This window comes from Bacteroidota bacterium (assembly GCA_016194975.1).
Lineage (GTDB): Bacteria > Bacteroidota > Bacteroidia > Palsa-965 > Palsa-965.
In genome coordinates, this window is record JACQAM010000018.1 from 57,672 (window position 1) to 107,900 (window position 50,229).

The following is a 50,229-nucleotide window of genomic DNA, read 5'->3' on the forward strand; positions in this document are numbered from 1 at the left end:
AATTCTTCATTCCAATAAAAAGGGTTCTGCTGCCGCAATACAATTGTATTACAAATTGGGATTCAAAGAAATTCCATTGGGAAATGCACCGTGGGCAAGAGCGGATATTAAGATGGAAATTTTGGTTTGATCAGTTCACCACCAGCTTCTTCGTTCCTATCACCTCTCCTTTTTCATTGGAGATCCGCACAAAATAAATTCCGGCATTCAACGCAGCAACATCGATGGAAGTTTTCCCGGAAAATTTTATTGGCGGAAGAATTTCCCTTCCGGAAATATCCGTGACCACAGCAGCATAATTCTCATTCGCATTTTTCATTTCAAGATTCACCGTTCCATTTGCGGGGTTCGGATAAAGTGAAAAATTATTTCCCGCAGAATTTTCTGCAATGCCGGAAACATCGTACGCATTATAAAAAACCGGCCGCATCATGAGCGATCCATTGTAAATGGAAGTGTACCAGTTGCCGGTGGTGTTGTAATAGATCTTGTCGTGATGATCGGTATTGAAATCAAAACCGAGATAAAGAATGTCGGCCGTCGATTGCACCCAACCGATATAATATTTCTGTCCCGACTGCAGCGCTACTGTTCCGCTATCAATAGTGTACGTTACAAAACGATCGGTCGATTCAAATTTTCTCCCGATATGCTGGTTGCGCTGGCGATAGATCACTGAGCCCGGAGCATTACCCACATCATTCCAAACTGTAAGTTGAAAATCATAAACATCAAGATCAAGCAGGTCGCGCACAGGAAGAAAATACATCTGCACAGCTTTCAGCGTATCATTAATACCAATGGGCATCGTGAATTGATACGCAAGAGAAGAATTCGTTCCGATAAGTCCGTAACCTACTTCAGCAGTTCCATCATCGTAGGCATAATAATTATAGAATTTCTGATTCTGCACCATGGTGTCAATGTCAGTCGAACTGTGCAAAATATGCTGCACGCGAAAAGTTGTAGTGTCTGATTGAAGCGAAAATTGCGTGTAGTTCCATCCGATGGGCGGATCTGTGATTGGCGCATAACTCATGTATCCCGAAGTGGCGAAAGGCATGATCGTTTGAGTAACTCCTGCTGCATTCGGATAGATCGGAGTGAGCAACGTGTTATCTGATTTTAAAACATCGTACCAATACGTAACACTTCTTCCTGTAGAAATTGTATCGTGATTCGCGATCTGCACTTCGAAATTCGAAGCCATCATCGAAGGTTTGAAATGTGTAACAGGAACAGCCCAGTAATCCGTGAGGCCGGAACTCGCAGGATAAACAAAATCGACATGACGTGAAAAAGTATCAGCCGCACTGCGCAGACTTTTCATATACACATCATCAATATGCCAATGATCATTGCTTCCGCAACGGGATCCCCAATTGATAAAACGGAATTTCAATCCTTTCACAAAATAAGATGCGCTATCGAGCTTGAACATCACGATATGAAAAAGTGTATCAGAGATCGATGGATTGTATCCTTCAAGAAACCAAACTGTTTTCCAGTTCGTGATCGTTTGATTGGGATTCCATCCGCGCGCACTCACTTGCAGGATGAGCGAGTCCATTGTATTCGGCGCATAACCTCTTCCCTTCGCCTGGTACCAGAAACTCAGGTAAACAGAATCGGCAACAGAATATGCACTGAGATCGAGCGGGCGCGATGTAAGACTATCACAACGGCCGGTGCTGTTCGGCGCCGCAAGCGAATCATACGGCATTCCGTTTATGTCAAGGCCGTCGAATGTACACACACCAAGATCGGGAGGACAGAACGCCCATGTGCGATTCACAAAAACAGGAGGAGATATTGTAAGATCCCATATCGTGGTATCGGGTTGATGCGAATCGTAAGAAAAATTATCGCGCAATCCTGCAGAAGGAAGCGCAACCGTATCGTTGGGGAAAGTGGCAGTTCTCTGCGTAGATCGCAACAGGGATTCCTGTTTCTGAATCGCATTCTCCGTGAGCGGAATTAATTTTTCTCCGTTCGAAGAAGTCTGCGCGAAAATTAATGTTGCAGAAAAAAATATTATGGATGAAAAAATAAATTTCATTTTCAATCTAATTTACGGTCTTTTCACTTTGGTTGTATCGCCGCTGCTGATCTGCAATTTGTCTCCTGAAACACGAAGATCAATCGTCGATCCCTGCAACATTCTTTTATCTCTTCCTGCAGGAGGATCCTGGTTGTAGATGATCGCATTCAGCGTATCCTTCACACCGGGATCAGGAATGAGCACCCATTCCACACCGAGGTCTGTCATTTTTCCGCGCGCTGCACGAAACGTCATTCCCACAAGTTGAGGAACTGCAAAACCGGAGCTGCTGTTGGCAGAACCTTTTCCGACATTCAACGTGATGAGTGATCCTTTTTCGATCATCGTTCCGGGTGCAATATGTTTTTTATCGTATAGCATACTCACCACGAGATCCTGTCTTTCATCATCGACCATGGTGATGCTCGTGCGTAATCCGTAACTCTCGCAAACGCGAACCGCTTGCCGGTCCGACATTGGCTTATTGCTTTTTGTTCCATCCAGATCGGGCATTGCAATTTTCGGTGGCTGACTGGAAGTAACGTAGAGATAAATTTTTCTTCCCTGCTTCACTTTGTCGCCAGGATCAGGATCCTGTTTGATGACGGTTCCTTTTTCTTGTTTCGGATCGTAAATGGAATCGATGATCTCGTAGGAAATATTTTTATCGGCAACAAAATCATCGAGCTGGCGGATCTTTAAATTTCTAAAATCAGGAACAGTGATCGTGTCGTTGTGATGCGTGTACGATGCGAGCCACAGAAAAATGCACCAGATCACCAATGGCAATGCGACGATCGCAATCCCGATATTGATAAGGAACGTGCGGCTTTTGAGGAAAGTGAAAATATTTTTAAACATGGGATCAGGCAGTTTTTTTGACCTGCCGTTGCTTGCGGGCGAATGCGAAGTCGAGAATTCTGTCAATGAAATCATACGGTTTGTAACGCTGGATCGCGGCCTGGTGAAAGATGCACGTGGCGGGTGTCATTCCCGGGAGAGAATTCACCTCCACAAAAATTATTTCCGATTTTCCATCGGCGTACACGCGTACGAACGCATCAATGCGCGCGTAACCCTGTACATGCAACAGACGCGCGGCTGCCCCGAGAGTTGCCTTAACATTATCCGAAATTTTTCTGCGTTTCACAGGATCGTGATCATAACGTGCGGGCGTGATGTTCTGTCCCTGCCCGGCAAGAAATTTTTCTTCGAGCGAAAGCACTTCTCCTTCTGATAAAGCTTCGGAAGCTTCGAACACTTCATACTCCAGTTCACCTTTATCGTCATACTTCGTGATCAGTCCGCCGGTGACCTCGAGAAAATGTGCGGCATCTTTTTTACTGATGAGTTCTTCAACGAGAAAAACTTTTTTCCGCGGAAATTCTTCTTTGGGTTTTACCCTGAGCAATTCTGCTTTTGACGCATCGAATTCCTCTGTTTTGCGGAAGATCAATTCTGCAAAGGCCGCCAGTTCTTCTTTGTTCCTGATCCTTCTCACTGCGCTGCTGCATCCATCATCGACAGGTTTTGCAATGAAGGGCCATTTTATTTTCTCATCGATACGGCGGAGAACTTCGTTTTTATTTTCATTCCATTCTTTCTCGCCTACGAGCAGGTGCGCGGCTGCGAGAAATCCATTCTGCATCAGGATCTCATTCGTCCGGAATTTATCGATCGTGATCTCTGAACTGCTTTTCCCGGAACCGTTGTATGGAATTCCAAGCGCATCAAGTTTTTCCTGCACAGCGCCATCTTCACCGGGACGGCCGTGCAGCGCAATGAAAACCACATCGGCCATTGCGGCAAGTTCTTCGTAAGAAATTTTCTTAGGAGCAGCAAGCGCACCGGGTGAAGAGAATTTTTTTGTGATCCATTCGCAACGGCGGATAATATTTTTCACAACCGGGTGAACTTTCCAACTCATAATTTTTTCCCTGATGTCGTCGGCATTATCCTTCAGCAAAACATTTACGGGAATAGTATAAAGTTCATGATCGTTATTATCGCCGGAAAGAAAAACCGGGAGCGGAGCATACTTGGTGGAAGAGGAAAGTTTTTCATACACATTCCTTCCGCTCTCGACTGAAATATGGCGCTCGGATGAATAGCCACCGAGGAGAACAGCCGTTTTTATTTTTCTTTCCTGCTTTTCTTTCGAACGGTCGATCGCCTCATTCAATTGCTTCAGCATTTCTTCAGCGTGTCCCGAATTCTTTTCCTGCTTCATCCGGCAGCGGAGAGAAGTGTGAATGATATACGTGAGAAACCGGGAAGGATCCAACCCGATCTCAGCGGCCTGGTGAAAGAAAAAAGAAGACGGCATCATTCCCGAAGTGGTGTTCGGATCATTAAGGAAAATTTTTCCTTCCGGTGAAATGAATCCATCGATGCGCGCATACACATCGAAATCCAGTGATGAAAAAAGACGCTCGCATTCTTTCCGGATCTCTTCGATCTGTTCATCGGGTAATTCTATCGGCGTGATCTTGCGTGAAAGCCCCGGAAGATATTTTGAACGGTAATCAAAAAGTTCTTTGCCCTTACGGATCTCTGTGGGTGGAAGAGCAACCGGTTTTCCATTCTCATCTTCCACCACGATACAGGAAAATTCTTTCCCGGTGATGAATCCTTCGATCAGCACTTCCGATTCACCATCCAGCGAAACCAGGTGGATTACATTATCATTTTTTTCAAAATATTTTTCAATCCTTTCGAGAAGAACATCAGGGTGGTGAATAATTTCAGAATTTCCACTCGTGCGCATCTGCACGGGCATGCCTATGCCTTCGCGTATATCGGCAAGCACGCGCACGTAATCATTTTTTTCCTGTGTTGAGAAAGTTTTCCATTCAGCAGCAGCGAGGTGTCTCTCAAAAAAACTTCTTTCCACCGCATTGGCAAACGACTCTTGATTTTTTTCCCTGAGAATACTCACCCCGATGGATGAACCCTGGTTCGCAGCTTTCACCACTAAAGGAAAGCCGATCTCTTTTTCAGCACGTGCAAAACAAGAATGAGGATCCTTGGTCCATTCATTTTTCGTAACGGAAAAAAACTGCGGAGAATTAAATCCGGCATTCACCATCAGTTTTTTCTGGATCACTTTATTGATGCCGATTGCCGAAGGAAGAACGCCACTCCCGGTATATGGAATGCCGAGATATTCAAACATTCCCTGGATGCGGCCATCCTCCCCGAAAGGCCCGTGAAGGCAGAGAAATGCGAGGTCGAAATTATTTTTCAGTTCAGAAGGAAGAATTTTTTCCCCGAGCACCGTTATCATTTCATCGATCACTTTCTCACCGGGATTCAAACTTTCGGCATAGACCTGGAATTCGCCGGGAGAATCCGGCACCATTTCAACAGGAGGATAAAAATCGCGGATGCTTCCTTTGTAAATGAATTCCCAATTGAGCAGGATGAAATTTCCGAAACTATCCACAAAAACAGGAACAGCATCGAAAAGCGATTTGTCGAGATTATCAAAGACGGTTCTTCCACCTGCAAATGAGATCTCCCGCTCTTTTGAAAAACCACCGAAAATGATACCAATACGGATCTTCATAATCAAAGCAAAGATAGGAGTTTGAATGCGGGAGTGCGACGTCCTCCCAATGGGTTTTCAAGAAGTGTTGTTAAAAACTGTATAAGTGTAGGGGAGGATTACGGACGTGTTACGGAGAATACAAATTACGGATGTAAACAGATGTACAAATAAGTCCACATCTGTAAAATCTGTCTATTCGTAATCAGTATTCTCCGTATAAATCAGTAACCACCTTCATAAAATTATCCGAAGCCAATAAATGAAATCTCGTACCGCTTTCGCCCTGTGGCTGAATTTATTTTTTTCTTCCGGTTCCATCTCAGCAAATGTGCGCGTTTCATTTTCCGGAATAAAAACAGGATCGTAGCCAAAACCTTTATTTCCTTTTTTTTCTTTTGAAATTTTGCCATTCACAATTCCCTCGAAGATCATTTCCTTTTTTCCATCGGTAAAAGCTATAATGGTCCTGAATCTTGCAGAACGGTCTTTGCTGTTTTTCATTTCCAAAAGTAATTTTTCCATATTGGTGACAGGATCTTTTGCTTCGCCCGCATAACGCGCCGAAAGCACTCCCGGTTTGCCTCCGAGTGAATGAACCTCAAGCCCGGTATCATCGGCGAAACATGCTTTGCCGGTGCGCCGGAAAATTTCTTTCGCCTTGTGCATTGCATTTTCCTCAAGCGTAAGGAACGGTTCATCAATTTCTTCATTCAGATTCAATTCGCCGAGTGAAAAAACGCGCGCTTTTCCTGAAAGAAGCGAACGGATCTCTTTTATTTTTCCGTCGTTGTGCGTCGCGAATATTAAATCCATTTTCGTTCTGAAATTGTTGTTAACTTGGTAACGTATATGGCCCCGGCAAAGGTATCAAACACTGGCAGGATCGAGCTCATGATCGTTGGCGCCCAAAAAGCAGGGACTACTTCGCTCAAACATTATCTCGGAGAACATCCTCAACTGCAAACGCACCCGCAGAAGGAATTCAGTTATTTCACCGACCCGCATGAATATGCACGCGGTTTCAATAAAGCAACGCGGAAATATTTTATCAGGCCTGAAACAGATAAACTTTTCGTCGCAAAAAATGCGCTGCTCTATAGCAACATGGGCGGACTCGAGCGCCTTTACCGGCACAATCCCCAAGTAAAACTCGTTTTTATTCTCCGCCACCCGGTCGAGCGTACTTACTCTGCATACCTCATGGAGCGGAATGCCGGATCTGTTCGTGAACCATTTTCTCTTCTCGCTGATCTTGTCCGCGAGCCGGAAAAAAATGAAAAGGATTGGAGATATGCATTGCTCGTAGGAATGAGCCGTTACACCGATCATCTCCGGAATATTTATTCCATTTTCCCGAAAGAAAATTTAGTGTACATGCTTTTCGATGAATTCAAAAATGATCCGTCGGTACTTTGCAAAAAATGTTTTTCGATGCTCGGCGTCGATGATTCTTTCATGCCCGGTGTGAACATTCGCTATAACGAAACAAAAAAAGTTTCTTCGCACACGTATGCGCGCATCCTGAAAAAACTTTTACGCAATGAAAATCCGCTGAAAAAAATGGCGAGGGGAGTCATGTCAGACCAGACGGCGTATGGTGTTGGAGAAATGCTCCGCAATGTGAATCGCACCAGCAGAAATTACCCCGAAATGGATGAGGAAACACGAAAAATTCTCATTGAATATTTTAAACCTTACAATGACCGGCTCTCGCAGATGACCGGTCTCGATCTTTCTTTCTGGAATGAGTAAAATGGAATACGAAATATTGCCCGAAAAAAAATTCAGTCCCGGACTGGAAGAAATGAGTCATTTCAGGGAACTCATTTATTTTTTTACGTGGAGAGATATCAAAGTCCGTTACAAACAAACGGTCATCGGTTTTGCATGGACACTTTTGCAACCGCTGCTCATGATGCTCGTTGTTACTTTATCATTCGGAAAACTGATGGAAGGGAAAACGTACCTCCCCTACCCGCTTTCTGCTTTCTGCGGATTGCTGCTCTGGAATATTTTTTCTTCCGGTGTCACCAATGCAGGCAATAGCATGGTGACGAATGCACACATCATCCGTAAAATTTATTTTCCGCGCCTCATCATCCCTCTTTCTTCGGTTCTCGGCGCACTTTTCGATTTCATGATCGGAATTCCATTGTTGATCGTGATGCTTGCCTGGTATCATTTTCCGTTTCATCTCAACACTGCTGTCATTGGAATTCCTTCTGCCATTCTTCTCACCGTCATCTCTACTTTCGGAATGGGAACTTTACTCGCTGCGCTGAATGTGAAGTACCGCGACTTCCGCTACATCATCACGTTCATGATCCAGATACTTTTTTTCATGACACCTGTTATCTATCCATTACGTTTCGCCGATGGTCATTACTGGTTGAAAATTCTTTTGTCCTGCAATCCCATGACCAGCGCCATTGAACTTTTCCGTTCTTCTTTCAATGGAATGATGCCCGACACCACAATGCTTCTTATCAGCATCTCCTCTTCCCTTTTTATTCTCATTGCTGCGTTCTGGTATTTCCGTAAAACAGAATCTTATTTCGCCGACCTTGCATGACGCCTATCCTTGAAATAAAAAATGTTTCAAAATCATTCAGGATCCTGCATGAGCGGCAGCCGTACATGAGCCTGCGCGATTCGATCGCATCTGTATTTTCCGGGGGCAGCAGTTCTAAAGAAACTTTCTGGGCGCTGAAAAATATTTCTTTCGATGTCATGGAAGGCGACTCCATCGGCATCATCGGAAAAAACGGCGCAGGAAAATCTACTTTGCTTAAAATTCTTTCGAGGATCACACCGCCTACTTCCGGAAAGATCGTCGTGCGCGGGCGCGTTGCAAGTTTACTCGAAGTGGGAACAGGATTTCATCCTGAACTTACCGGCAGAGAAAATGTTTTTCTCAATGGTTCCATTCTCGGGATGAAACGTGCAGAGATCGCTGCAAAATTCGACGAGATCATTGCATTTTCGGGAACAGAAAAATTTCTCGACACGCCGCTGAAACATTACAGCAGCGGAATGCAATTACGGCTTGCTTTTGCAGTTGCTGCATTTCTCGAACCGGAAATTCTCATCATCGATGAAGTGCTCGCCGTTGGCGATAATGAATTTCAGAAACGTTGCATAGGGAAAATGGAAGATATCAGTCGCAGCGGCAGAACACTTCTTTTTGTGAGCCATAACATCGGTGCCGTAAATCAACTCTGCAAATCGGCTATTCTTATCGAATCGGGAATGATAAAAACGTCAGGAAAAACTGCCGACGTATCGCGCGCTTATCTTGATAGCGGAATGAATTCCGGTGTTTATGAATTCAGCGGGAGCAAACCGGAAGGAATGTTTTTCAGGAAAGTGCAAACGATGAAAAATGAAAAAGCCACAGGAGAATTCATGCACAATGAAGCGATCACTATTTCTGCTGTTCTTTCCATTGATAAATTTCAAAGAGGTGCGTGGATCTGTTTTGCATTGCTCGACAAATTAAAATTCCGCGTTTGCTCGCTCATCAAACCACTCGAAGAATTTTACAATAGCAACCCGGTTGTGAATGTAAGCGTGGAGATTCCCGCGAGTCTCATCGCGCCGAATCATTATTCATTGCTCGCAGCAATTTATTTTCCCGGAGGAGGACACACCGATTGGATAGAAGATATCTGTTCGCTTACCGTAACTGACAACGGAACTGAATTTTCTGCTTACACTGATTACGGAAACATCATCATACACAACGCAAAATGGTCAAAGGTGTGATCCGTTATTTCGAAGATTCCTCGAGGAAGAAACGCTTCACGCGCATCTACGAAACCGTGCGCGCACATACGATGGTGCCTGAGCAGGAATTCATGGATAATCTTTTTCTTGCCGAACAATACGGAAAAGAAAAAGGTGCGGTCGCCGAATGCGGCGTGTGGAAAGGCGGAATGACTGCGGCAATGGCGATGCTGCTCGGGAATGAGCGTGACTATTTTCTGTTCGATAGTTTTGAAGGACTTCCTCCGGCAAAAGATATTGACGGTGAAAAAGCAAAAGCATGGCAGGCCGATAAATCTTCTCCTTTCTATTTCGACAATTGCAAAGCGAATGAGAAAGAAGCGATAGAAGCCATGAAATTATCAGGAGCAAAAAATTTTAAAACCATTCCCGGATTTTTTTCAGATACTTTGCCGCATTTCAAAACAAAAGAACCGCTCAGAATTCTTCGCCTCGATGGAGACTGGTACGATTCCACCATGGATTGCCTGAAATTTCTTTACCCGCTCGTTGCTGAAAACGGATTGATCCTTATTGACGATTATTACCTGTGGGATGGATGCCGGCGCGCCGTTCACGATTATTTTTCCAAAGAAAATATTTCTGCGCGCATACGCCAATTCAACAACGGAAATGTTCATTTCATCCTGAAAGAAAAATGAGCAACGTCCTCTCCCCTCTTACCGGAAAACCGAGCACGCTCGTCGCACAATTCCCTGCTGAGGAAGTCATTTCGCTTTACAAAAAAGAATTAGGTGTTGACGTTTCCCGTTTTTTCAGAAATGATCCGCTTGTTTCCATTTACGAATGTGTTGACTCCGGTTATAAATTTTATTTTCCTTTTTCATTTTTCGGGGATGAAAATTTTTACGCCGAACTGGAAAAACAGGAAGGTTATTATCCGCAATGGAAATGGGAGAATGAAAGTGCGCTGAAATTCATCAGCGAGGGCGATCATCTTCTCGATGTAGGTTGCGGCGGAGGTGCATTCATACATCAACTGCTTTCTAAAAAAAAGATCACGGCAATCGGCATCGACACCAATTCCAAAGCCATTGCGGCGGCGAATGCCATGCATGAAAATACTTTCATCGTGAGTGATATCGGAACTTTACCGGCTAAACATAAAAATTCATTCGATGTCATTACGTGTTTCCAGGTGCTTGAACACATCTGGGAACCACTTTCTTTTCTCGAACAACTACTTTCCTTTCTTAAAAAAAAAGGAACACTCATCATTGCTGTTCCCAACAATCATCCCTACCTGTACGAACATGATATGATGCATACGCTCAATCTTCCTCCTCACCACGCCGGACTCTGGAATGAACATTCGCTCGGATTTCTTCAGAAATTATTTCCGCTCGAAAAGATTTCATCAGAGATACAGCCCATCGGGGAACAATTGAATTATTACGAGATGGTTCAACTTGCACACCTGGAGAAAAAAAGCCCTGTCTTCAGGAGCGCGATCGGAAAAAAAATTGCCACACCCATCTACGGAAAATTTATCCGCGCAGGAAAGAAAAAAATAAAAGGCCACAGCATAGTGATCGCATTCAGAAAAACAACATGAACACCGAAGAAGAATTCATCAATGTACCACTCGATAAAGGCCATATTCACCTTTACCTCGTGCGTAATGCGATCTATAACGCGCTGAAGAATGATCTTGCTGAAATGCATGGCGACTTGCTCGACATCGGTTGCGGTTATTCTCCTTACAAAAAACTTTTTCTTTCCAATCCTTCTCTAAAAAAATATACCGGGCTCGATCTCGAAGATCATCGCTCTTACAATAACAAACCGGATCTCACCTGGGATGGAAAAAAAATTCCTCTTGCTGATGGAAGTGTTCACACCGTCATTCTCACAGAAGTGCTTGAACATTCTCCTGCACCAATTGAACTTTTAAAGGAAGCAGATCGTGTACTCTCAGCCGGCGGAAAAATTTTCATCACCGTTCCGTTCTTCTGGATGCTGCACGAAGTTCCTTATGACGAATTCCGTTACACGCCGTTTTCATTGGGTAGAATAGTGGATGAAGCCGGATTTTCCGTTTTGAAAATGAAAGCGCTCGGCGGATGGAATGCAAGTCTCGTGCAGCTATTTGCCAATTGGGTATATTACAGTGATGAAAAACTAAGTAAACGGCAATGGGCGCTTCGTCTCCTCTGGCCATTTCTCAAAAAATTGATCCGTCGCGATAAAATTCCCGTAGAATTCAAAAGCGGACAAATGATCACAGGAATTTATTGCCTTGCAGAAAAAAAATGAGCCGCACTGAAAATAAATCAAGTGAAAAAAAACGCATTCTTTTTTTCACGCCGTATTCCGGGAGAACCGGATCGGAGATGATGCTGTATGCTGTTCTGCGGAATCTCGACAAAACACTTTTTGATGTGCAGCTCATTTCACTGCGCGACGGGGAACTTGCTTCCGATAAAAAAAATGATTTCGATATTATTTCTCTTCACGAAACTTCGCTGGCGGCAAGAACGGAAAATTATATCCGCAGGAAAATTACCGGCATTACCAATCTGGAAAAAAAAGTAATGGAAGTGCATCGCACTTTCCGACCGCATGCGTGGTACCTGAATACGATCGTCATGCCTGAAGTGGCATCCATTGCCACCAAGCATAAGATTCCATTTGTACTTCATTTTCACGAATTGCAATCGCAGTTCAATCTTATTTTCGATCACGACCTGGAAATGCAGGCAACCAAAAGTCTTTTCAATATCGGTTGTGCGAAAGTGGTGTGTGGTGTCATAGAAAAATTAACCGGAAGAAAAGCAGAATTACTTTATGAATGCGTTGATCTTTCTTCCGTGAAAGTGAAGAAAGAAACCGGGAAACGTTTTCTCTCCGAAAACAATATTCCCGCCGGGAACAAGATCGTTATCATGAGCGGGCAGCGATCAGAAATAAAGGGATTCGATATTTTTATTCGCGTTGCAGAAAAACTCCGCGCGAAAAAATTTCATTTCCTCTGGCTGGGCGCTTCGAAGAACACGGGGTTCAATCTCTATTGGGAAAAGATCGCTTCCGGAATGAAAAATGTAACGCTCGCTCATCCTTCTCCTTCCGATTATTATTCGATTCTCGATCTCGCCGATCTTTTTTTCCTGAGTTCGCATTCTGATCCTTTTCCACTCGTAATGACCGAAGCTGCATTTCTCGGCAAACCAATCATTGCTCTTGATTCGGGCGGTGCTTCCGAATTCTGCACTCCCGGAACAGGAAAAATAATTTCATCGTGGAATACAGATGATATTGCCAATGAAATCGGAAATTACATCGGTTCGCAGCAAGATACTTCGCTTTCTGTTTCCCGCGCGAAAGAATTCGAAGCAGCGTTGCAGGCAAAAAAGCTGGAAGAAATTCTCATTCGCCATTTATCCTGATCATTAAAAGATGTCCTCGCCTAAGGTATCGGTCATTATCGTCAACTACAACACGTACACACTCACGCGCGCGTGCATCGCATCCGTGATCCGTTTTACCAAAGAAATTTCTTTCGAGATCATTCTTGTGGACAATGGATCGACTGAAAAAAAAGAAGGTGAATTTCTCAAAGAATTTCCCGGCGTTATTTATTTACATTCCGAAAAAAATTCCGGTTTTGCATCAGGAAATAATATCGGCATTGCAAAAGCCAATGGAGAAATTATTCTTTTACTCAACAGCGATACGGAACTGAAAGAAGATTCGATCAGTTATTGTTACAAAAAATTAAACGAGGAGGAACAAACGGCCGTACTCACGTGCATGCTCATTTTTCCCAATGGAGAGATCCAGCACCAGTGCCAGCGTTTCCCTTCTCTGTTCCGTGAATTCCTGCTCGCGACAAGATTGATCCGTTGCTTTTGGCGCGCATCACGCGGAAAATATTTTCTCGGTGTATGGTTCGATCATCTATCCCCGCGTTCCGTGGATTCCGTGTGGGGAACTTTTTTTATGTTCCGGAAAAAAGAACTGGATATCTTCTCAAATAAAAAACTTCCGGAAACTTATTTCATGTATGAAGAAGATGTAGAATGGTGTTATGCGTTCCGTAAAAGAGGAAAAAATATTTTTTATGATCCCGGAACAAAAGTCGTTCATCACATGGGCGGATCGGTGATGGAAGATAAAATGCAGAAGATGTTTGTGAATGAAAAAGATTTTATCATTCGTAATCATGGAAAATTTTACTGGAAGTGCTGGAAATTTTTCCGCCTGCTTAATTACAGGATATCGAAGAGGAATAACCCGTTGTATGAGGGGCTGTATGAGGTTTTGAGAAAAATAGTGTGAATGGATGCTTCTTCGTGCCTTGGTGGCAAGAAAGTTTTTTGTCACTAAGGCGCAAGGACACGAAGTTGAACCGCAAAAGAACAAGCCGAACAAATAATCCTCACCCCCCCAACCCGCCTTTCTTTCGTAAATTCGTTCCATCGAAAAGGATCCCTCTATTCCCCCGAATCCTTCGCCTGCACCCGATGATCCGGCGTTGCAGTTGAGCATCATTCTTCCTACCAAAGACAGGCAGAAAATTCTTTTTCAGTCGCTCGAAACTTTGATCAGTTCTACCAATGCTGTCCATTGTGAGATTTTTATTATTGACAATTCGGAAACTTCTTCGATTACTCTTCCCTCTCATTTGCAGAAGAAAAATATCTGCGTAGAAAAAAATCCCGGCAACCGCAACAGTGTTTTCTCTTCGCGGAATTTCGGCGCGTCACTCTCCAAGGGAAAAACTCTTCTCTTCATGGATGATGACATACTCTGCACACCCGAAAGCATAAAGTTCATCCTGGAGTTTCACCGCGATCATGCTTCAACCGCTGCCAACGTGAGCTGGGAATATCCGCCTGCACTCGTAGAAAAACTCAGGAAGAATTTCTTCGGAAAATTTCTTATCCGCTCAGGATTCACATCGATGAAAGAATTAATGAAAGAAAATAAATGGAAAGAAAATTGTGTTTTTGAATCGGGAGAAGTGGCGAGTTATTTTCTTTCTATCGATAAAAAAGATTTTTTTCTTTGTGGCGGATACGACGAACGGCATTTGCACGAAGGAACAGATATTGATCTTATCGAACGTTTGCGCAACAACAACATCCGCATGTACATCAATTCGGAACTTTGCATTTTTCATAATGAAGAAGACCGGATAGAAATGAAAAACTGGATGGAACGAAAAAAACGCTTCGGTGAGATCTCTGCTCATGCCGTGAACATGGGAAGAAGCGAAGGGCATGAACTTCATTATACTGCCAGGAGGAGATTTGCTTTTAATTTAATCTATTTTTTCCGCTCTCCTATACGCTTTTTCATCGGTTGCATGCCTGCTAATTGGACTTTCATTGATAAATTTATGTTCCGTACTGCGGACGCGCTCACGGGCGCATACATACACAAGGGCTATTCTTCAACGATCAAAAAAAAGAACTGAATACGTATGGAACGAATGCTGATCACAGGAGGTACAGGTTTTCTCGGGCGCGCGCTCGCGGTGAAACTGAAAAATAAATTCGAGGTGCTTATTTGCGGAAGAAATAATTCACAGAATTCATTCGCGCAAATGCAGACGGGATGTAAAGCCGTGCCGATGGATGTAGCGCGCATTGAATCGGTGAAAGATATTTTTTATTCCTTCCAACCTCATCACGTGATCCACGCGGCTGCAACAAAATTCGTGGATATCTCCGAAAAAGAACCGTTCGAAGCGATCGATATCAACGTGATCGGTTCCGAAAATATTGCACGCATGGCGATCGAACACCAATGTAAAACGGTGATCGGAATTTCCACCGATAAAGCGGCGCCACCGGTTTCAAATACGTATGCGCTTACGAAGGCGCTCATGGAAAGAACTTTTTGCGCGCTCGATGCAAAAACAAAAACGCATTTCGCCTGTGTGCGCTTCGGGAACATCGCCTGGTCGAGCGGATCTGTTTTCCCGATCTGGAAAAAAATGGCGGCGATGAATAAAAAAATTGAAACAACCGGCTCGCACATGCGAAGATATCTTCTTACTGTTGAAGAAGCGGCGGACCTTGTTATTCTCGCTCATGAAAATATAAATGAAGTAAAAGGAGGCGTTCTGATCCGTGACATGAAAGCGCTGCAGATCGAAGACGTGTTGAAAATTTTTGCAGCTAATTCAAATGTTCCGTGGGAAAAAATTGCGCCGCGCCCGGGCGAGCGTGAAGATGAATTTCTCCTCGGGGAAACGGAACTTCGTTATTCGGAGAAAAAAGTTTTCGGCGGCATCACGCATTATCTTTTCACACCCAATAAAATTTCAGCGCAACCGGTCACTGAAATACTTTCCACTTTAACTGCCCCGCGTTTTTCGGAAGAAGAATTGAAAATGCTCGTAAAAGAACCAGAAAATATACTGGTACAGTGATGGAAGAAAAAAAAATACGTCACGCGCTCATCATGGCTGCGGGCAGGGGCATGCGCATGATGCCGCTCACCGGAACCGTTCCGAAACCATTGGTAAAACTGAATGGCGTAACGCTTATTTCAAAAGGAATAAATTTTTTACGGAATAATATTCCCAACATCCACATCACGGTCGGTTATAAAGGAAATGAAGTGGCGGAGCACGTTTCAGAATTGGGCGTGAATTCTGTTTTCAATACCGAGGGACATGGCAATGCGTGGTGGATCTACAATACGCTGATGAAAGATCTCAATGAACCGGTGCTTGTTCTCACTTGCGACAATATCGTGGATCTCGATATTTCGCTTCTCTCGAAAGATTATTTTTCATTCGGCGCTCCTGCATGTCTCGTTGTTCCCGTGAAACCTGTGCAAGGACTTGATGGCGATTTTATTTTTCATTCCTCCAATCGTGTTACGAAACTTTCGCGCACCGAAAAGAGTGATGTGTATTGTTCCGGGATTCAGATCCTCAACCCGGCTAAAGTGAATAGCGAAACTAAACCGACCGATAATTTTTACGAATTGTGGAATGAATTGATCGCAAAGCAAAAATTATTTTCCTCCAATATTTATCCGTCCAGGTGGACCGCGATCGATACGATGGAACAGTTGAATGACCTTTCCGAGAATTCAGAATGATCTTTTTACCAATGGAAACCGCGCATGCCTGCTGAAAAAAAACACATTGTATGGGTGCTGGCCAATTGCAGCAGCGCTCCTTATTTCAGCTGGATCGCAAAGCTCGCGGTTGATGATCCGGAATTCCGTTTCACTTTTGTAAATCTTTACCACGAAGAACCGGAAATGATCGCGGAGATGAAAGCGCTCGGACATGAGGCGCACTGGATAAAATTTGATCACACCAGAAGAATTTCTTCACTGCTCTCTGTTACTCCAAAACTCAAAAATTTTTTTTCAAAATTAAAACCAGCTGTTGTGCACACGCATCTTTTCGACGATTCGCTTCCTGCACTCACCGCCGCACGTCTTGCACGCGTGCCTATGCGCGTGATCACGAAAGGAGATACCGGTTTTCATTGGTATTTTGCGAAGAAAGGTGTCAAATATGACCGGCTCAATAATAACAACGCCACACACATCATTGCACTTTCTCAGGAGAGTAAAAAATTCATCGGGGAAAAAGAAGGAGCAGACCTGAAAAAAATTTCATTGATCCCCCATGGAATTCCGGTCAATGAACTTTCTTTAATAAATGAACGTGCAGAAAAAAAACTCAGGAAACAATTCAACCTTTCCGAAAAAGATACTGTGATCGGATCGGTTGCGCGCTTTGTAGAATGGAAAGGTTATCGTGCGATCGTGAATGCGGCAGAGATCGTTGTGAAAGAATTTCCAAATGCAAAATTCCTTCTTGCCGGAAATGGCCCGCAGCGGGAAGAAATAATTGAACTCATCCGGAAGAAAAAATTGGTAGAAAATATTATCGTTACCGGATGGATCGAACACGAAGACATGCCTTCCTTCTTCAGGATCATGGATGTTTTTCTTCACGCGGCGACTATGGAACCATTTGGTTTTGTAATTGCAGAAGCAATGGCAAACCGGGTGCCGGTAGTTTCCGCTACGACAGGCGCTGCAGCTGACGTGATCGAAAATGGCAAAAACGGGATGCTCATAGGTGAAGTGTCGGCGGAAAAAATTTCGGAAACGCTGAAAAAAATATTGCGGATGAGTCCGGATGAACGGAAAAAAATTGGAGAAGCTGCAGGAGAAACTGCCTGGCATAAATTTTCTATAGAACGCATGTGGCGCGATCATCTCGCACTTTACCGGAAAGGATCTGCAGAATGAAAGCTCCGGCCGTGTCGGTGGTCATCCCGCTCTATAATTCCGCTGCATTCATCGGGGAAACGATCCGATCTGTACTACAACAACATTTTTCAGAACTGGAACTGATCGTTGTCGATGACGGCTCGACGGATGATTCGGCAAACGTGGTGAAAAAAATAAACGATAGCCGCTTAAAATATTTTCATCAGAAAAATAAAGGTGTGAGTGCCGCAAGAAATTACGGGATAAAAAATGCTTCCGGAAAATTCATTGCTCTGCTCGACGCCGATGATGTGATGTTGCCCGAAAATATTTCGCGGAAAGTTAAAACGCTGGAAACTCATCCGGAAGCAGATTTTGCTTTCAGTGATGTGCGCATTATCAGCAATGATAAAAATGAAAATGAAATGATTCTTCACGGAAAAAACAAGGACCTGCTGAACGAACTCCTCCTCTGGGAAAGCGATGTCATTCCTAATTCCTGCAGCAATCTCGTCTTCCGGAAAAATATTTCTGATAAAGGAATTCAGTTCGACGAAACCTTATCGACCGCCGCTGACCAGGACTTCAGTATTCAACTCGCTGCGAAGTATGAAGGCATTCACCTCCCGGAAGTTCTTTCACTTTACCGGAAGCATGCCGGTGGAATGAGCCGGAATATTTCCGTGATGGAAAAAGATCACATTGCGGTTTACAACAAAACAAGAATGGAAAATCTCTTCACATCGACTTCCTTCAGGCGGAAATGTTTTTCAAATTTATATCTTGTACTTGCAGGAAGCTGGTGGGTGAATGGCGGAAACAAACGGCGCGCTTTACGTTTTATGTTTCTTGCCGTGTTCACGCGGCCATTATCTTTTTTCAAACTTCTGAAAAAAATATTTTGAGAAATATTCTCGTCATAACCTGGTGGCCTTTTTCCGATGCGCTTGTGCAGGCCTACACGCTTCCGTACGTGCGCCTCATCCGCAATGAACTCACTGAAAAAGAAAACATTTTTCTTGTCACGCTTGAAAAACGTTCTCCCGATGATGGAAAATTCCGGAAGATAGATGAACGCATTTTTCATTTGCCGCTTTCTTACAGCGCGCCTGGACTGAAAGGATATTTCGGATGGAAAAACAAACTGAATATCCTGGAAAATTTCATCCACGAAAATAAGATCACACACCTGCATACGTGGTGCGCACCTGCGGGCGGAATCGGCTGGAAACTGAAAATGCGGACCAAACTTCCGCTCATTGCCGATAGTTTCGAACCACATGCCGATCCGATGGTGGAAACAGGAACGTGGAAAAAAAACGGGCCGGCTTATGCCGTTCTCAAAAAATGGGAAACGAATCTTGCGAATGATGCCGATATTCTCATTGCAAATTCTCCGGCTATGCGATCCTGGGCAGAAAAAAATTACGGGATGAAACGTGAAGTCGCTCATGTGAAACCGGCATGCGTTGACACGAAACTTTTTTCCGATTCAAAAAGAAAAAATAAACTTTTACTGAAACAGTTCGGCTTCGAAGGAAAAACTGTTCTGGTTTACGCCGGAAAATTCGGCGGACTTTATTATGATAAAGAATCCTTTGAATTTTTCCGCGCCTGTTATAATCACTGGAAAGATGAATTGAGAATACTCGTTCTCACTCCGCAGGACAGGGAAATGATCCTTGCGCACGCAAAAGAAGCTGGCATTCCGCCGGATATTATCACAGTGAAATTTGTTCCGCATAACGAAATGCCTGATCATATAGGGCTTGGTGATTTTGGATTTTGCCCCATCATCCCTACTGCATCGCGTCGTGCATGTTCGCCCATCAAGAACGGGGAATATTGGGCAATGGGATTACCTTTGGTAATCTGCAAAGGAGTTTCAGTCGATGATGAAATTGTAGAATCGGCGAATGCAGGCGCCGTATTGGAATCAATGAATGAAAATGAATACAAAAAAGCGATCGCTGTGATCAACACTATCCTGAAAGAAAACGAAAAGGAACGTGTGAGCCGTATCAGGAAGATCGCAGAAGAATATCGTTCCTATTCCATTGCGCAAAAAATATATCATACGATCTACGGAAAAAATAAATGAGTACGAAGAAAAAAATAATAGTTACCGGAGGAGCAGGTTATATTGGCTCGCATACGATCATCGGGCTGATGACTTCGGAGGAAACCGAAGTGATTTCCATTGACAATTATTCCAATTCATCGGAAAAAACTTACGACCGCATAGAAGAGATCACCGGGAAAAAACCGCGTTATTACAATTGCGATCTCTGCGATGAAAAAAATCTGCGCGCAATTTTCAACACGGAAAAAAATATTGACGGCATCATTCATTTCGCTGCTTTTAAATCTGTTCCGGAATCGGTAGCTGATCCATTATTGTATTACCGGAATAATATTCTTTCGCTATACAATCTTCTTTCGGTTTGCCGCGATGAAAATATTTCCTGTTTTATTTTTTCTTCTTCCTGTTCGGTGTACGGAAATATCAGCAAACTGCCGGTGAATGAAGAAACGCCGCTTTCGAAACCGGAAAGCCCTTATGCCTCCACGAAGATCATGGGAGAACAAATGATGAATGATTTTTCTGCCTCCATGAAAGGAATGAGCTCGGTTGCGCTTCGTTATTTCAATCCGGTTGGTGCTCATCCCACAGGGCTGAACGGAGAATTGCCACGCAATCGCCCGAATAATTTATTTCCGGTAATCACGCAAACTGCAATAGGAAAATTAAAAGAGATGACTGTTTTCGGAAATGATTATCCCACGCGCGACGGGACGTGCATACGCGATTACGTGCACGTGTGCGACATTGCGCAAGCGCATGTGTTCGCGATGAATTATCTACTCAACGGAAAACAAACAAAACCATTCGACGTGATGAATCTTGGAACCGGCGATGGTGTGACCGTGATGGAAGCGATCGATGCATTTGAAAAAGCAACAGGCATTCGCCCGAATGTGCAAATGGGCGCGCGCCGTGCAGGAGATGTGGTTGCGATCTATTCCGATTGTGCAAAAGCAAAAAGTCTGCTCGGATGGAATGCAGCAACTGATCTGAACGAAATGGTGAGCAGTTCGTGGAAATGGGAACAACATCTGAAAAAAGAGATCTGATGTCGTCGCCGATTCACGCATGCATTCACTGTGGTTCAGAAAAAATATTCCCATTGGGAAAAACGTACGCGCATGCCTTTCTTCACCGCTGTTCTTCCTGCGATCTCGTATTCACCGCGCAAAAACCGGATCACGAAGAACTGATTGTACATTACAAACAGTACAATCGCGGCATTCCCATTTCGCCGATCACGGTGAAACGCTATGAAGAATTACTTGGAATTTTTGAGAAGTACAGGAAGACGAATAATATTCTCGATGTAGGTTGCGGTGACGGACATTTCCTTGAGGTGGCGAAAAAAAAAGGATGGAATGTTTCCGGAACAGAATACGATCCGGTAGCGTGCGATGTTTGCCGTGAAAAAGGAATTAAAATTTTCAACGGCAAGATCACGGCAATGGAATCCGGAAAAAAATTCGATATCATCACTTCGTTCGAAGTACTGGAACATATTCAGGATGGAAAAGACGATGTGAAATTTATCCGCGAATTGCTCCGTGATGACGGAGTTTTTTATTTCACGACTCCGAATTTCAATTCCTGTTCCCGCAAATGGCTGAAAGGAAAATGGACCGTGATCGGTTACCCTGAACATCTCACCTATTATACGCCATTCACCATTCATGATCTGCTGCTTCATTCCGGTCTTGAAAAAATATTCCTGCGCACGAGCGGCGTCAGTGTTCAGCGCTTTGCGGCATCGAAACAAGGTGATGAAAATAATATTCCGAAAGATGAAGATCTCCGCAAACAGATCGAAGAAAAATTTTTTCTCCGCGTTCTTAAAAAAACGGTCAACGGAATTTTAAACAACACCGGAACCGGTGATACGATCAAGGGCCTTTATACCCGGAAGTGAACTGAGCTGCGTTGATCTTTCCTTCATCAGTTTATCGAGAATGAGAAGAAGCAATACGAAGAACGAGAGGAATGGAATTTTAAAACGAACGAGTGCGCCGAAGTTGGAAGTTGACAATCCCACGAGCGAAGAAAAGATCAGTGAATACGAGAGAAGAAAAAGAAGAAGTGGCTGATTGAATATTGTTCCGAAAAATTTCCGTGTGCGCGTGAGCATTCTCCAGCCGAGGACCAAACCGAAAAGCAGGTAAACGAAATTCTCCAGCCCGGAAATGATCATCACTACATTCCTCGCTTCCCAAAGGAACGGGCGGAATAATCCCACATTCATAGCGGCCGGCACTTTTGACATTACCCCGGAGATCGTCGGATCAAAATCACCAATATCGAATGAACTTCCCTGATAATAATCCTGTTTCAGATCATGCTGCGTGATGGAAGCTGTCTTCAGCATTTTTTCGACAGAAAATTTTCCGAGACTGCTTCCGAGTATAGTAAGCACAATGTATCCGATGAGAAATGAGATCACATAAATCATGGGAATGGAAGCATAGCGGAAAATTTTCGAACGGAAATTGATGATCCTCGCGTGAAAGAACCAAACGAAAGTTCCGGGAAGTAATGCAATGAGCACGTAGGGTTTCACCGACAGCAGAACATAAGCTGAGAGAATAAAAATGATCGTGTTTGCAATTCTTTTTTTCTTCCCGATCGCCGACCTATAAAAAGAATAGATGAACCAGCATACTGCAGAAAGTGTGATCGTGTCCTTGAGGATTCCGGATCCCCAGAAGAGAACGGAAGGAACGAAAAGCATACTGAATGCAATTCGTTTTTCCATTCCCGGGTAGATCGTGATCAGGAGGCGAAACAATTTCCACGCGCCGAAAAAAGAAAACCAGGAAAGCACCACACTCGACAGGAGATAACTCCGGAAAGAAATGTAAAGAATGGGAATGAGCAATTTGGTCACGAAAAATGTCTGCGTATCATAATACATGTACGGCCACGGGTACCCGGTCGCACCTGAAAAGAGAGAATAACTCTCAGGAGACGGAGCATGTGTTACTACATGAAAAAGATTTCCGGGATTCGTCATTCCGAGATTGACCATCGATCTTGCAGTTTCGAAATAGGAAACCGTATCGCCACCATGGTAATAATAAATGTAGATGCAGCAGAAAATAACGGAACTGAATATTTTCACAACAACAGCGCGCGTGTAATACCTGTATTCCGGAAATTTTTTGATGTTTAAAACCTGCCTGTAAAAAGAATAGAGCAGTATCAGGAGAAAATAGATCGCCACCATCACCCATTCGAAAGGGTAAATGCGTTTCATGTAGGATAAACTTTCTACTTCAAACATGATTAGTTGTGATGATATTTTTCTCCCTTGAGGATCGTGAAAGCGCGGTAAAATTGTTCAGCGAGAATTACGCGCACCATCTGGTGAGTGAAGGTGAGCGGTGAAAGCGAAATGGATCCCGACGATTTTTTACGGGCCATTTCATGAAAACCGAATGGGCCTCCTATAGCAAGCACGAGCCGTTTCATTCCGCTGAGTTGCTGTTTGCCGATCCACTCCGACAATTCTGTTGAAGTTAATTCATCTCCCTTCTCATCGAGCAGAAAAAGCCGGTCGCCGGGGAGAATTTTTTCCAGGATAAGTTCTGCTTCTTTTTTCATTTCTTCTTCCCTGCTCCGTCCGCCTTTTTTTTTCAGTTCCGGAATTTCAATGACTTCGAGACTGGCATAATGTTTCAGCCGGCCGAGATAAACAGACAATCCTTCTTTAATCCACTTATCGCTGGTCCTGCCCATAAAAAGAAAGACTATCTTCATTGCTGATTTTATCCGGAATTCTTCCGCTAAAATACCCGATATTTTGGCTCGATAGTTGCACATTTACCAGTAAATAACCATTGCTATGAAAACCGTGCTGGCCTTTTTGATTTTCAGTTTTCCGTTTGCGGCGGCAGCTGATAATGCGACGATGAGCGTGGACCTGATGCGTTCGGTGAAACTGAATTCTATTGTGGATATCGTTGATGATGTTGCGCAAGCCATTCGTTCGGGAAATGCAGAAGATCTTTCGAAATATTTCGCCGACAACGTGGACCTGAAAGTTCTTGAACAGGAAAATATTTACAGTCGCGCACAGGCAGAACTTATCCTTAAAGATTTTTTTGCCAAACATCCGGTGCAGGAATTTACCATCGTTCACAAGAGTACTGCCAATAATGAAAGCCAGTTTGCTATTGGTACATTGAAAACTGCAAATGGAACTTACCGCGTTCATTACCTTCTGAAAGGCCCCGCCGGTTCTACCACCGTTTCGCAATTCCGCATAGAGAACAGTGATGAATAATACCACCGGCTACGATCCGGATGAAGCGGATCTTTCCCTCCTAAAAGAATTTATCAGTTTATCCCTGTTCGAGGACGTGCGTTCGGGCGATCATACTTCGCTTGCAACAGTTCCTGCCAACGCGATCAGCAGCGCTGTCCTGAAAATAAAAGATAATGGTGTTCTCGCAGGAATTGAACTCGCGGAATTTATTTTTCACCAGGTTGATCCCGAAATTATTTTTGAGGTGAAGATCAAAGACGGAACGATCGTAAAAAAAGGAGCGGTCGCTTTCGAAGTAAAAGGATCATCGCGCAGTATTCTCAAAGCAGAGCGGCTTGTCCTGAATTGTATGCAACGAATGAGTGGAATTGCAACTGCAACATGGAATCTTGTGCAATTGATAAAAGGAACAAAGGCAAAACTCATTGACACGCGCAAGACCACTCCCGGTTTTCGATACTTTGAAAAATGGGCGGTGAGGATAGGCGGTGGAAGTAATCACCGTTTTGGTTTGTACGACATGATCCTGATCAAGGACAATCATGTGGATTTTTGCGGCGGAATAAAAAAAACTATTAGTGCTGCCAATGAATATCTCGCTGCGAATAAAATGCAACTGTCCATTGAAATCGAAGTGCGCAATAGGAAAGAACTCGATGAAGTTTTGTCATGCGGAAATATTCAGCGCATCATGCTCGATAATTTTTCTCCTGTCGAATTGAAAAAAGCAGTGAAGAAAATCGACGGCCGTTTTGAAACAGAAGCTTCCGGCGGGATCACTTCCGAAAACATAAAAGCGTATGCAGAAACAGGAGTTGATTTTATTTCTGTGGGAAGCATTACGCATAGTGTGAAAAGTCTTGATCTGAGTCTGAAAGCGAAATAGTCATTGGTAAGGAGTCAGTAGGACTTGTGTTTAAATAATTTCCCAATGACTAATGGCAAATGATTAATGGCGTGATTTTTTTCTCACTTTTACAGAATCATTCATTCCTGAAAAATGTTCAAGCGAATTTTCCGTTTCCTTCGGGGGTTGCCACCATCGAGAGCGCTGAGTGCATTTTCGAAGAGAGTAAAACCTCCCGCATTTGAAGGACACACACTTTATGAAGTTTCCGTTTTTTTCGGAAGAGGATTGAATCGCGGCGGATTACGTTCCCGTGCATCTTCCATGGCTTACAATTATTTCATTGCAATTTTCCCTGCCATCATTTTTCTTTTCACACTCCTGCCCTACATTCCCATCAAACATTTCCAGGACGCTTTATTCGAAACGATCAGGGAGATCATGCCGAACAATGCTTTTCTCACTGTGCAGGATACGGTTTATGAAATTCTTCATCACCAGCATTCCGGGCTTTTGTCAATAGGATTCATTGCAGCGCTCTATTTTTCCACGAACGGATTCACTTCCATGATGGGCGCTTTCAATAAAAGTATTCACATCCGGGAAGTGCGTCCGGCATGGAAACAACAACTCATTGCACTCGGACTTGTTTTTTTCCTGACGATCATTCTCATTGTTGCTATCGGATTGATCATCGGTTCCGAATTATTACTCAAGCGAACACTGCAGTATCATTCCACGCAGCATTACATAATTTTTGCAGGACGATGGCTGGTGATAGGAATTCTTTTCATGTTCACGATCGCGGTTTACTATCGCGTTGCGCCGGCGAAAAAACTACACGGAAATTTTTTCAGTCCCGGTGTCTGGCTCGCAACTTCACTCATTATTGTCACTTCAATATTGTTTGCATGGTACATCAACAACTTCGGCAAATACAATAAACTCTACGGCTCCATCGGATCGGTGATCGTGGTGCTGGTCTGGATCTATTATAATTCCATGATGTTGCTCATCGGGTTCGAACTTGATGCAAGCATTGCAGGCGCAAGGGAAAACAGGCGTTCACTTCTTGAACAGGCAGAAGCGGAACATGAAAGGGAAGAAAACGCGTAATCCTCCCGCTACATTATTTTAAAAGCCGAGAAGTAATAATTATTCTGCGCAGCGATCAATTCAACTTTTATATAATAAGCAGCAAGAAATTCTGTGAATGCTAAAAATTCATGAGTGGGAACAGTGAACTCATCGAAAAGAATAATATCATCTTTCCGCAGGAATGGCGCAACCGAAGTAAGAACAAAAAGTGTGGAGGTGTAAAGATCCGCATCCATGTGAATGACTTTCCTGCGATCATCTTTCATTTGCCTGAGATGTTTCGGCAACGTATCCTGGAAAAGTCCTTTGTGAAATGTTGCACGGTCATCATTCACTTCCGGAAAATTTCCTCCGGTTGACATAGCGCCTGCTTTGAAAACATTCCAGTCTTCCGGCAAACCGGTGAACGTATCGAATCCGTCGAAAGTTGAATCGGAATTTTTATTGTGCTCTACCCACCACTTGAAAGATCTTCCGGCAGCAACTCCGAATTCCATGTAATTGATCGCACCATCGAGATTTTCATTTTTCAGAATAAAATCATACAGATTGTAACGCTTGTTGTAATCCCATTTGCGCGAATAAAAATCGTTCAGTTTCGGCACCGGAGTTTTTGCTTTCCACTTCGACATCTTCGAGAGATAAACAAGATTCATCAGCATCCCACTGAATGGTTCCACCAGCACGTGCAGTTTCCAGCGCATGAAGGTGGTTTTTGTTTTGCGTATGAACCAGAGTTTGGTCTGCATATTCGGCGGCAAATATAATCATTAGTCATTGGGAGAGAGCAGCAGCTTGCCCGACGAATCCCGATTGCAATCGGGAACAGGCGGGGCAGAATGCAGCAGGCAGAGAGCAGCAGGCAGAATTATTTAAATCTGTGACATAATCAGTGAGAATTTGTGAAAATCAGTGGCAATATTTCTGTCCGGGTTACTCATTACTTTTTTGGGGAAAGAATTTAATTAGTACCAGTGGGGCTTAAGGCAGCGGCAACAGAATACAAATACTAATAACCGTTAACCAATAACCATTAACCAATCACTATATTTGCGAATACACTTTCCCACTATGAAAATTCTCAGAAGCACTGCGGTGGCCATTTCACTTTTTATCGGAATGACTGCGATGGCGCAACAATCGGCCGCCGATTATTCTTCTCCCGCTAATCAGTATTACTGGAAAAATCGTCCGCCGTTTCCGGGTTACTGGCAGCAGGATGTGCATTATTTCATTAAAGCAGCGCTTGATGATAAAACTGATATCATCACCGGCGAAGAGGAATTGACCTACACCAATAATTCGCCCGACACACTGCCCTTCGTTTATTTTCATTTGTACGAAAATGCATTTCAACCGGGATCTTACACCGACGATCTTCATCAGGCCAATAAATATTATCCGAAGTATGGCAAATATGAATCGGAGAAAAAAGATGAAGAGGTTACAAAAATTTCCATCGACGGACAGGATCTGAAAACTGAACTCGACAACACGATCATGAAAGCGTGGTTGCCAAAACCCCTATTGCCGAATCAATCCGTCAAATTCAATATTTCTTTTAAATCTTATTTTGACGATGGAGGAAACATCCGCCGCCGGATGAAAATGTATAAGACTTTCGGTTACAAACATTACGATGGCGTACACTGGTACCCGCGCATTGATGTGTACGATCGCAAATTCGGCTGGGAAACCGATCAGCATCTGACCAGAGAATTTTACGGCGATTTCGGTTCGTATGATGTGGAGATCACCATTCCGAATAATTATATTCTTGAAGGAACAGGAACCATGCTCAATGAAAAAGAAGTTCTTCCTTCAGATCTTCGCGCGCGGCTCGACATTTCCAACTTTGCACACACCGCATGGAATTCTGCGCCGTCGGAAATGATCCACGCTGATGGAACAATGAAGACGTGGAAATTTTCAGGAATAAATATTCATGACTTTGCTTTTTCTGCCGATCCGCTTTATCGCATTGGAGAAACCGACTGGAACGGAATTCGCATCATCGCCATGTGCCAGGAACCGCATTGCACCGGCTGGCAGAATGCATCGTCGTACACAGCGAAGATCATTGAATTTTATTCCACGCACATAGGCATGTACGCGTATCCGAAAATGGTGGTGTGCGATGCGCAGGATGGAATGGAATACCCGATGATCACACTCGATGGAGGAAGCGATCCCGATTATCACACTTTACTTGCACACGAAGTAGGACACAATTGGTTTTTTGGAATGGTGGGAAGCAATGAAACGTACCGCGCATTGCTCGATGAAGGTTTCACACAATTCATCGATTCATGGTGCGTGCAGTCGCTCGACGGACCCTACATCAAACACGGACAATATAAATCGGGATACGTGACGCGTTTCAAAGAAGAAGACAAGGTGATCAATACGGAAGTTTATAATCGGTATGAGCAGAGCGCAGCACTCGGCGATGAAACGGTCATTGATACACATTCCGATTATTTCAACGGTGCATTGCGTCATGGCGGCGGATACGGACAGGTGTATGGAAAAACTGCAACGATGCTTTGGAATTTAAAATATGTTCTCGGCGATTCTCTTTTCGAAGCAGCGTTCTCACATTATTTCAATCAATGGAAATTCTGTCATCCGTACGTGGAGGATTTCCGTAATTCAATGATCCAGTACACGCATGTCGATCTCAATTGGTTTTTTGATGAATGGCTCGACACTTACAAAACGATCGACTACGGTGTGAAATCCGTTCACGAAGGAGATTCTGCCAATGTGTACAAAATAAAATTCAGGCGTTACGGCAGAATGTCGATGCCGATAGATTTCACCGTACAATCGAATGACGGAAGATTGTACAACTATTATATTCCGAATACGTGGTATGAGAAAAAAACAACGGCAACTGTTTTACCGAGATGGATTGGATGGGATAAAATCCGTCCTACTTACACTGCCGTAGTGAATATTCCCAATGGAATTTCTGATGTGATGATTGACACCACGCATCGTCTTGCAGATGTGAACATGCTCAACAACAGCATGAATACTCCCGTGCAATTTTCTTTCGATTCGCGCATCTGGAATTTTCCTTCCTGGGAACATTACACGTTGCGTGCGCGGCCCGATTTCTGGTACAACGGTTACGACGGATTGAAAGCGGGTTTGTATATGGGTGGCGATTATCTCGGCGTGATCGATCAGTTCGATCTTACTTTTCATTACAACACCGGGCTCGGTCAAAGCCAGTTGCCCAATGGAGCAGAGATCAATCGTTTCGATTATCTCTCTTACGCATTCAGTTTCCGCACGCCGACAAATAAATTCATACGCAATTCTGCATTTTATTTCAGTGAACGCCATCTCGACGGTTTTGACATGTCGAAAATTGGATTTGAAGTTTCGGATCGCGAACAGAAAAACAAAATCTCGATCGACTGGAAAATCATGGCGCGTAAAGACAGTTCCGATCTGAATTACCTTATTTTCCGAAATGAATGGACGCCGGGAAAAATAAATTCTACTTTGAATATTAATTTCTCTCATCCTTACACTTATCATCACGGCACCGGCGACATTCAACTGAATCTTCGTTCCTCTACTATCGGAAGCGATTACGATTATCATTATCTCAATATTTGTGTTATCAATAAAAATGATCTCGGCCCGATCAACATCAACACGAGAACATTTTTCCAGATCGGATCAGGCCAGAACTGGGCAAAGGAATCGATGTTGTTTGCAGCAGGCGCGAATCCGGAAGCGATGATGGACAACAAGTACACGCGGTCGGAAGGATTTTTCCCAACGGACTGGGCCACTTTCGGATCTGATGTGAATCATTTTCAATATGGAGGCGGACTTGATCTTCGCGGTTACGCGGGTTATCTGATGCCGCAGTATGACTGGTATGGAAACGTGCGGAATATTTATAAAGGAACATCGGGTTACGCCTTCAATGCGGAAATGGAATTCCAGGAACTTTTCAAATTCATCGGAAGAAAAATGCCGAGAGTGAACAGTGTAGTTAATCTCTCGACGTATCTCTTCGGCGACATCGGCGGAATGAATTTCAATCAGCCCACAGAGCAACTCGCCTTCGGAGCATTCCGTGCGGATGCAGGCGTAGGCGCGGCATTCACGATAAAAAGATTTCCTCCGCTGCAAATGGTCAAGCCGCTTACCATCCGTTTCGATGTTCCCCTGTTCCTGAACAGCACACCTTACAATTCCCCTGAATACATCCAGATGAGATGGGTGGTAGGAATCAACCGGGCCTTTTAAACCGCTTAAAGCAAATTATTCTTCATTGATAAAGTGTGAAATTCCGTCAATTAGTTGACGGAATTTAAGTTAATTCCGTCAACTAATTGACGGAATTTTAAGTATATTTGCGTCAACAAACTGACGGAATTATGCGACCCTTCCAGCGATCACTCCTCCATATCTTTATGTCAAAATTACTTCCCGGCAAAGTGCTGATCCTGGAAGGAGCAAGAAGAACGGGTAAAACCGTATTCCTCCAGCAGGTGATGGCCGCGTTGAAAGAAAAAGTTCTGCTTTTGAATGGCGAAGATTTTGCCGCACTTGCAATGCTCAGGGAAAGAAGTATTGAAAATTACAAACGCCTGATCGGCGATCACCGTGTACTGATCATAGACGAAGCGCAGAAAATTCCGGAGATCGGTTCCATTCTCAAATTGATGATCGACGAGATCAAAGGGCTTAAAATAGTTGCAACAGGATCCTCCATGTTCGATCTTGCCAATAAAACAGGTGAACCGCTTACCGGCCGGAAAATTACTTTCCGGATGTTCCCGCTTGCGCAAATGGAATTTGCAAAACAGGAAACGCTGCTCAAAACAAAAGCTAATCTTGAAGAACGAATGGTTTTTGGTTCTTATCCTGAATTGCAGCAATACAAAACCAGGGCGGAGAAAACCGATTACCTGCGCGAGCTCGTGAATTCTTATTTACTCAAAGACATTCTACAGTTTGAAAATATCAGGAACTCGGATAAATTACATGATCTGCTGAAACTGATCGCATACCAGCTGGGCAAAGAAGTTTCGCTCGAGGAATTAGGGCGTCAACTCGGAATAAGCAAGAATTCAGTAGAGAAATACCTCGACCTGCTCAGCAAAGTTTTCGTTATTTACAAAGTGCGCGGTTACAACCGGAATCTCCGGAAAGAGATCACGAAAATGAGCAAATGGTATTTTTATGATAACGGAATAAGAAATACGCTGATCGCAAACCTGAATCCTTTGTCGATGCGGAATGACGTGGGCGAACTCTGGGAAAACTACGCACTCTCGGAACGATTAAAATTTCAATCGTACACGGGAATGCTGGTTAATAATTATTTCTGGAGAACTTATCACCAGCAGGAAATTGACTGGGTAGAAGAACGAAAAGGTAAATTATTCGCTTATGAACTGAAATGGAAACACAGCGGAAAAGCAAAAGCGCCCTCGGCGTGGAAAGAAGGTTACCCGCGATCTAAATTCGAGACCATCTCGCAAGCCAATTATCTTGACTGGATCATGTAGAAAAAAAAAGGTTGTTTTTTAATACAACCCCTTTTTTATTTTCAATGACTTCCTTCCTACTCTTTGATGAATTTCGAGGAAAATCTTTGTTTGTCGTTCAAACCTACGATCAGGTACTCGCCCGAAGAAAGATCGGCGACTGAAATAATAATTTCCTGCTGCTGATCATTTACTTCTACCGATCTGCAGAGTTTACCGCTGAGATCGTAGATGGAAATATTTTTAAGAGATGAATTGTTTTTGATAGTGAGGAGAGAGGAGGAGGGGTTTGGGGAAATGGAAAGCGCTTGATCAGCGAAGTTTTCGGAAATGCCAACGTCACCTTTAAAAAGATTACGCACAACATTATTCAGCTTATCGCCAACATAAATGGTTCCTAAATTGTCAACACAAATTCCATAAGGAGAATTAAATTCGGCAGTAGAAACCGGGCCATTTACATATCCAGCCGTTCCGCTTCCGGCCAAACTTGTAACAACGCCTGCAGGAGTAATTCTCCTGATGTCATTGTTGATCCATTCGCTTACCATTGGATTTCCATAAAGATCGAGAACGATGTAAGAAGGATGATTGAATTGTGCCGCTGCTCCGGTTCCATTTACATTTCCAGGAGTACCTGAACCTGCAAGCAGGCTCACCATTCCGCTAGAAATAACTTTCACTTTATTATTCACCTGGTCTGCAACGTAAAGATCAGTCCCGGAAAGATTGAAACAAATTGCACTTGGTCGATTAAATAGTGCCGATGAAGCAGGACCGATCTGGTCTCCACCACCCCCGGCCACGCCGGCATAAGTTGTCACCATTCCCCCGGAAATTTTCCTGATGCAATTATTGCCATAATCTGCAACGTAAATATCTCCGTTCGAAGCAACTTTTACGTCTGTTGGATTATTGAATTGTGCGGAAGCAACAGGCCCATCAAGGTAACCGATCGTGCTGCCTGCAACTGTTGTTACATTTCCTGATGCATCAATTTTTTTTTTTTTTTTATTTCCGTTATCAGAAACATACACATATCCATTTGCAAAACATAAACCAGACGTATAATAAAATTGTGCGCTTGTTCCCTGAGCATCCACATCACCAATGGATCCGCTGCCTGCAAGAGTTGTAACATTCCCACCTGAAATTTTTCTTACCGTACTGTTCATTGCATCCGAAACATAAAGGTCGCCAGTGGAAAAATCGCAACATAAACTGTAAAGCCCGTTGAATTCCGCAGTAGAAAGTGAACCGTTGACAAGACCGGGTGTACCAGTTCCCGCGAAGGTATTGACCATAGTAAAAGCCTGGCTGAACGCTAAGCCGGATACCGCCGCAAAAAGAGCAGTCGTTAAAATCTTTTTCATTTTCAAAAGGGTTAAACTCTTTACTAAAGTAAAAAAAAGAAATAAGACTCTCGCAATCTTTGGCGTCGGAATTACTTCTCCGCGATAGCAATGATAGTATCGCTGAGATTATTCCTGTCCAGCATTTCCGCGTAGGCTTTTTCAGAATTTTCTTCTCTTAATTGTCTGTAGAAATTCTGTCCTCCAGGTTTCCCATCACGCAGCCACAGGAGATGATTGGTAAGCGGGTAACGCTGGAATCCTTTCACAGAAATATTTTTGAATCCTGCTGCTTCAAGATATTTATGCAAACTTTTTTTTGTATGGAGAATAAGATGTTCGCTCCAGAAGGTAAATTTTTTAAATGAATCGAGATTGTAGGTAGTGATCAATACATCTCCCGCATGTGGAACTTCAATGAAAATTTTTCCGCGAGGAGCCAATGCTTTATTTAATTGTTTCAAAGATGCAAGAGGATCAGTGATGTGTTCGAAAACATGGAAAAGTGTTATGAAGTCAACTTTTTTTTCTGAAGAAGCAATTTCATCAATGGAGGCGAGAACATTGTAACCAAGATGCTTTAAATTTTCACGAATATCGCGCTGCGGTTCAACAGCAAGAATTTCCTTCGCAAATGGTTTCATTAAATCCAGTATCCCGCCAAGCCCTGCACCAACATCTGCATAAACTTTTCCCTTTACAAATTCCTCAATTTGTTTTGCACGACGCTTATCATCCTCCGCAGTTTCCTTCAATCCGGCATTCCTGTCCTCGCTACTCCAGTAAGATGTTCCTTCCTTTTCAGAATAATAAGTTGATGCTACATGATCTGTCCTGTTAAGAAAAATAACGCCGGACTTTTCACATCTTAAAACACCGACATCATCTCGATCACGAACCTTTGGATAAAAAGGTTTAATAGAATCGGGACTTACAATATTCAGATGAAGAAGTTCCTGATAAATGGTGTGGTTTTCCAATTTCATAAGAGAAGCGAAATTACGATTATTCAACGATCAGTTTTTAACTGAACTTCCGTTTATTTCCTCCGTAATAATTTCGAAGGAAGATCATGATATTCCGGAACAATATTCATTATCCTTGTCAATGCGAGATAAAGAATTGTCACAACCATACCACGAATTGCCAGAGCCATCCAAACGTTATAGGGAACGGGAATAAAAAATCCTGCAAGTACTGCTATGGAAATTATAAAAATCGTTTTCACTGTGTTGCGATCGTAAGGTTGCATTCTGAAATTTCTCCGGATAAAAATATATTTTGCAAAATTATAAAGCACGCTTGCTGTTCCAGTGGCAATTGCGGCACCTCTTATGCCGAATCTGGGAATGAAAATAAAATTAAGCACAACTGAAACAACAAGAAGTATGCATAAAAAGATCACACCCCACTTGTATTTTGAAGAATTGTTCAGGATTGGATTATTCACACCAGTGGCCATATTCACCATGGAACCTATGCTCATAATAATTGTAACACCGGCGGCATCGCGATAATCAACCGGAAGAAGTCGAAGAAAATCATGAATATTAGTTACAATCATTGCAACGAGAAATCCTCCGATAAGGAAAAGATATTTCACTGATTTATAATAGATAGTTTTTATCTCCTCCATATTACCTGCTTCGAAGGAATGAGAAATTTTTATTCCGGCTACACGTTCAAGCGAATACAAAGGAGTTTCAATAAACTGCGCAATAAAAGCGCCAATGGAATAAATCCCGACGAATTTTAATGGAAGATAAGATCCGATCATAACTGTGTCGAGAAATTTCAAACTCAGGGAGGACAAAGCAGTGATAGTAAGAAGAAACGAATAGCTGAATATTTTTTTAACCCCTATTTGTCTGACAAAATTCCAGTCTATTATTAATCCTGGCTTGTCAATTAAGAAAACATAAAAAGTTACCAATAGAAATTGAGTAAGGTACGTGATGAAAATTGTGACAATAAAAAAATCGAGCGAAATGATCCTGAAAGAATAAAATAAAGTGGCAAAAATGAGCAACGCTCTCACCCAAACATCATTCATGAAAGACGGGAATGTGGTCTTGAGTAAACTATTGCAATAAGCGTTCACTGCAATACCAAGCGTCATAACAATCGCAATAGGGAAAGCCCAGAAAAAATACTGAACGAATAATGGTGATTCAAAAATGTATTTTGCCTTGATCCAATCGCGTAATAAAAAAATTATTACTCCTCCTGCTGCAAGTCCTGCAATTGTAATGAGAAGTGTGAAACCAAAAAATCCGTGGTGTTTTTTATCGCGATCCTTGAATGCAGGAAAAAATCGAACGCACATACTTGCAGATCCCAACAGGAGAAAAGGTGTAAGGAATCCTCCGAATGAGATCATGATCCTGGCGAGACCCACTTCATCGGGAGTAAGAAAATGTGGCTGAATAATTATCGTGTTAAGGAATCCCAGAAGCACGCCAACGTAAATGATGACGGTATTGATAATTCCCTGGCGTTGTATGGTTCCCAACTCTGAACTTGTTTAATTACTTTTATGAGATTCCAAAATTAGATGAATTCGGTTAACCTTCGTGTTTTCGTCACTACCTCGCATATAAGTACAATTTATATGACGATTCTCGCGCGTAAGACCAAAAAAACGGATGATGTTGACATTCTCATTATCGATACGGGCATCCGCCGCAGAGAACTCATTACTCTTATTAAAGAAACAGCAAGTCTCCACAAATGGGATCACTTCGAAGATCTTTCTGAAAGTGTAGATGAACAGCATGACTTTAAACCTGACCTCAGGAAACGCATTACCAGAAAAGTGAAGTCGCTTCCGATCATTAAACCATTTTATGATAAGTCACTCGATAAATATCTCGGAAAAAGAGACGGAAATTACCGTGCGATATTGTCATCTGTTTTTTCAAAATGGACAAAGAATGTTAATTGTTCGTGTGAGTTATTTCTTATGACTCAAACTTATCTTAACCGGCCATTAGTGCAATTATTCCCCAATGCTGCTATTCATTATATGGAGCACGGGATCGGTGACTATTATTATTTCCTCGAAAAAGAAATTCCTAAGGGAGATTTCTTTGCCGTGTTCTCAAAACCTTATTCGCAATACCTCCTGAAAACTGGAAGAACAGATCTGAAAGCAATTCCGATTCCCGGCATCAATGAATTTCCAGTAATTGCTGCCGGGCTTTTTAATATTCACACTAAAACTCTGGAATTGGATAAACTTCATATTCCGGAAAAGCCGGTCATCTATATTTTACTCGAAGCCGTTGATATGTATGAAGTGAGAGAAGAATTCTGGACCGCATACATCGATCACATACTCACTAAAGTGAATACCCCGGAAAAATATCATTTCATTCTTAAGTTGCACCCGATGCACTCAAAACATTCCTTGGTGCGGACAGAAGATTATTTCCGGAAACTTAGTCTTGAATTCAGCGTACTTGGAAATGAAAAACTGAGCAGTGCAAGCGCCGAAGTACTTTTTTCCAAATGGGCCAAAAATACTGAACACGTTTTCTGTCTTTTTTCATCCGGATGTTTTTACTTATCGCAGTTGTATGACGGATTGAATATCAAATTCTGGTACTCAACAGAATTTTTCAGTCATTACATTGAAAACGCTCCGCCTCAATACAAAAATCTTTTTGTGGAAATAAAACCCCTCCTCGACGAAGTCCTCGCCGAAAAATGCACTGCTTATTAGTTCGGAGTTCGGAGAAAAAACACACAGCAAAATTACTTCTTCCGAATAAATTCGGGATGGCAATGGCCATCACACTTTTCTCTCCCATCTCCTCCCTCCCAAACTCCCACCTACAAACTCCACCCATCATCCACCACTAAATTCTGACCGTTGATCATCGCTGATGCATCGGAAAGAAGAAAGACAACTGTGCCGCACAGATCTTTTGCATCGAGCATTCCTTTTGTAGTGGAATAACTGCGGTACCGATCTACAAAATTTTCAGAATGATTATTCAGAATTCCTCCCGGGGAAATGCAGTTGCAGCGGATATTTTTCCCTTTGAAATATCGTGTGATGTATTTTGTGAGATGAATGATTCCTGATTTTATCACCGCATATTCTACCGGCATTGTAAAATCACTTCCTTCATAAATTTCAAATCGCGGCGCGATCACTCCGTAAACAGAAGCGAGGTTGATGATGTTTCCCTGTTTGCGTTCGGAAAAATAACTGAGGAATCTTTGCGATGCCAGAAAATATCCGCCCACATGCAATCCCACATTCTCCACAAAATCATGATAAGTAACTTCTTCGAACACGCGCCCGTAATGCTTGTTGCGCGGGTACGCCGTGTTCACGAGCGCGTCTATGTAACCGAATTCATTGTGCACCGACTCGATGAGCGCCTGCAGCGAAGCATCAGAAGTAATATCGGTCTGGATGAAAATGGCGCGGCCTTCATATTTCTTATGCAGCGTTTCCGCAACCGATTTTCCTTCCTTCTCACTTTTTTCAGCAACAATGACTGTAGCGCCGGCTTCACAAATTGCTTCGCAGAAAACACGGCCCAGCAAACCGGCTCCACCGGTCACTACTACAACTTTTCCATTCAGTGCATTACTCATTTTTTTTGAATTTCGAGTATCGCCCAGTTCATCAGGTAGCCCGCCGAGATCTGCAGGCGCCCTTTTTCACTGTTGACGGTAAATGTACCAATTCCTTTTCCATTGAATTTAAAATCTATTTCAGGAACGAAATCGTGAAGGATAAAATAATTCGCACTCTCGCCTATCCATTCGTTTACAGTTTCCACGCAATACGTATTGTAAGAATACATCATGCCTTCTTTTCCTTCGGGACGCGTGTGATCATGGATCTTCGCCCAGATGTCGACGTTGTGACGACGATTGAAGAGTGAACTTGCAAATATTTTTCCGCCGGGTTTCGTAATGCGCAACAATTCTTTCACAGCTTTTCCCGGTTCATCGAGCCACGATAATGTTTGCCAGCAACAAACGAGATCGAAGGAATTATTTTTTATTTTTTTCAGATCATAAATATCCGCTTTCACATAATTGCATTTATTTCCGTTGAGTTTTTTTGCAATACGCAATGCATCATCATTGAAATCGGAAAGTGTGAATTCCGCGTGCGGGTACATTGCGCGCAAGTGATGGGCGAGTGTTCCGCCCCCGCAGGCGATATCGGCAATGGAAGAAATTTTTTGTCCCGACTCTTTCAAAAGTTTTTCGAGAAATTTCTGCTGCTCGGTTTTCACCAACGACTTTTTATAATAAGCAGCAGTTTCCTTTTTACTTTTCTGAAGAGCGTTGATATAGTTGTTTTTTTTTGCCACGGGTTAGCACGAATTAGCGCGGATCAATTATATTTTCTGAAAACCGGTTTGATCGCCGGGCCGACGAGATATTTTTCTATTCCGTCGTTCAATGCGGATTTGCAAACTTTCAATGCTTTTTCTGTTGCACGGAAGGTGAGTTCCAATTCGCCATCGCCATGTGAATAAGATTGTGCGATCCACGGAATGAGAATATTATTCTTTATCATTTCCTGGGCGAATAAAGTCCGGAGCGGCAAAGAAATTTTTCCTTCCTGATCGCGCGTAAAATAATACGGCATGCAGGCGAATCCCTCCAATGAAAAATTCTTTCCGATCCCGATCCCTTTTGCAATGTCATTCATCCCTGTCACTAATTTTCTTCCGAAACTCCAGAGCTGATCCGTCACTTTATGCTGCTGGTAATATTCAATTGTTTTTATGAAGGCACCGAAGCCGGACATTTCTGAACCGTGCGTGGTGGAAATAAGAAAAACCCGTTCAGCTCCTTCTTTCCGGATTCCGCCGAGATCCATAATTTCTTTTTTCCCAATGAGCGCCGACAATGCAAAACCATTTGCCATTCCTTTTCCGAATGTGGCGAGATCGGGTTCTATGTCGTAAACTTTCATGGCACCACGAAGGTCCCATCGAAATCCCGTGATCATTTCATCAAGAATGAAAACCGTTCCGTTCTTTGCGCACAAATCTTTTACCTGGTGCAGAAAACTTTTTGTTTTGTCGGGGCAACCTTTATTATCCATCACAATTTTTGAATCACCCTCGCACGGGGAAATAAAAGTTGCCGGTTCAAGAATCACTGCGGCGATCTCGCCGGGATGTTCCGCAAATAATTTTTCGAGCGATGAAATATTATTGTACTGGAAACGTAAGCTGAATGTTTTTTTCTCCTGCGGAATTCCCATATCCATAGGAGTTGTACCAATGAACCAATCATCATAAGTGAAAAAAGGATGGTCGGCACACATAGCCACATATTTTCTTCCGGTGTATGCGCGCGATAATTTTATGGCGGCAGTTGTTACTGTCGATCCGTTTTTTGCAAACTTCACCATCTGTGCCCACGGAAAAAGACTCACCATTAATTCAGCCGCATTCAGTTCCGTCAGTGAAGCGCGCGTGAGATTATTTCCTTTTTTTATTTCTGCAATTCCGGCTTCAGAAATTTCATCAATGTCATATCCGACAGTCACAGCGCGCAAACCCATTCCGTAATCGAGAAATTTATTTCCTTCCGCATCCCACACATACGCGCCTTTTCCGCGCGCGAGGATCTGCGGCGCATTCGACGGATACTGATCATCACCACGGCTGTACGTGTGCGCGCCACCGGGAATTACATTGTGAAGTCTGTCTGAGTAACTCATTCTGGAATTTATGTTTCTAATTTCTCCTTTATGATCTCCGCCCAACGAAATAACCAACTACAAAACCGGGCGCGACGAAGGACAATACAACGAGCCCCAGAAGGGCGTACATTATTGGTAATGGTTGGATCGCTGGCATATTCGCTTGTTGAAATTAGGTTTTATCCAGCATCTCTCTCACTTTTGCCCGAAGTATTTTCTTGTCGGGAAGATAGAGCTGGTATTTCGAAACAAATATTTTGTTTGTTATTCCCCTGATCGCATATTCTACATTGATGTCGTCCTTATCCTGTGAAAGTATGATCCCGATCGGTGGATTATCCGTCTTTGCATTTTTCTCTATATCGAAATAATTGAGGTAAAGATTCATCTGTCCGACATCCCGGTGATTAACGGCCTTCGCTTTAAGATCGATCAACACGTAACACTTCAATTTGGTATGATAAAATACCAGATCGACATAGTGATGAACATTCGCGATGGTGATACGATATTGCCTGCCGACAAAAGCAAATCCTTTTCCCAATTCAAGAATGAATTTCTGAAGATTTGCAATGATCCTTTTTTCAAGGTGCGATTCCGTGTACTTACCATCCTCCGGTATTTTCAGAAATTCGAGAACGTATGGATCACGAACAATATCTTCCGCCGAATTGTACTTCGGACCGATATGCGCCAGTTTTAAAACCGCTTTCGGATTTTTACTTAATGCTATCCTTTCAAAAAGAGAAGAATCGATCTGCCGTTTTAAGTCGCGAACAGACCAATTCTCACGGATCGCAAGTTGCAGGTAAAATCCTATAGCGAGAATATTGCTGCATTGGAGAAGTTCTCCATAATGAGACCAGCTCAGCAGCGGCGACACTCTAACTTTTCCCTTGAATATGGCGGAAGAAGATTTGCCAGACACTGTCTGGCGAATTTGAGATTTGCCAGACACTGTCTGGCGAATTTGATTTTCATGAAGATCGAATGTGGTGTAAAATCCACGCATCATCTGGATATTGGAACGGGAAAAACCTTTTCCAAGATCCTTTGTCAATGATCGGGATAATTCAAGGATCAATTCCCTTCCGTATTCCGCCCTGCTTTTTCCCTGTTGTTCGAATTCCACGATGAGCTTTCCGATATTCCAGTAGGTGATCAGGATCTCCACGTTGATCTTCCGATAAACATTCTCCCGACCCGCCTCTATCAGCTGGCGAATTTCCTTCTTAAGAAAGAGGAGAGATTTTCTTTTCACCGCCATAACTTATTCCAATTCTCCGTTCTCTTTCGCTTTCATCAATCGTTCGATGATCATAAAGTCGATCCTATCATCTACTTCGAATGATTTCCATTTCGGCATTTCATAGCCCAGTGTTTTCTCGTGGTAAAAAGTTTTTCTTTTCTGTAACGATGGAACTTTCGAGATGTAAAGACTTCCTTCGAAGAAAAATACGTCGTCGATATCCTGCCTGCGTTTGAAAATAAATTTTTCTCCTTCGTATGGCTGGATAAAATTCTCCTTGTTCATGCGTGCAAGAAATACAGGATGGCCACTCTCACTTTTTGAAACACCGACAATACTCTCCGCTCCTTCCGTTCTTTGCAGCAAAGTGAGCGCCGACAAAACATCATTCACATCACGCTGCGGCGATGTAGCTTCAAGCATACAGAGATAATCGAAATGCATTGCCTGTGTTCCGAAATAATCCAATGCATGCATAACAACTTCCATAGAAGTAGAAGTATCGAGCGCGAGTTCGGCAGGGCGCATGAAAGGAATTCCCGCGCCCGAGCGCATGGAAACTTCCGCGATCTCGTTATCATCGGTAGAAACGACAACACTTCCTTCCACCTGCTTTGCTGCTTCGAGAGCAGTACGAATGGTCCAGTGAATGAGCGGCTGACCGTTCATAACCCGGATGTTTTTTTTCGGAAGGCCTTTGCTTCCCCCGCGCGCGGGAATAAGAAAGAGAACTTTAGGACGTGACATTCAGTTTGCGCGTATTGTAAATAGCGTTGAACGCCTGGAGAATACTCTTCTGTTCTTCATTGGTAATTGCGACAGAAGAAGGTAAACTTATTCCGTTGCGCGAAATATTTTCAGTAACAGGAAAAGATTGTCCTGAACGAACGTACTTCACATACGGCGGCATTTCATGCAGCGGATAAAACACCGGGCGTGTTTCCACGCCGTTCTTCATTAATTTTTCGATCAATTCATCGCGCGTCACACCATTCTTCGGATCGATGATACAGGTATATAACCAATAACCGTTGAACGCCCACTCTTTTTCTGGAGGCAACGTGATGCTGTGATCTTTCAACCCTCCATTGTAGATCGTGGCCATTTTTCTTTTTGCATTCACAAATTCATTCAACCGTTCCAATTGCGCAACACCAATTGCCGCCTGGATATTCGTCATGCGATAATTGAATCCAACGTACTCGTGCCAATAACGTTTTGTTTTCGACATGCCGTGATCGCGCAACACTGTTGCTTTATTGGCAATAGATTCATCATTGAACAAGACCATTCCACCTTCTCCGGTGGTGATCGTTTTGTTTCCGAAAAAAGAAAATGTTGCTGCATTGCCGAAAGTTCCTACATGTTTTCCTTTGTAAAGAGTCCCGAGCGCTTCGGCGCAATCTTCAATAACGAGCAAATTATTTTTTTTCGCGATCGTCATCAGTTCATCCATGTGACAGGGATGGCCGTAAAGATGAACGGGCATGATCGCTTTTGTTTTCGGCGTGATCAGTTTTTCAACTTCAGAAGGAGAAAGCGTCCACGTGTCGCGATCCACATCGGCAATTACAGGAGTTGCTCCCGTATAAATAATTCCATTGATGGAAGCGGCGAAAGTGAGATCGGGAACGATCACTTCATCGCCCTCTCCTATTCCCAGCGCTTCGAGAGCAAGATGAATTGCAACTGTTCCATTACTCACAGCAATACCGAAAGGAATTTTACAATACTCTGAAAATTCTTTTTCAAACCGTTTTACAAATGCACCTTGCGAACTGATCCATCCTGTGGTCACACATTCAGTAACATATTTCAATTCATTTCCGCTAAGCTGTGGCGTCATCACAGGTATGCGATGCGCACGCGAAAAACTTGCGTAGTCAACAGGAATATTATTTTCATCTACGAGCGGAATGTGGCGGATGCGCCCGCTGATCTTCGCCTGTATCTGATCGATGGGAGTTGTTACCGGAAGTGAAGTGAATTTCGTTTGCATCACGTCCTTCACTTTGCAATCGAGATTTTTTCCTGAGATAAGTGCACGGCGGATATCGCCATCAGTGAGTACGCCCACTAATTTTCCGGAAGCATTCACAGCAAAACAGGTTCCCTGTGCATTTGTGTCGATGATCTTCAGCGCCGCTTTCACGGGTTGATCTTCGTGGATAATTAATTCCTGTATGGTGGGACTGTGGGTCATATCTAAAAAGTAGCTGCTTTTGCGGGAGATAAAATTACGAAAAAAGGGAGGGTGCACGTGTTTTGTTTTCGCATAAAACAGGATCAAAATAATGGAGAATTTGCAAATAGAATCTTTACATCAACAAAACAAACCTTTGAACTCATGAATTCGTATACCCATAAATACCGGGAGTAATTCAACTTAAATATTCTACTGTGAATGTTTGTTTCTTAGCGGCTAATCATTTTGCCACAAAGGCACGAAGACACAAAGGAAAAATGAAACCAGTACATTGATGAAATATCCTGAAGAAACACATTCCTGAAAAATAAATTCAACCAAATGAAAACGTTCTCCCGTAAATTCATTTTTCTTCTTGCGATTGCCGTTTCCCCCACTATGGAAGCGCAATCATTTTTGAAAGGGCAAAAAGATATCAATCTCGGAATAGGAATAGGAAATAACATTGTCCGCGGTGGCGGGACACATTTGTTACCTCCGATCAGTTTTTCGTTTGACTATGGGATCACCGGTGCTATAAGTGTGGGAGGATATCTCGGCGTTACCGGAGCATCTTATATTTATTCGGCATGGGAAAATTGTGGAAACGGAAACGGGAATGGCCAGTATTACACCGACACTTACAAGTGGCACTATGATATTTATGGAATCCGCGGCGCTTATCATTTTGCGCAATTCATAAAGATGGATAAACTGGATGCCTACGGCGGAATTATGCTCGGTTACGATTATGCGCACTACCGCTATACCACCACTTCTACCTGCCCAGGCCATGTCGGTTACTACGGTTCCATTACTTATGGCGGTGCAGTTTTTTCTGCCTACGCCGGCGCACGTTACCGGTTCACGGATAAAATCGGAGCATTCGCAGAACTCGGTTATGGAATTTCGTACCTGACTATCGGCGTGAATTTCAAATTCTGAAAAAATTTCAGAACAACATCTTCTTCAATTCTTCCACACTTTGCTTTCTCACTTCAAGCACATGAATTGCGTGCCGATAGTTTTTCATCAATGGTAAAAACCAATATTTTTTTCCGAAGGACTGATTATCGTCTTTCCATCCGTCATTCTCACTGTGATGAAGATACCTGCCGGATTCAAAGTTAAGATTTGAGAGTGGATTTGAAATGAAAAAGAATGCAACAAAAAATAAGTCCCACCGAAGCGGGACTCAAGGTTTAACACCTTCGGCATATAGCCTTATTGTGATAAGAAATTCAAAGAGGGATAAATCTCATTTAATTTCTTGGAGCTAATGTATAAATATTTTTAACTTTCTTCAATAAATCTTAAAAAACAAAAGTTATGACAAAGATACTTGGATTGGATTTGGGGACAAATTCTATAGGATGGGCGGTGGTGGAAGACGGAAAGAAAATATTAGGAACGGGAGTTCGGATTTTTCCGGAGGGAGTTGACAATTTAGGAGAAGGACAAAATGAACAATCCAAAAATTCTGCGCGAAGGGTGTTCAGACAAGTCCGAAGACAAATCTTCAGAAGAAAACTGCGTAAGAGGTCTTTGTTGAAAGAATTGGTTAATCATAAAATGTGTCCGTTAAATGATGAACAGATAAAACGTTGGTACAAGACTGGCGATTTCCCTGGTACAAATGAATTCCATGAATGGCTCAAAGAAAATCCATATTTGCTTAGAGAAAAAGCATTGAATGACAATATTTCGTTATTTCAGCTGGGAAGAATTTTTTATCAGATTGCCCAACACAGAGGATTTTTGAGCAACAGCCGTAGTGCTGGCACGGACAGTAAGGAAGAAGGGGCAATTTATGACGGGGATGAAAAAGTCGGAAAGACCGGCATTACTGAAACGCAAAAACATATAGGAGAAAAAACACTGGGCAGTTATCTCTATTCTATTTTACCAAATGAAAGTACTGCGGAGATTAAACGCAGCTATGTCGATGGCAAGCCGAGAATAAGAAATCGCTATACAACGCGGCAGATGTATATAAATGAATTTGAAAAAATCTGGGAATCGCAAAAGAAATTCAACCCTAATCTATCAGATGAGTTAAAAGAATTATTTGGCGGAAGGAAAAAAGATGGATACAAGAAAGATGGCATCCTCTTTTTTCAACGTCCTCTTCGAACTCAAAAATTTCTTGTTGGAAAATGCACGTTCGAACCAAAAAAAACCAAATGCCCTGTAAGTGCAATTCCGTTCGAACTATTCCGATCCCATCAGTTCATCAATACGATAGAGTGTGATGGGAATAAATTGAATGCGGAAGAAAGAGAAGTTGTTCTCGGAATTCTCCTATCTAAAGACAAACCGCCCTTTAAGGACATTAGAAAAAAGCTCGAAAAGGTAAATGCTAATTTCAATTATGAAGACGATGACAAATGTCCCGGATCCTGGACAATAAGCAATTTGGCGAACAAAAAATTCTTCGGTTCAGCGTGGTTTGGGTTTTCTGAAAAAAAGCAGGAGGATATCTGGCATGTGCTTTACTACTTTGATGATAGAGATAAATTGAAAGAATATGCAATGAAAAATTGGGGATTTGACGAAGAAAGGGCAATTAAGATCAGCAAATTCAATCTTGTAGATGGGTATGCGAGCTTAAGCCGGAAAGCAATAATAAATATTCTTCCATTTCTGAAAATGGGTTTTACCTATGATATAGGAACAACTCTTGGGGGAATAAAAAATGCATTCGGAACAGAGTGGGAAAAGCTTGGAGACAAAAACAGGGATTTTATTATTACCAATATCCCTGAAATTGTAAGAGCAAAAAACAAGGGTGGATATATTGACGATCTCAAGAAATTCTTAAAGGCTGAATTTGCGTTGACAGACGAGCAATTGGAAAAGCTTTATCATCACAGTTCGTCCATCAATAAAATTGATGTCATTCCCAAATTGCCTGTAAGTAAAGAAGCCGACAAAGAGATTGCGAATCTCAGAAACCCGATTGTATCAACAGCATTGTTTGAGTTGAGAAAACTGACCAATGCGATTATTGAGGAGTATGGCAGACTTGATGAAATAAAAATTGAACTCGCCAGAGATTTGAAAATCACAAAGGATAAAAGAAATAAAATAAGACTGGAACAAAAAAGACTGGAACGGCAAAATGACGATTTCGTAAAACGGCTAAGAGAGCATAACCAAATCATCAGTCGCGACAATATTTTGAAATATAAGTTGTGGGAAGAATGTCAGCACACTTGCCCATATACAGGAGATGAAATCAGGATTGAACAATTGTTTTCCGGTGATGTGCAAATTGAACACATCTTGCCATGGAGTCGTTCACTGGACGACAGCTTCCTGAACAAGACACTTTGTTTTTCGAAAATCAACATTGAAAAAAGTGAAAGAACTCCCTTTGAATACTTTATGAAAAAGGGTGAAGAGAAATGGGAAGAAGCAAAGTCCCGAGCTTTGAAACTTTTTTATACAACCAAAGAATTTCCAGGTCGATATGAAAAATTTAAACGATTTGTAGCAGAGAAATTTGATGAGGATTTTATTGCACGACAACTGAATGATACGCGCTACATAAGTAAAGAGGCAAAATCCTACTTGATGAAGATTTGTGACAATGTGAAAGTTGCTCCAGGGCAGATGACCGCCAACCTGCGCGACAAATGGGGGTTGAACACAATTTTAAATTTAGAAGGGGAAACCAAAAACAGAGAAGATCATCGCCACCATGCTGTTGATGCTTTGGTTATGGCTTGTTTCAAGCAGATTCACCTCCAAGAAATTTCCAAATGGAACAGGTATGACCGACATCACGCGTTGAAGGATTTTCCGATGCCATGGGAAGGATTCAGATCAGATGCAGAAAAATCCATTCAAGCTATTCTGGTTTCTCATAAAAAATCAAATCGCGTTCTGGCTTCACGCAGTTTTAAAGTAAAAAAGGGGACGAAGAAATTTTCAAATAAAGGTATTGCTGCAAGAGGTTCTTTGCATGAAGCAACGATTTATGGCCTGAGAAAAGATAAAACGGGTGAAGAATCTTTTCATACAAGAAAGTCTCTTGAACGATTGACAGAGGCGGCAATACCCAAAATTGTTGATGATAAAGTACGGTCTTTGGTTTATCAGCGCTTGAAAGAAAGAGGATTGCAAATAGATTCTAAAAATGGCAAGCCTATTACGAAAACAAAAGAAGAGAAGGATAAATTCAAACAGGCGTTTGATAAACCTGTCCATTTACCCAATAGAAACGGAGATCCGGTTCCGGTAAAAAAAGTTCGGATAAAGGAAAACATTGGTAACCCTGCAAAGTTGAAAACGATTAATCAGCACGTTAATCCAAAAAACAACTATGCTGTACTCATATACAAAAAAGCTGATGGAACTCTGGATGAGGAAATAATATCCTTCTGGGTTGCCGCAGAAAGAAAAAATCAAGGAGAACTCATCTTTAAGCTTCCTGAAAATGGCAAAAAAATAGTGGCCACTCTTCAAATAAATGATTTGGTTTTATTGAACCTTTCCAATGAAGCGCTTGAGAATAACAAAACTAATTTCTCAATTTTAAATCAAAATCTTTATAGGGTACAGAAAATAACCTCTGGTGATTATTGGTTCCGGTTTCATTCATCAGCATCTCTTGAAGACGAAAAATATATTCAAATCAGAAATTTTGGTGATGGAAAAACCGGGTGGGTGACTTTCAATCCTATCAAAGTAAAAGTTACTGTCACTGGAAAAATTCAACCCTTAAAACCCCATGCTCAAACGCCCCCTCTTCTTTAGCAACCATCAAACAAATTAACTTTGCACTATGCACTGGCAAGAACTAAATAAATGGATTGAAAAATTTGAATCGCGCGGACTAAGCAGTGTGCTTGATTTCGAGCAATTCAACAGGATTGCCATTGTGCATCACAGCAGCGCCATTGAGGGCAGTACACTTACGTTTGAAGAAACCGCTTTGCTCATTACCGAAGGGATTACGGCAAAGGGCAAATCGATGAGCGAACATGAAATGGTGAAAGATCATTACCATGCACTGCTCTTTGTGCTTGAGAATGCAAAAAACAAAACGGCTGTCACTCCTGAATTTTTAAAACAAATAAACGCACGGGTAAATAAAAATACTGGACAGGTTAGAAACACGCTGCTTGGAATATGCGATGACACAAAAGGCGATTTCCGCCTTGGGAATGTTACCGCCGGAACAACTTATTTTGTGAATTATGATAAAGTGACAGGCATGGCGGCAGAGCTCTGCGAAAAAATTCAAAGCAAAATAACAACCGCAAAAACGACCAAAGAAATTTATGGCCTTTCCTTTGATGCCCATTTTTATCTCGTGAGCATTCATCCCTGGTTCGACGGAAACGGAAGAACATCGCGCCTGCTGATGAATTTTATCCAGGCGTTCCATCATAAACCACTTTCCATCGTATTTCTTGAAGACAAATCAACTTATATAAAGGTGTTGAATGATGCGAGGCGGGCTGATGATCCTGATATTTTCAGGAAATTTATGACTGAGCAGCATATCAACTATATGAAACAGGAAATTGAACGGTATGAGCAAAGAAATAAGGGAATTCGTTTTCTCCTCTAATCAATTTGATCCATGCTCAAACGAACCCTCTTCTTCAGCAACCCATTCCATCTGAACATCCGGCTTGCGCAACTGGAGATCACCGACAAAAAAAGCGGTGAAATAAAGACTGCACCTATTGAAGATTTGGGATTTGTAGTACTCGACAACCGCGAGATCACCATTACGCAAAGTGTTTTCTCGATGCTTGCGGAAAATAATGTGGCGGTAATAATCTGCGACGAAAAACATCACCCCGCGAGCATGATGTTCCACCTCGACACCAACATTGTACAGAACGAAAAATTCCGCGCACAGATTTCTGCAAGTGAACCAATGAAAAAACAACTGTGGCAGCAGACAGTAAAAACGAAGATCAGGAACCAGGCGGCGTTATTAAAACATATTGGAAAAGATGACCCCGAAAAGGAAGGGGCAGGCGAAGCATTAATGAGAATCGCTACACAAGTAAAAAGCGGCGACACTACCAATGAAGAAGCGCAGGCCGCAAGAAAATACTGGAACAAATTGTTTGGAGAAAATTTTACGCGCGAGCGCGAAGGCATGCCGCCCAATCCGTCGCTGAATTATGGTTACGCCATTCTGCGCGCTGCAGTTGCGCGTGCCTTATGCGGGAGCGGGCTCCTGCCCACGCTGGGGATTCATCATCACAGCAAATACAATCATTATTGCCTTGCCGATGATATCATGGAACCTTATCGCCCGTTTGTGGATAAAGTTGTATGGAAACAGAAACACAACTCTGATGATTACCATAACCTGAATAAAGAGAGAAAATCCGAACTGCTTTCTGTTCTCTCGTGCGATGTGAAAATGAATGGAGAAAACAGCCCGTTGCTTGTCGCGCTTTCTCACACAACGGCATCTCTTGTAAAATGTTTTGAGGGTAACGAAAAACAATTGGCATATCCCACACTGGGTTGATTTTTTTTCTATGAAAAGTGATGATCACACCCGGCTCAATGCGTATAGAATTATGTGGTTGTTTGTATTCTTCGATCTTCCGGTTGGAACAAAAAAGGAAATGAAAGCGGCGGCGCGTTTCCGGAAAGATATTATGCGTGACGGATTTACGATGATGCAGTTCAGCGTGTACATACGCCACTGCCCGAGCGGGGAGAATGCAGACGTTCATCAGAAGCGCGTGAACAGAGTCATTCCTGAAAAAGGCCAGGTGAGTATTCTCATGATTACCGATAAGCAATACGGGGACATTGTAAATTACTGGGGCGCTAAGGAAAAACCGCTTGGCCCAGCGCCACAGCAATTAGAACTTTTTTAAAATAAAAAAACGGAGAATCAAGGTTATCCCTGCCCGAAGAAAATCACTTCGGTGTAGGCGGGAATCTTGAAACTCCGTTAATTTTTTCAGCTTCAAATCGCTGTAAGAAGCTGTGCAATAGAAGGTAGATTTACCAACTAAAGTTTTTTATCCCTCTTTGAAATCAAACCACAACGTTTTGGAGACTGTTTCAGTAAGTGTTCTAAAGTTTTTTATCCCTCTTTGAAATCAAACCACAACTGAATCTGATTTTGCAAAATGGCGTCAGTAAAAGTTTTTTATCCCTCTTTGAAATCAAACCACAACTAATTCGTCATTGGCGTCTATTGGGGAATAAAAGTTTTTTATCCCTCTTTGAAATCAAACCACAACGGAAAGCGCTGGAATCTCTGGGTAATCGTTAAAGTTTTTTATCCCTCTTTGAAATCAAACCACAACTCATTATAGTTGTTTCCTTTCTCTTCGTTAAAAGTTTTTTATCCCTCTTTGAAATCAAACCACAACC

The 50,229-nt window shown here is 42.7% G+C and carries 44 protein-coding genes and 1 CRISPR repeat array (1 of these 45 cut by a window edge); of the genes, 28 read left to right on the top strand and 16 right to left on the bottom strand.

Annotated elements, in window-relative coordinates; all coding sequences use genetic code 11:
• Positions 1-130: the end of a GNAT family N-acetyltransferase gene (locus HY064_11385; GenBank protein MBI3511258.1), read on the top strand. 371 nt of this gene lie to the left of the window's left edge; 130 of the gene's 501 nt are visible here — the last part of the coding sequence; its start codon lies beyond the left edge, outside the window; its stop codon occupies positions 128-130.
• Here the strand turns inward: HY064_11385 and HY064_11390 are convergent, their stop codons facing one another.
• From HY064_11390 to rdgB, 4 genes are all read right to left on the bottom strand, one after another.
• On the bottom strand, positions 131-2,059 hold the full coding sequence (locus HY064_11390; GenBank protein ID MBI3511259.1) for a T9SS type A sorting domain-containing protein: 1,929 nt from the start codon (positions 2,057-2,059) through the stop codon (positions 131-133). It lies immediately after the preceding gene.
• Positions 2,060-2,071: 12 nt separating this feature from the next.
• Entirely contained in the window at positions 2,072-2,902 is an 831-nt protein-coding gene (locus HY064_11395; GenBank protein MBI3511260.1) for a PASTA domain-containing protein, read from the bottom strand.
• A gap of 4 nt (positions 2,903-2,906) precedes the next feature.
• Positions 2,907-5,603 (bottom strand): D-alanine--D-alanine ligase, encoded by a 2,697-nt coding sequence (locus tag HY064_11400; protein ID MBI3511261.1) that lies wholly within the window; start codon positions 5,601-5,603, stop codon positions 2,907-2,909.
• Positions 5,604-5,825: 222 nt separating this feature from the next.
• A complete protein-coding gene (gene rdgB / locus HY064_11405) occupies positions 5,826-6,404 on the bottom strand; it encodes an RdgB/HAM1 family non-canonical purine NTP pyrophosphatase (GenBank protein MBI3511262.1) in 579 nt (192 codons plus the stop codon).
• Positions 6,405-6,482: 78 nt separating this feature from the next.
• Here rdgB and HY064_11410 point away from each other — a divergent pair, with 78 nt between their 5' ends.
• From HY064_11410 to HY064_11485, 16 genes are all read left to right on the top strand, one after another.
• Positions 6,483-7,343 carry a sulfotransferase gene (locus HY064_11410; protein MBI3511263.1) on the top strand — a complete coding sequence of 287 codons (861 nt, stop codon included), beginning with the start codon at positions 6,483-6,485 and terminating at the stop codon, positions 7,341-7,343.
• Between the two features lies 1 nt (position 7,344).
• Positions 7,345-8,163: an ABC transporter permease gene (locus HY064_11415; protein MBI3511264.1), complete on the top strand. Its 819-nt coding sequence runs from the start codon at positions 7,345-7,347 to the stop codon at positions 8,161-8,163.
• Entirely contained in the window at positions 8,160-9,356 is a 1,197-nt protein-coding gene (locus HY064_11420) for an ATP-binding cassette domain-containing protein (protein MBI3511265.1), read from the top strand. Before HY064_11415 ends, HY064_11420 begins: the two co-directional genes overlap by 4 nt.
• Complete coding sequence (locus HY064_11425; GenBank protein MBI3511266.1) at positions 9,341-10,018, top strand: class I SAM-dependent methyltransferase; 678 nt, start codon at positions 9,341-9,343, stop codon at positions 10,016-10,018. The genes HY064_11420 and HY064_11425 overlap by 16 nt, the downstream gene beginning before the upstream one ends.
• The gene (locus HY064_11430; GenBank protein MBI3511267.1) at positions 10,015-10,932 is read left to right on the top strand and encodes a class I SAM-dependent methyltransferase; all 918 of its coding nucleotides are present in this window, start codon (positions 10,015-10,017) and stop codon (positions 10,930-10,932) included. The genes HY064_11425 and HY064_11430 overlap by 4 nt, the downstream gene beginning before the upstream one ends.
• Complete coding sequence (locus HY064_11435) at positions 10,929-11,633, top strand: class I SAM-dependent methyltransferase (GenBank protein MBI3511268.1); 705 nt, start codon at positions 10,929-10,931, stop codon at positions 11,631-11,633. Before HY064_11430 ends, HY064_11435 begins: the two co-directional genes overlap by 4 nt.
• Positions 11,630-12,763: a glycosyltransferase family 4 protein gene (locus tag HY064_11440; protein ID MBI3511269.1), complete on the top strand. Its 1,134-nt coding sequence runs from the start codon at positions 11,630-11,632 to the stop codon at positions 12,761-12,763. Before HY064_11435 ends, HY064_11440 begins: the two co-directional genes overlap by 4 nt.
• 10 nt (positions 12,764-12,773) lie before the next feature.
• Positions 12,774-13,655, top strand: coding sequence for a glycosyltransferase family 2 protein (locus HY064_11445; protein MBI3511270.1), 882 nt, complete (start codon positions 12,774-12,776; stop codon positions 13,653-13,655).
• 202 nt (positions 13,656-13,857) lie between these two features.
• Complete coding sequence (locus HY064_11450; GenBank protein ID MBI3511271.1) at positions 13,858-14,796, top strand: glycosyltransferase; 939 nt, start codon at positions 13,858-13,860, stop codon at positions 14,794-14,796.
• A 6-nt stretch (positions 14,797-14,802) separates the two neighbouring features.
• On the top strand, positions 14,803-15,756 hold the full coding sequence (locus tag HY064_11455; protein ID MBI3511272.1) for a polysaccharide biosynthesis protein: 954 nt from the start codon (positions 14,803-14,805) through the stop codon (positions 15,754-15,756).
• A gap of 32 nt (positions 15,757-15,788) precedes the next feature.
• Positions 15,789-16,436, top strand: coding sequence for an NTP transferase domain-containing protein (locus HY064_11460; protein ID MBI3511273.1), 648 nt, complete (start codon positions 15,789-15,791; stop codon positions 16,434-16,436).
• 24 nt (positions 16,437-16,460) lie between these two features.
• Positions 16,461-17,609 (top strand): glycosyltransferase family 4 protein, encoded by a 1,149-nt coding sequence (locus HY064_11465; protein MBI3511274.1) that lies wholly within the window; start codon positions 16,461-16,463, stop codon positions 17,607-17,609.
• Positions 17,606-18,475 carry a glycosyltransferase gene (locus HY064_11470; protein MBI3511275.1) on the top strand — a complete coding sequence of 290 codons (870 nt, stop codon included), beginning with the start codon at positions 17,606-17,608 and terminating at the stop codon, positions 18,473-18,475. Before HY064_11465 ends, HY064_11470 begins: the two co-directional genes overlap by 4 nt.
• Positions 18,472-19,671 (top strand): glycosyltransferase, encoded by a 1,200-nt coding sequence (locus tag HY064_11475; protein ID MBI3511276.1) that lies wholly within the window; start codon positions 18,472-18,474, stop codon positions 19,669-19,671. The genes HY064_11470 and HY064_11475 overlap by 4 nt, the downstream gene beginning before the upstream one ends.
• Entirely contained in the window at positions 19,668-20,705 is a 1,038-nt protein-coding gene (galE, locus tag HY064_11480) for a UDP-glucose 4-epimerase GalE (protein ID MBI3511277.1), read from the top strand. The genes HY064_11475 and galE overlap by 4 nt, the downstream gene beginning before the upstream one ends.
• Positions 20,675-21,565 (top strand): class I SAM-dependent methyltransferase, encoded by an 891-nt coding sequence (locus HY064_11485; GenBank protein MBI3511278.1) that lies wholly within the window; start codon positions 20,675-20,677, stop codon positions 21,563-21,565. The genes galE and HY064_11485 overlap by 31 nt, the downstream gene beginning before the upstream one ends.
• On the opposite strand, the gene HY064_11490 is transcribed toward HY064_11485, so the two are convergent.
• Positions 21,512-22,906, bottom strand: coding sequence for a hypothetical protein (locus HY064_11490; GenBank protein MBI3511279.1), 1,395 nt, complete (start codon positions 22,904-22,906; stop codon positions 21,512-21,514). The genes HY064_11485 and HY064_11490 overlap by 54 nt on opposite strands.
• A gap of 29 nt (positions 22,907-22,935) precedes the next feature.
• A complete protein-coding gene (locus HY064_11495; protein ID MBI3511280.1) occupies positions 22,936-23,409 on the bottom strand; it encodes a 23S rRNA (pseudouridine(1915)-N(3))-methyltransferase RlmH in 474 nt (157 codons plus the stop codon).
• A gap of 85 nt (positions 23,410-23,494) precedes the next feature.
• Here HY064_11495 and HY064_11500 point away from each other — a divergent pair, with 85 nt between their 5' ends.
• The 3 genes from HY064_11500 to HY064_11510 all read left to right on the top strand — a co-directional run bounded on the left by HY064_11500 (position 23,495) and on the right by HY064_11510 (position 25,880).
• Positions 23,495-23,935, top strand: coding sequence for a DUF4783 domain-containing protein (locus HY064_11500; GenBank protein MBI3511281.1), 441 nt, complete (start codon positions 23,495-23,497; stop codon positions 23,933-23,935).
• A complete protein-coding gene (nadC, locus tag HY064_11505; protein ID MBI3511282.1) occupies positions 23,928-24,803 on the top strand; it encodes a carboxylating nicotinate-nucleotide diphosphorylase in 876 nt (291 codons plus the stop codon). Before HY064_11500 ends, nadC begins: the two co-directional genes overlap by 8 nt.
• A gap of 114 nt (positions 24,804-24,917) precedes the next feature.
• The gene (locus tag HY064_11510; GenBank protein MBI3511283.1) at positions 24,918-25,880 is read left to right on the top strand and encodes a YihY/virulence factor BrkB family protein; all 963 of its coding nucleotides are present in this window, start codon (positions 24,918-24,920) and stop codon (positions 25,878-25,880) included.
• A gap of 8 nt (positions 25,881-25,888) precedes the next feature.
• Here the strand turns inward: HY064_11510 and HY064_11515 are convergent, their stop codons facing one another.
• A complete protein-coding gene (locus HY064_11515) occupies positions 25,889-26,611 on the bottom strand; it encodes a class I SAM-dependent methyltransferase (protein ID MBI3511284.1) in 723 nt (240 codons plus the stop codon).
• A 322-nt stretch (positions 26,612-26,933) separates the two neighbouring features.
• Between HY064_11515 and HY064_11520 the strand changes: the two genes are divergently transcribed.
• Together HY064_11520 and HY064_11525 are read left to right on the top strand one after the other, a co-directional pair.
• A complete protein-coding gene (locus tag HY064_11520; protein MBI3511285.1) occupies positions 26,934-30,137 on the top strand; it encodes a M1 family metallopeptidase in 3,204 nt (1,067 codons plus the stop codon).
• 131 nt (positions 30,138-30,268) lie between these two features.
• Positions 30,269-31,405, top strand: a complete 1,137-nt coding sequence (locus HY064_11525) for an ATP-binding protein (protein MBI3511286.1) — start codon at positions 30,269-30,271, stop codon at positions 31,403-31,405.
• Between the two features lie 56 nt (positions 31,406-31,461).
• On the opposite strand, the gene HY064_11530 is transcribed toward HY064_11525, so the two are convergent.
• The 3 genes from HY064_11530 to HY064_11540 all read right to left on the bottom strand — a co-directional run bounded on the left by HY064_11530 (position 31,462) and on the right by HY064_11540 (position 35,248).
• A complete protein-coding gene (locus HY064_11530) occupies positions 31,462-32,757 on the bottom strand; it encodes a T9SS type A sorting domain-containing protein (GenBank protein MBI3511287.1) in 1,296 nt (431 codons plus the stop codon).
• A gap of 71 nt (positions 32,758-32,828) precedes the next feature.
• Positions 32,829-33,722: a class I SAM-dependent methyltransferase gene (locus HY064_11535; protein ID MBI3511288.1), complete on the bottom strand. Its 894-nt coding sequence runs from the start codon at positions 33,720-33,722 to the stop codon at positions 32,829-32,831.
• A 53-nt stretch (positions 33,723-33,775) separates the two neighbouring features.
• Entirely contained in the window at positions 33,776-35,248 is a 1,473-nt protein-coding gene (locus HY064_11540) for a polysaccharide biosynthesis C-terminal domain-containing protein (protein MBI3511289.1), read from the bottom strand.
• Positions 35,249-35,290: 42 nt separating this feature from the next.
• On the opposite strand from HY064_11540, the gene HY064_11545 reads away from it, so the two are divergent.
• Positions 35,291-36,460 (top strand): hypothetical protein, encoded by a 1,170-nt coding sequence (locus HY064_11545; protein ID MBI3511290.1) that lies wholly within the window; start codon positions 35,291-35,293, stop codon positions 36,458-36,460.
• Between the two features lie 110 nt (positions 36,461-36,570).
• On the opposite strand, the gene HY064_11550 is transcribed toward HY064_11545, so the two are convergent.
• From HY064_11550 to HY064_11575, 6 genes are all read right to left on the bottom strand, one after another.
• Complete coding sequence (locus HY064_11550; protein ID MBI3511291.1) at positions 36,571-37,347, bottom strand: SDR family oxidoreductase; 777 nt, start codon at positions 37,345-37,347, stop codon at positions 36,571-36,573.
• Positions 37,344-38,078 carry a class I SAM-dependent methyltransferase gene (locus tag HY064_11555; protein MBI3511292.1) on the bottom strand — a complete coding sequence of 245 codons (735 nt, stop codon included), beginning with the start codon at positions 38,076-38,078 and terminating at the stop codon, positions 37,344-37,346. The genes HY064_11550 and HY064_11555 overlap by 4 nt, the downstream gene beginning before the upstream one ends.
• Positions 38,079-38,101: 23 nt before the next feature.
• Complete coding sequence (locus HY064_11560; protein MBI3511293.1) at positions 38,102-39,445, bottom strand: glutamate-1-semialdehyde 2,1-aminomutase; 1,344 nt, start codon at positions 39,443-39,445, stop codon at positions 38,102-38,104.
• Between the two features lie 154 nt (positions 39,446-39,599).
• Positions 39,600-40,694 (bottom strand): DUF1016 domain-containing protein, encoded by a 1,095-nt coding sequence (locus HY064_11565; GenBank protein MBI3511294.1) that lies wholly within the window; start codon positions 40,692-40,694, stop codon positions 39,600-39,602.
• Positions 40,695-40,697: 3 nt separating this feature from the next.
• A complete protein-coding gene (locus tag HY064_11570; protein MBI3511295.1) occupies positions 40,698-41,423 on the bottom strand; it encodes an acylneuraminate cytidylyltransferase family protein in 726 nt (241 codons plus the stop codon).
• Positions 41,410-42,879, bottom strand: coding sequence for an aminotransferase class I/II-fold pyridoxal phosphate-dependent enzyme (locus HY064_11575; GenBank protein ID MBI3511296.1), 1,470 nt, complete (start codon positions 42,877-42,879; stop codon positions 41,410-41,412). The genes HY064_11570 and HY064_11575 overlap by 14 nt, the downstream gene beginning before the upstream one ends.
• 324 nt (positions 42,880-43,203) lie before the next feature.
• Here HY064_11575 and HY064_11580 point away from each other — a divergent pair, with 324 nt between their 5' ends.
• The 5 genes from HY064_11580 (at position 43,204) to cas2 (ending at position 49,724) form a co-directional block, all read left to right on the top strand.
• Positions 43,204-43,806 (top strand): hypothetical protein, encoded by a 603-nt coding sequence (locus HY064_11580; protein MBI3511297.1) that lies wholly within the window; start codon positions 43,204-43,206, stop codon positions 43,804-43,806.
• A gap of 384 nt (positions 43,807-44,190) precedes the next feature.
• Positions 44,191-47,622 carry a type II CRISPR RNA-guided endonuclease Cas9 gene (gene cas9 / locus HY064_11585; protein MBI3511298.1) on the top strand — a complete coding sequence of 1,144 codons (3,432 nt, stop codon included), beginning with the start codon at positions 44,191-44,193 and terminating at the stop codon, positions 47,620-47,622.
• Between the two features lie 28 nt (positions 47,623-47,650).
• Complete coding sequence (locus HY064_11590) at positions 47,651-48,442, top strand: Fic family protein (GenBank protein MBI3511299.1); 792 nt, start codon at positions 47,651-47,653, stop codon at positions 48,440-48,442.
• Positions 48,443-48,454: 12 nt separating this feature from the next.
• Entirely contained in the window at positions 48,455-49,366 is a 912-nt protein-coding gene (gene cas1 / locus HY064_11595) for a type II CRISPR-associated endonuclease Cas1 (GenBank protein MBI3511300.1), read from the top strand.
• A 52-nt stretch (positions 49,367-49,418) separates the two neighbouring features.
• The gene (cas2, locus tag HY064_11600; GenBank protein MBI3511301.1) at positions 49,419-49,724 is read left to right on the top strand and encodes a CRISPR-associated endonuclease Cas2; all 306 of its coding nucleotides are present in this window, start codon (positions 49,419-49,421) and stop codon (positions 49,722-49,724) included.
• A 139-nt stretch (positions 49,725-49,863) separates the two neighbouring features.
• Positions 49,864-50,228: direct repeats of the CRISPR family, unit length 36 nt; unit sequence AAAGTTTTTTATCCCTCTTTGAAATCAAACCACAAC.
• Position 50,229 lies beyond the last annotated feature (1 nt).

Coding starts and splice junctions, on each gene's coding strand:
- HY064_11390 (MBI3511259.1), bottom strand. CDS start 2,059: ATGAAATTTATTTTTTCATCCATAATATTTTTTTCTGCAACATTAATT.
- HY064_11395 (MBI3511260.1), bottom strand. CDS start 2,902: ATGTTTAAAAATATTTTCACTTTCCTCAAAAGCCGCACGTTCCTTATC.
- rdgB (MBI3511262.1), bottom strand. CDS start 6,404: ATGGATTTAATATTCGCGACGCACAACGACGGAAAAATAAAAGAGATC.
- HY064_11410 (MBI3511263.1), top strand. CDS start 6,483: ATGATCGTTGGCGCCCAAAAAGCAGGGACTACTTCGCTCAAACATTAT.
- HY064_11415 (MBI3511264.1), top strand. CDS start 7,345: ATGGAATACGAAATATTGCCCGAAAAAAAATTCAGTCCCGGACTGGAA.
- HY064_11420 (MBI3511265.1), top strand. CDS start 8,160: ATGACGCCTATCCTTGAAATAAAAAATGTTTCAAAATCATTCAGGATC.
- HY064_11425 (MBI3511266.1), top strand. CDS start 9,341: ATGGTCAAAGGTGTGATCCGTTATTTCGAAGATTCCTCGAGGAAGAAA.
- HY064_11430 (MBI3511267.1), top strand. CDS start 10,015: ATGAGCAACGTCCTCTCCCCTCTTACCGGAAAACCGAGCACGCTCGTC.
- HY064_11435 (MBI3511268.1), top strand. CDS start 10,929: ATGAACACCGAAGAAGAATTCATCAATGTACCACTCGATAAAGGCCAT.
- HY064_11440 (MBI3511269.1), top strand. CDS start 11,630: ATGAGCCGCACTGAAAATAAATCAAGTGAAAAAAAACGCATTCTTTTT.
- HY064_11445 (MBI3511270.1), top strand. CDS start 12,774: ATGTCCTCGCCTAAGGTATCGGTCATTATCGTCAACTACAACACGTAC.
- HY064_11455 (MBI3511272.1), top strand. CDS start 14,803: ATGGAACGAATGCTGATCACAGGAGGTACAGGTTTTCTCGGGCGCGCG.
- HY064_11460 (MBI3511273.1), top strand. CDS start 15,789: ATGGCTGCGGGCAGGGGCATGCGCATGATGCCGCTCACCGGAACCGTT.
- HY064_11465 (MBI3511274.1), top strand. CDS start 16,461: ATGCCTGCTGAAAAAAAACACATTGTATGGGTGCTGGCCAATTGCAGC.
- HY064_11470 (MBI3511275.1), top strand. CDS start 17,606: ATGAAAGCTCCGGCCGTGTCGGTGGTCATCCCGCTCTATAATTCCGCT.
- galE (MBI3511277.1), top strand. CDS start 19,668: ATGAGTACGAAGAAAAAAATAATAGTTACCGGAGGAGCAGGTTATATT.
- HY064_11485 (MBI3511278.1), top strand. CDS start 20,675: ATGGGAACAACATCTGAAAAAAGAGATCTGATGTCGTCGCCGATTCAC.
- HY064_11490 (MBI3511279.1), bottom strand. CDS start 22,906: ATGAAACGCATTTACCCTTTCGAATGGGTGATGGTGGCGATCTATTTT.
- HY064_11495 (MBI3511280.1), bottom strand. CDS start 23,409: ATGAAGATAGTCTTTCTTTTTATGGGCAGGACCAGCGATAAGTGGATT.
- HY064_11500 (MBI3511281.1), top strand. CDS start 23,495: ATGAAAACCGTGCTGGCCTTTTTGATTTTCAGTTTTCCGTTTGCGGCG.
- nadC (MBI3511282.1), top strand. CDS start 23,928: ATGAATAATACCACCGGCTACGATCCGGATGAAGCGGATCTTTCCCTC.
- HY064_11510 (MBI3511283.1), top strand. CDS start 24,918: ATGTTCAAGCGAATTTTCCGTTTCCTTCGGGGGTTGCCACCATCGAGA.
- HY064_11515 (MBI3511284.1), bottom strand. CDS start 26,611: ATGCAGACCAAACTCTGGTTCATACGCAAAACAAAAACCACCTTCATG.
- HY064_11520 (MBI3511285.1), top strand. CDS start 26,934: ATGAAAATTCTCAGAAGCACTGCGGTGGCCATTTCACTTTTTATCGGA.
- HY064_11525 (MBI3511286.1), top strand. CDS start 30,269: ATGCGACCCTTCCAGCGATCACTCCTCCATATCTTTATGTCAAAATTA.
- HY064_11530 (MBI3511287.1), bottom strand. CDS start 32,757: ATGAAAAAGATTTTAACGACTGCTCTTTTTGCGGCGGTATCCGGCTTA.
- HY064_11535 (MBI3511288.1), bottom strand. CDS start 33,722: ATGAAATTGGAAAACCACACCATTTATCAGGAACTTCTTCATCTGAAT.
- HY064_11545 (MBI3511290.1), top strand. CDS start 35,291: ATGAATTCGGTTAACCTTCGTGTTTTCGTCACTACCTCGCATATAAGT.
- HY064_11550 (MBI3511291.1), bottom strand. CDS start 37,347: ATGAGTAATGCACTGAATGGAAAAGTTGTAGTAGTGACCGGTGGAGCC.
- HY064_11560 (MBI3511293.1), bottom strand. CDS start 39,445: ATGAGTTACTCAGACAGACTTCACAATGTAATTCCCGGTGGCGCGCAC.
- HY064_11565 (MBI3511294.1), bottom strand. CDS start 40,694: ATGGCGGTGAAAAGAAAATCTCTCCTCTTTCTTAAGAAGGAAATTCGC.
- HY064_11570 (MBI3511295.1), bottom strand. CDS start 41,423: ATGTCACGTCCTAAAGTTCTCTTTCTTATTCCCGCGCGCGGGGGAAGC.
- HY064_11575 (MBI3511296.1), bottom strand. CDS start 42,879: ATGACCCACAGTCCCACCATACAGGAATTAATTATCCACGAAGATCAA.
- HY064_11580 (MBI3511297.1), top strand. CDS start 43,204: ATGAAAACGTTCTCCCGTAAATTCATTTTTCTTCTTGCGATTGCCGTT.
- cas9 (MBI3511298.1), top strand. CDS start 44,191: ATGACAAAGATACTTGGATTGGATTTGGGGACAAATTCTATAGGATGG.
- HY064_11590 (MBI3511299.1), top strand. CDS start 47,651: ATGCACTGGCAAGAACTAAATAAATGGATTGAAAAATTTGAATCGCGC.
- cas1 (MBI3511300.1), top strand. CDS start 48,455: ATGCTCAAACGAACCCTCTTCTTCAGCAACCCATTCCATCTGAACATC.
- cas2 (MBI3511301.1), top strand. CDS start 49,419: ATGTGGTTGTTTGTATTCTTCGATCTTCCGGTTGGAACAAAAAAGGAA.